Annotated in this window: 56 protein-coding genes, 2 tRNA genes and 1 pseudogene (1 of these 59 cut by a window edge); 17 read left to right on the forward strand and 42 right to left on the reverse strand. The window is 71.5% G+C overall.

Translation table 11 applies throughout. From position 1 onward, the window contains the following. Positions 1-113: pseudogene (locus tag ACXYMW_RS10760) on the reverse strand (S-(hydroxymethyl)glutathione dehydrogenase); the annotation flags it as partial. Between the two features lie 161 nt (positions 114-274). On the opposite strand from ACXYMW_RS10760, the gene ACXYMW_RS10765 reads away from it, so the two are divergent. Beyond that, entirely contained in the window at positions 275-889 is a 615-nt protein-coding gene (locus ACXYMW_RS10765) for a hypothetical protein (protein ID WP_459035323.1), read from the forward strand. A gap of 10 nt (positions 890-899) precedes the next feature. On the opposite strand, the gene ACXYMW_RS10770 is transcribed toward ACXYMW_RS10765, so the two are convergent. Further along, on the reverse strand, positions 900-1934 hold the full coding sequence (locus ACXYMW_RS10770) for a quinoprotein relay system zinc metallohydrolase 2 (RefSeq protein ID WP_459035324.1): 1035 nt from the start codon (positions 1932-1934) through the stop codon (positions 900-902). A gap of 136 nt (positions 1935-2070) precedes the next feature. Between ACXYMW_RS10770 and ACXYMW_RS10775 the strand changes: the two genes are divergently transcribed. Continuing rightward, the gene (locus ACXYMW_RS10775; RefSeq protein ID WP_459035325.1) at positions 2071-2889 is read left to right on the forward strand and encodes a quinoprotein dehydrogenase-associated SoxYZ-like carrier; all 819 of its coding nucleotides are present in this window, start codon (positions 2071-2073) and stop codon (positions 2887-2889) included. A gap of 60 nt (positions 2890-2949) precedes the next feature. Further along, positions 2950-3393: a hypothetical protein gene (locus ACXYMW_RS10780; RefSeq protein WP_459035326.1), complete on the forward strand. Its 444-nt coding sequence runs from the start codon at positions 2950-2952 to the stop codon at positions 3391-3393. Between the two features lie 93 nt (positions 3394-3486). Here ACXYMW_RS10780 and ACXYMW_RS10785 read toward each other — a convergent pair whose 3' ends face one another. From ACXYMW_RS10785 to ACXYMW_RS10885, 21 genes are all read right to left on the reverse strand, one after another. After that, positions 3487-3849, reverse strand: coding sequence for a hypothetical protein (locus ACXYMW_RS10785; protein ID WP_459035327.1), 363 nt, complete (start codon positions 3847-3849; stop codon positions 3487-3489). After that, positions 3846-4520: a hypothetical protein gene (locus ACXYMW_RS10790; RefSeq protein WP_459035328.1), complete on the reverse strand. Its 675-nt coding sequence runs from the start codon at positions 4518-4520 to the stop codon at positions 3846-3848. Before ACXYMW_RS10790 ends, ACXYMW_RS10785 begins: the two co-directional genes overlap by 4 nt. 46 nt (positions 4521-4566) lie before the next feature. Then, complete coding sequence (locus ACXYMW_RS10795; RefSeq protein ID WP_459035329.1) at positions 4567-6843, reverse strand: PAS domain-containing hybrid sensor histidine kinase/response regulator; 2277 nt, start codon at positions 6841-6843, stop codon at positions 4567-4569. Continuing rightward, positions 6840-7997, reverse strand: a complete 1158-nt coding sequence (locus ACXYMW_RS10800) for an FIST N-terminal domain-containing protein (RefSeq protein ID WP_459035330.1) — start codon at positions 7995-7997, stop codon at positions 6840-6842. Before ACXYMW_RS10800 ends, ACXYMW_RS10795 begins: the two co-directional genes overlap by 4 nt. Positions 7998-8004: 7 nt before the next feature. Further along, positions 8005-8721 (reverse strand): response regulator, encoded by a 717-nt coding sequence (locus ACXYMW_RS10805; RefSeq protein ID WP_459035331.1) that lies wholly within the window; start codon positions 8719-8721, stop codon positions 8005-8007. Positions 8722-8836: 115 nt separating this feature from the next. Next, on the reverse strand, positions 8837-9475 hold the full coding sequence (gene gfa / locus ACXYMW_RS10810; RefSeq protein WP_459035332.1) for an S-(hydroxymethyl)glutathione synthase: 639 nt from the start codon (positions 9473-9475) through the stop codon (positions 8837-8839). Between the two features lie 81 nt (positions 9476-9556). Beyond that, a complete protein-coding gene (locus ACXYMW_RS10815) occupies positions 9557-10759 on the reverse strand; it encodes a hypothetical protein (RefSeq protein ID WP_459035333.1) in 1203 nt (400 codons plus the stop codon). Further along, complete coding sequence (locus tag ACXYMW_RS10820; protein WP_459035334.1) at positions 10756-11442, reverse strand: hypothetical protein; 687 nt, start codon at positions 11440-11442, stop codon at positions 10756-10758. Before ACXYMW_RS10820 ends, ACXYMW_RS10815 begins: the two co-directional genes overlap by 4 nt. Further along, positions 11439-12338: a vWA domain-containing protein gene (locus tag ACXYMW_RS10825; RefSeq protein ID WP_459035335.1), complete on the reverse strand. Its 900-nt coding sequence runs from the start codon at positions 12336-12338 to the stop codon at positions 11439-11441. Before ACXYMW_RS10825 ends, ACXYMW_RS10820 begins: the two co-directional genes overlap by 4 nt. Continuing rightward, a complete protein-coding gene (locus ACXYMW_RS10830) occupies positions 12335-13291 on the reverse strand; it encodes a VWA domain-containing protein (RefSeq protein ID WP_459035336.1) in 957 nt (318 codons plus the stop codon). The genes ACXYMW_RS10825 and ACXYMW_RS10830 overlap by 4 nt, the downstream gene beginning before the upstream one ends. After that, entirely contained in the window at positions 13288-13668 is a 381-nt protein-coding gene (locus ACXYMW_RS10835) for a hypothetical protein (protein WP_459035337.1), read from the reverse strand. Before ACXYMW_RS10835 ends, ACXYMW_RS10830 begins: the two co-directional genes overlap by 4 nt. A gap of 1 nt (position 13669) precedes the next feature. Next, positions 13670-14569 carry a DUF58 domain-containing protein gene (locus ACXYMW_RS10840; RefSeq protein ID WP_459035338.1) on the reverse strand — a complete coding sequence of 300 codons (900 nt, stop codon included), beginning with the start codon at positions 14567-14569 and terminating at the stop codon, positions 13670-13672. After that, entirely contained in the window at positions 14566-15522 is a 957-nt protein-coding gene (locus tag ACXYMW_RS10845) for an AAA family ATPase (protein ID WP_459035339.1), read from the reverse strand. The genes ACXYMW_RS10840 and ACXYMW_RS10845 overlap by 4 nt, the downstream gene beginning before the upstream one ends. Before the next feature lie 95 nt (positions 15523-15617). Further along, a complete protein-coding gene (locus tag ACXYMW_RS10850) occupies positions 15618-16550 on the reverse strand; it encodes a hypothetical protein (RefSeq protein ID WP_459035340.1) in 933 nt (310 codons plus the stop codon). 100 nt (positions 16551-16650) lie between these two features. Continuing rightward, a complete protein-coding gene (gene pqqE / locus ACXYMW_RS10855) occupies positions 16651-17772 on the reverse strand; it encodes a pyrroloquinoline quinone biosynthesis protein PqqE (protein ID WP_459035341.1) in 1122 nt (373 codons plus the stop codon). Continuing rightward, entirely contained in the window at positions 17769-18044 is a 276-nt protein-coding gene (gene pqqD, locus ACXYMW_RS10860) for a pyrroloquinoline quinone biosynthesis peptide chaperone PqqD (protein ID WP_459035342.1), read from the reverse strand. The genes pqqE and pqqD overlap by 4 nt, the downstream gene beginning before the upstream one ends. Then, complete coding sequence (gene pqqC / locus ACXYMW_RS10865; RefSeq protein WP_459035343.1) at positions 18044-18805, reverse strand: pyrroloquinoline-quinone synthase PqqC; 762 nt, start codon at positions 18803-18805, stop codon at positions 18044-18046. Before pqqC ends, pqqD begins: the two co-directional genes overlap by 1 nt. Beyond that, positions 18802-19698, reverse strand: a complete 897-nt coding sequence (gene pqqB / locus ACXYMW_RS10870) for a pyrroloquinoline quinone biosynthesis protein PqqB (RefSeq protein WP_459035344.1) — start codon at positions 19696-19698, stop codon at positions 18802-18804. Before pqqB ends, pqqC begins: the two co-directional genes overlap by 4 nt. Before the next feature lie 28 nt (positions 19699-19726). Then, on the reverse strand, positions 19727-19816 hold the full coding sequence (gene pqqA, locus ACXYMW_RS10875; RefSeq protein WP_037266221.1) for a pyrroloquinoline quinone precursor peptide PqqA: 90 nt from the start codon (positions 19814-19816) through the stop codon (positions 19727-19729). Between the two features lie 93 nt (positions 19817-19909). Then, complete coding sequence (locus ACXYMW_RS10880; RefSeq protein ID WP_459035345.1) at positions 19910-20617, reverse strand: response regulator transcription factor; 708 nt, start codon at positions 20615-20617, stop codon at positions 19910-19912. Between the two features lie 10 nt (positions 20618-20627). Next, a complete protein-coding gene (locus ACXYMW_RS10885; RefSeq protein ID WP_459035346.1) occupies positions 20628-22220 on the reverse strand; it encodes a sensor histidine kinase in 1593 nt (530 codons plus the stop codon). A gap of 178 nt (positions 22221-22398) precedes the next feature. Here ACXYMW_RS10885 and ACXYMW_RS10890 point away from each other — a divergent pair, with 178 nt between their 5' ends. The 5 genes from ACXYMW_RS10890 to ACXYMW_RS10910 all read left to right on the forward strand — a co-directional run bounded on the left by ACXYMW_RS10890 (position 22399) and on the right by ACXYMW_RS10910 (position 28337). Then, positions 22399-22602, forward strand: a complete 204-nt coding sequence (locus ACXYMW_RS10890; RefSeq protein ID WP_459035347.1) for a hypothetical protein — start codon at positions 22399-22401, stop codon at positions 22600-22602. A 275-nt stretch (positions 22603-22877) separates the two neighbouring features. Next, entirely contained in the window at positions 22878-23396 is a 519-nt protein-coding gene (locus ACXYMW_RS10895) for a flavin reductase family protein (RefSeq protein ID WP_459035348.1), read from the forward strand. 141 nt (positions 23397-23537) lie between these two features. Continuing rightward, positions 23538-24593, forward strand: coding sequence for a homocysteine S-methyltransferase family protein (locus tag ACXYMW_RS10900; RefSeq protein ID WP_459035349.1), 1056 nt, complete (start codon positions 23538-23540; stop codon positions 24591-24593). After that, positions 24590-27250 carry a methionine synthase gene (gene metH / locus ACXYMW_RS10905; RefSeq protein ID WP_459035350.1) on the forward strand — a complete coding sequence of 887 codons (2661 nt, stop codon included), beginning with the start codon at positions 24590-24592 and terminating at the stop codon, positions 27248-27250. The genes ACXYMW_RS10900 and metH overlap by 4 nt, the downstream gene beginning before the upstream one ends. Before the next feature lie 193 nt (positions 27251-27443). Further along, complete coding sequence (locus ACXYMW_RS10910; RefSeq protein ID WP_459035351.1) at positions 27444-28337, forward strand: hypothetical protein; 894 nt, start codon at positions 27444-27446, stop codon at positions 28335-28337. Positions 28338-28741: 404 nt separating this feature from the next. On the opposite strand, the gene ACXYMW_RS10915 is transcribed toward ACXYMW_RS10910, so the two are convergent. The 4 genes from ACXYMW_RS10915 to tsaD are packed head-to-tail and all read right to left on the reverse strand — an operon-like array spanning position 28742 to position 30995. Next, positions 28742-29137 (reverse strand): DUF1761 domain-containing protein, encoded by a 396-nt coding sequence (locus tag ACXYMW_RS10915; protein ID WP_459035352.1) that lies wholly within the window; start codon positions 29135-29137, stop codon positions 28742-28744. A gap of 60 nt (positions 29138-29197) precedes the next feature. Then, complete coding sequence (locus ACXYMW_RS10920; RefSeq protein ID WP_459035353.1) at positions 29198-29617, reverse strand: EVE domain-containing protein; 420 nt, start codon at positions 29615-29617, stop codon at positions 29198-29200. Continuing rightward, complete coding sequence (locus ACXYMW_RS10925; protein ID WP_459035354.1) at positions 29617-29886, reverse strand: YciI family protein; 270 nt, start codon at positions 29884-29886, stop codon at positions 29617-29619. Before ACXYMW_RS10925 ends, ACXYMW_RS10920 begins: the two co-directional genes overlap by 1 nt. A 32-nt stretch (positions 29887-29918) precedes the next feature. Then, entirely contained in the window at positions 29919-30995 is a 1077-nt protein-coding gene (gene tsaD, locus ACXYMW_RS10930; protein WP_459035355.1) for a tRNA (adenosine(37)-N6)-threonylcarbamoyltransferase complex transferase subunit TsaD, read from the reverse strand. Between the two features lie 130 nt (positions 30996-31125). On the opposite strand from tsaD, the gene ACXYMW_RS10935 reads away from it, so the two are divergent. The 4 genes from ACXYMW_RS10935 (at position 31126) to ACXYMW_RS10950 (ending at position 35320) form a co-directional block, all read left to right on the forward strand. Beyond that, positions 31126-31848 (forward strand): uroporphyrinogen-III synthase, encoded by a 723-nt coding sequence (locus ACXYMW_RS10935; RefSeq protein WP_459035356.1) that lies wholly within the window; start codon positions 31126-31128, stop codon positions 31846-31848. A gap of 60 nt (positions 31849-31908) precedes the next feature. Continuing rightward, complete coding sequence (locus tag ACXYMW_RS10940) at positions 31909-33681, forward strand: COG4223 family protein (protein WP_459035357.1); 1773 nt, start codon at positions 31909-31911, stop codon at positions 33679-33681. Between the two features lie 9 nt (positions 33682-33690). After that, positions 33691-35199, forward strand: a complete 1509-nt coding sequence (locus tag ACXYMW_RS10945) for a heme biosynthesis HemY N-terminal domain-containing protein (protein WP_459035358.1) — start codon at positions 33691-33693, stop codon at positions 35197-35199. A 45-nt stretch (positions 35200-35244) separates the two neighbouring features. After that, positions 35245-35320 (forward strand) — tRNA-Thr (locus ACXYMW_RS10950). Positions 35321-35398: 78 nt separating this feature from the next. Here the strand turns inward: ACXYMW_RS10950 and ACXYMW_RS10955 are convergent. The 9 genes from ACXYMW_RS10955 to ACXYMW_RS10995 form a co-directional block, all read right to left on the reverse strand. Further along, entirely contained in the window at positions 35399-35872 is a 474-nt protein-coding gene (locus ACXYMW_RS10955) for a hypothetical protein (protein ID WP_459035359.1), read from the reverse strand. Positions 35873-35983: 111 nt separating this feature from the next. Then, entirely contained in the window at positions 35984-36289 is a 306-nt protein-coding gene (locus tag ACXYMW_RS10960; protein WP_459035360.1) for a hypothetical protein, read from the reverse strand. 300 nt (positions 36290-36589) lie between these two features. Further along, positions 36590-37060 carry a DUF421 domain-containing protein gene (locus tag ACXYMW_RS10965; protein WP_459035361.1) on the reverse strand — a complete coding sequence of 157 codons (471 nt, stop codon included), beginning with the start codon at positions 37058-37060 and terminating at the stop codon, positions 36590-36592. A gap of 104 nt (positions 37061-37164) precedes the next feature. Further along, positions 37165-38418, reverse strand: a complete 1254-nt coding sequence (locus tag ACXYMW_RS10970; protein ID WP_459035362.1) for an AI-2E family transporter — start codon at positions 38416-38418, stop codon at positions 37165-37167. A gap of 15 nt (positions 38419-38433) precedes the next feature. After that, positions 38434-38748, reverse strand: a complete 315-nt coding sequence (gene cyoD, locus ACXYMW_RS10975) for a cytochrome o ubiquinol oxidase subunit IV (protein WP_459035363.1) — start codon at positions 38746-38748, stop codon at positions 38434-38436. After that, positions 38745-39371, reverse strand: coding sequence for a cytochrome c oxidase subunit 3 family protein (locus tag ACXYMW_RS10980; RefSeq protein ID WP_459035364.1), 627 nt, complete (start codon positions 39369-39371; stop codon positions 38745-38747). Before ACXYMW_RS10980 ends, cyoD begins: the two co-directional genes overlap by 4 nt. Beyond that, positions 39368-41446 (reverse strand): cbb3-type cytochrome c oxidase subunit I, encoded by a 2079-nt coding sequence (locus tag ACXYMW_RS10985; protein ID WP_459035365.1) that lies wholly within the window; start codon positions 41444-41446, stop codon positions 39368-39370. The genes ACXYMW_RS10980 and ACXYMW_RS10985 overlap by 4 nt, the downstream gene beginning before the upstream one ends. Next, positions 41443-42372 (reverse strand): cytochrome c oxidase subunit II, encoded by a 930-nt coding sequence (locus ACXYMW_RS10990; RefSeq protein ID WP_459035366.1) that lies wholly within the window; start codon positions 42370-42372, stop codon positions 41443-41445. The genes ACXYMW_RS10985 and ACXYMW_RS10990 overlap by 4 nt, the downstream gene beginning before the upstream one ends. A gap of 558 nt (positions 42373-42930) precedes the next feature. After that, positions 42931-43016: transfer RNA gene (locus ACXYMW_RS10995), tRNA-Leu, on the reverse strand. Between the two features lie 153 nt (positions 43017-43169). Between ACXYMW_RS10995 and ACXYMW_RS11000 the strand changes: the two genes are divergently transcribed. After that, positions 43170-44159, forward strand: coding sequence for a complex I NDUFA9 subunit family protein (locus tag ACXYMW_RS11000; RefSeq protein WP_459035367.1), 990 nt, complete (start codon positions 43170-43172; stop codon positions 44157-44159). Between the two features lie 3 nt (positions 44160-44162). Here ACXYMW_RS11000 and ACXYMW_RS11005 read toward each other — a convergent pair whose 3' ends face one another. The 5 genes from ACXYMW_RS11005 to ACXYMW_RS11025 form a co-directional block, all read right to left on the reverse strand. Then, complete coding sequence (locus ACXYMW_RS11005) at positions 44163-44795, reverse strand: ATP-binding cassette domain-containing protein (protein ID WP_459035368.1); 633 nt, start codon at positions 44793-44795, stop codon at positions 44163-44165. Beyond that, entirely contained in the window at positions 44788-46431 is a 1644-nt protein-coding gene (locus tag ACXYMW_RS11010; protein ID WP_459035407.1) for an ABC transporter permease, read from the reverse strand. The genes ACXYMW_RS11005 and ACXYMW_RS11010 overlap by 8 nt, the downstream gene beginning before the upstream one ends. Before the next feature lie 82 nt (positions 46432-46513). After that, entirely contained in the window at positions 46514-47716 is a 1203-nt protein-coding gene (locus ACXYMW_RS11015; protein WP_459035369.1) for an ABC transporter substrate-binding protein, read from the reverse strand. Beyond that, positions 47713-48336 carry a CDP-alcohol phosphatidyltransferase family protein gene (locus ACXYMW_RS11020; protein WP_459035370.1) on the reverse strand — a complete coding sequence of 208 codons (624 nt, stop codon included), beginning with the start codon at positions 48334-48336 and terminating at the stop codon, positions 47713-47715. The genes ACXYMW_RS11015 and ACXYMW_RS11020 overlap by 4 nt, the downstream gene beginning before the upstream one ends. An 86-nt stretch (positions 48337-48422) precedes the next feature. After that, positions 48423-49433, reverse strand: coding sequence for a lysylphosphatidylglycerol synthase transmembrane domain-containing protein (locus tag ACXYMW_RS11025; protein ID WP_459035371.1), 1011 nt, complete (start codon positions 49431-49433; stop codon positions 48423-48425). Positions 49434-49701: 268 nt separating this feature from the next. Between ACXYMW_RS11025 and ACXYMW_RS11030 the strand changes: the two genes are divergently transcribed. Both ACXYMW_RS11030 and ACXYMW_RS11035 read left to right on the forward strand, forming a co-directional pair. Beyond that, complete coding sequence (locus tag ACXYMW_RS11030; RefSeq protein WP_459035372.1) at positions 49702-50937, forward strand: aromatic ring-hydroxylating oxygenase subunit alpha; 1236 nt, start codon at positions 49702-49704, stop codon at positions 50935-50937. Between the two features lie 22 nt (positions 50938-50959). After that, positions 50960-52024 carry an FAD-binding oxidoreductase gene (locus tag ACXYMW_RS11035; protein WP_459035408.1) on the forward strand — a complete coding sequence of 355 codons (1065 nt, stop codon included), beginning with the start codon at positions 50960-50962 and terminating at the stop codon, positions 52022-52024. Between the two features lie 82 nt (positions 52025-52106). Here the strand turns inward: ACXYMW_RS11035 and ACXYMW_RS11040 are convergent, their stop codons facing one another. Continuing rightward, the gene (locus tag ACXYMW_RS11040) at positions 52107-52676 is read right to left on the reverse strand and encodes a carboxymuconolactone decarboxylase family protein (protein ID WP_459035373.1); all 570 of its coding nucleotides are present in this window, start codon (positions 52674-52676) and stop codon (positions 52107-52109) included. Positions 52677-52787: 111 nt separating this feature from the next. On the opposite strand from ACXYMW_RS11040, the gene ACXYMW_RS11045 reads away from it, so the two are divergent. After that, on the forward strand, positions 52788-53414 hold the full coding sequence (locus ACXYMW_RS11045; protein WP_459035374.1) for a TetR/AcrR family transcriptional regulator: 627 nt from the start codon (positions 52788-52790) through the stop codon (positions 53412-53414). Positions 53415-54132: 718 nt separating this feature from the next. Next, on the forward strand, positions 54133-54685 hold the 5' portion of the coding sequence (locus ACXYMW_RS11050; protein ID WP_459035375.1) for a GntR family transcriptional regulator. Its footprint extends 116 nt past the window's final position; the window shows 553 of its 669 coding nt (coding positions 1-553); its start codon is at positions 54133-54135; its stop codon lies off the right edge, out of view.

The raw sequence follows: 54685 nt of genomic DNA on the forward strand, positions 1-54685 counted from the left end.
CCCGTCGCCTTGATCTCGACCAGAACCTCGCCCGCCTTCGGACCCTCGAGATTGACCTCCATCACCTCCAGAGGCTTGCCCGCCTCCAGCGCAACCGCTGCCCGCGTCTTCATGATGTGCTCCTCCCTGAGCGGCGCGGTCCGGCCGACCGGTGCCGCCATGAAAACTATGGGTCCGGGTTCTGTATCCAAACAACTCCGACATTGGTGGGTATTCGGACCGATGGACAGGCCGGCCCCGCCCGGCCCATAGTCCGCGCAAGGAGAGAGGCCCCATGTTCAGCATCCGTCCCCCCCTCGCCGCGGCGCTCGCGCTCGGCCTGGCCGGCCCCCTGGCGGCGGCCGATTACAGCGACCCGACCTGGCCCTGCATCCAGCGCAAGGTGGAGCGCCTGTCCCCCGGGCTGATGTGGCCCGAGACCGGCGCGGCGCCGCCCGAGCTGCCTGACGCGCAGCGCGCCGCGGTCGCCGACCTGGCCGAGGCGCTGGCGCTCCGGCGGGTCGATCTGGAGGAAGCCGAGACCCGCATCGCCGCCTTCACCGAGGCCCATGGCGGCGACCCCGCGGTGCTGGGCGTCGTGTTCCAGAGGGTCTTCGACACGCTGTCGCAGCGGCGCCAGAAGATCATGGCCGGGATCGCGGAGTTTTCCACCGGGCAGATCGGCCTCTCCGAGCGCATCGACGCCGCGCGGGCCGACATGGAGACGGCGATGGCGGCGGCCGAGCCCGATTACGACCGCGTCGACCGGCTCGAGGAGCAGCTTGACTGGGACCAGCGCATCTATACCGACCGCCAGCGGACGCTGACCTATATCTGCGAGACGCCGGTGCTGCTGGAGAAGCGGCTCTACGCCATCGCGCAGCTGCTGCAGGCCGCCGCCCGGGACTGACCGGGACCGGCTATTCCCATTCCAGCTCGGTGAAGGCCACCGTGGCGTTGCGGGCATTGTAGGCCTCGAAGAGCGCCCAGTGCCCGGCCTCCGCGGCCGCCGCGCTCTCCGCCGTCTCGGCCAGGCGGGCGCCGCGGTCGATGGCGGCGCGCACGTCGCGCGCCAGCGTGTCGAGGTAGCGCTCGAGCGGCGCCGCGCCCTCCGGCCAGGGCAGCACCGCGGCGCCGTGGCCCGGCACCACCTGCCGCGCCGCGATCGCCGTCATCTCCTGCAGGGCCCGCTGCCAGCCGCGCAGCGTCCCGTCGAGCGCCGGGGCATGTTCGTCGAAGACCAGATCGCCGGCCAGAAGGGTGCCGCTCTGGCCGTCGAGAACGCTGAGATCGGTGCCGGTATGGGCGCCGGGCCAGGCCCGCAGGTCGAGCGTCCGGCCGCCCAGATCGAGGCGTTCGGGGGCCGCGGCGAGCGGCGGCAGCGCGGTCCCCAGCATCGCCTCCTCCCCGACCAGCCGGGCAAAGCTCTCGCGGTAATTTTCCTCCCGGTCGGCCAGCGCCCGGGCCAGCCCGGGATGGCCGATCACCGTCGCCCCGGCCTCGGCGAAGAGCGCGGCGCCGAAGACGTGGTCGGGATGCATGTGGGTCAGGATCAGGTGGCCGACCGGCAGCGCGGTGCGGGCGCGAATCGCCCGCCAGAGCGCCTCCGCCACGGGCCGCGAGCCGCCGGCATCGATCACCGCGACGCTGTCGCCGCCGATCACGAATGCGAGATTCGCCACGTCGCCCAGATTGTCGCGATCGGGCTCGGCCACCGCGCCGCGATGCACGAAGAGCCCCGGCGCCACCTCGGTCACCGCGAGCGCCGGGCCGACCGGGCGGCAGGCGGGGCGCCCCCTGGCCCGGGCCGGGGCATGGCGCCCGGGCGCCGGCGGGGCTGCGGCGAGCGCGGCCTCGCAGGCGGCGCGGCTGGTCGCCTCGCGACCCGGCAGCAGGACGTCGCGGCAGGGCCCGGCGGCGAGGTCGAGGCACAGCGTCAGCACCGCTTCGAACATCGCCTCTCTCCCCGCGCCGGCATCGCGGCCGACTGTGCCGCGCCGCGTCCCGCGGGGCCACCCCTCCGTTCCGACAGGTGCCCCGGGGGGCGTTTTTGTGGCATAAGGAGGCACCGACCGCGCGAGGAGGAGAAGCATGGTCCGCACAGCTCTGATCGCCGCCGCGACGGCCGGATGGCTCGCCGCCGCGGGGGCCGCCGCCGACCCGGCGAAGAACCCCCTGACCGACAGCCCGACCTGGGACGACCTGCGGGTCGACGTGGTAGGCGAGGCGGAGATCGCGCCGGCCGACGGGCTCTTCGAGGTCGCGGCGCCCTACCGCGCCCATGACGCCGCGACGGTGCCGGTCACCCTGACCCAGACCGACCCCGCAGTGCCGATCCGCCGCGCCGTGGTGGTGATCGACGAGAACCCCGCCCCGGTGGCGGCGGAATTCGCCTTCGGCCCGGCCATGGCGCCGCTGGATTTCGAGCTGCGCGTGCGGGTCAACCAGTATTCCAACGTCCGCGTCCTGGCCGAGACCCCGGACGGGCTGCGCATGGCCGGGCGCTTCGTGAAGGCCTCGGGCGGCTGCTCCGCCCCGGCCAGCCGCGACCCCGAACAGGCGCTGGCCGGCCTGGGCGAGATGCGGCTGCGGCATTTCGACGGCGCCGCCGCGCCGGCCATGTCCACCGCCCGGCGCGAGGCGCAGATCATGATTCGCCACCCGAACTATTCCGGGCTGCAGAAGGACCAGGTCACCCACCTGTTCATCCCGGCGCATTTCATCGACACGATCGAGGTCGCGCAGGGCGACGAGACGCTGTTCACCATGACCGGCGGCATCTCGATCAGCGAGAACCCGGCCTTCCGCTTCTCCTACGACGACAATGGCAGCGAGACCCTGACGATCCGCGCCACCGACACCGAGGGCAACGTCTTCACGCAAGAGCTGCCCAAGACCGCGGCGGGCTGAGGCCGGGCCCGCCCCGTCCGAAAGGGGGGAACGCCGGACCGCTCCGGGGGTTCTAGGGGCATGTTTACGATTGTCTGTCTGACCGCGCTCGCCGCCCTCGCGTTCCTGGGGCTTGTCCATCACCTCGGCATCCTGGCGCTGCGCTGGGTCGTTCCGACCATCCACGTGGCGCCCCATACCGCGCCCCTGGTGGCCTTCCAGGGCGCGCTGGTGCTGCACGTGGTGGAGATCCTGCTCTTCGCGCTGCTGCTCCGGGAGGTCGCGGGCTGGGAAGGCGTCGGCACGCTCAGCGGCGATTGGGGCGGCACCCTGACCGACTACATCGTGCTCTCGGCCACCACCTTCACCACGCTGGGGATGACAGCGATCAAGGTCGACGGGGCGCTGCGCCTGCTGGTGGTGGGCGAGGCCCTGGGCGGCTTCATGGCGCTGACCTGGACCGCGACCTTCCTGTTCCAGATCTGGAGCCGGCACTGGGACGCGCCGGACCGGTCCGGGGCCTGACCGGCCGGCCTGCGGGCCGGGTCGGTGCAGGGCCCGCGCGAAACCGGCGCGCCGCAGCATCGGAGGGGGCACCCGCCGCGCCCGGCGGCGGGGTCAGAAACAGACGATCTCGGCCTCGGCCTGGGCGCGCCGCAGCTCGGCCACGATCTCGGACATGCCGGGATCGCTCTTGAACATCGAGGTACGCTCGCCGCCGGTCAGCCGCATGGCGAGGATGGTCTCGGCGGCGACGTAATCCTCGTAGGGCAGGATATTGGCGATCTCGTCGATCGAGCAGGAGCATTGCTCCAGCACCTGCCGCGACTGCCCGTTGGTGGCCATGCAGGCAAAGACGTAATCGGCCCGCACCGCGGTCGGGTAGTCGTTCAGGCGTTCGGTGACGCTCTGCGCCGCCGCCGGGGCGGCGCCCGCCGCGCCCAGGAGCAGCGCGGCACACCAGGCGGCGCGGCGCGTCATTCGCCCTCCGCCAGCGCCTCGAAGCGCATCTCGGAATGGTAGACCGGCTGCGCCGCCTCGCCGCCCGGGACATGCGCGGTCAGGTCGAGATACCAGCCCGGCACCGCCTCCGACATCGTCACGGTCATGGCGAGGTCGCCCCAGCCCTGCATCTGCGCGCGGTTCGGATCCTCGGCGAAGGGTCTGAGCGTGACCGTCTGGGTGGCCACGGTCTCGCCGTTCCAGCTGGCCTCGCCCGAGACCACCTCGGCGGGCTGGGTGAGGGCGTCCTTGACCCGGTTGCGGATGTAGAACGGGCTGCCGCCGGCGGATTCCGCCATGTCGCGCACCACGGTTTCGTAGAAATACATGATCATCGGGTTGCCGACGCTGGCCGGGAAACTGCCGAGATTGCGGTGCTGGCCGTCCTTGCGGAACATCAGGTTGGCCAGGGTCCGGCCCTCCTGCGTCTCGAAGGACAGCGCGATGGTGCCGGTGTCGCGCGCCGCGGCATCGGGCTTTTCGCGGTTCTGCACCTCGCGGTCGTAGAGCAGCACCTGCTCGGCCCCGATCGCGTCCAGGGTGCCGCCCTTGAACAGCAGGTCGTAATGCGGCGTGGCGGCGTTCTGGGCCGCCAGCGGCGCCGCGGCGAGGCCGGCGACCAGCGCCAGGGCCGTTGCGATGCGTCTCATGTGATCGTCCTCCCAATGCCGCAGCCTAACGCCGCGCGGCCGCCTGTCAGGGCCGACTTTTGTCGGACCCCGCCGCCGCGGCCGCGGCCGGCGCCTCCGGGGTCTGCCAGCGGATCTTCCAGTCGATCAGCGGCCTGAGCCGGGCCACCTGGACCGGCTTGGTGAGCACCGCGAAGCCGATCTCGGCGCCGGTGCGCAGCAGGTCGTCGCTGCGATCCGCGGTGATCATGATCGCCGGCACCTTGCGCCCGGTGGCGTCGCGCACCGCGCGGATCGCCGCCACCCCGGTATCGTCGCCGTCGAGCTGGTAATCGGCGAGGATGATGTCGGGCGCCATGCCGATGTCGCGCACCAGGCCCAGCGCCTCCTCGGTGGAGGCGGCGCAGAGCGCGCTGGCGCCCCAGGCCTCGATCTTCTGGGCGGTGGCAAAGAGCACGTCGGGGTCGTTCTCGACCACCAGCGCGATGATGTCCATCTCGGTGCCCTCGTCGGGCTGCGGCACTGCCTGGGCGCGGCCCGGCGCCGGCGAGCGGCGCCCCGGAACCGTGGCCATCTCGATCGAGAAGACCGACCCCGCCCCGGGCTTCGAGCGCACCCGGACCTTGTGGCCCATGTGCCGGCAGGTCCGCTCGACGATCGACAGGCCGAGCCCCATGCCGGAGCCGAAAGGCACGTTGGAGGCGCGGGCGAATTCCTCGAAGATGCGCTTCTGGTCGCTGCGGGAAATGCCGAGCCCGGTATCCCAGACCTCCAGCACCACGCTGCCGGCGCCGCGCCGCCGGCAGCCCACCAGCACGCGGCCGCCCTCGGGCGTGTACTGGATGGCGTTGACCACCAGGTTCTGGATCGACCGCATCAGGTAGCGCTGGTCGGATTTCACCACCGCCGAGCAGGGCACCATGTCGAGCCGCACGCCCTTCTTGGCCGCCACCGGCATCTGGTCCTCGATCACCCCGTGCATCAGCGTCCCGAGGCAGACCTCCGCCGGCGTCAGCGCGCCCTCGGCGCTGTCCAGCCGGGAGATGTCGAGCAGCGCGTGCAGCAGCGTCTCGATCGAGGCGAAGGAGCCGTCGAGCCGCTCCACCGTGGGCGCGAGCGCGCTGCCCTCGGCGGTCTCCATCAGGGTCGAGATCAGCAGCTTCGCCGCGTTGATCGGCTGCAGCAGGTCGTGGCTCGCGGCGGCCAGGAAGCGGGTCTTCGACGACACCGCGGCCTCGGCGCGCTCCTTGGCCAGACGCAGCTCCTCCTCGACGCGGGCCTGGGCCTCGTATTGCGCGGTCAGGCGGCGGTTGGCGCGGGTCAGTTCCTCGGTGCGCTCGGCGACGCGCTTTTCCAGCACCTCGGTGGCGCGGCTCTCCAGCGTCACGTCCTTGACCTCGACCAGCGACCCGCCGTCGGGCAGCCGGTTGGCATGCAGGTCGAGCACCCGGCCGCCGGCATGCCGCAGCCGCTTGCGGAACCGGCCCTGGCGGTTCAGCCGCTCCTGCCAGGCCACGAAATCCAGCGCCTGCGCGTCCTGGATCAGGCCGTTCTGGCGCGTGTAGTCGAGGATCTGCTCGAGCCGCGTGCCGGGCTGCAGCAGCGTGTAGGGCAGGCCGAGAAGTTCGCGGAACCGCGTGTTGTGCAGAATCGTCTCGCCGTTCTGGGTGAAGGTGCAGATCCCCGAGGACATGTTCTCGACCGCCGCCTGCAGGTAATGCGCCTGGCGGTCGATCAGGCTCTCGCGCTCGGAGCGGTTGTGGCGCACGATGGCGGTGATCTCGGTCTGCAGCATCACCACGTTGTCCGACGAGGTGCGTTGCAGGTTGATCTGGAACCAGCGGTCGCCCGACAGCTCCATCACCAGCGACAGCACCGAGGCGCCGACCGGGCCCTGCCGGGCATTGCTGAGCGAGGAATGGATGCGTCCGTCGGTGGAGATCAGGTGCCGGCTTTCGGCCATCAGGTCGAAATAGGCGTCGAGCGGCAGGCCGGGAACGACGCGGTCCTCGATGTCCGGCAGAAGGCCCTGGAACAGGTCGTTGCTGACCACCAGCCGGCCATCGGTGAACAGCGCGAAGCCGCCCTCCATCGCCGACAGCGCGTCGGACAGGTTCTTGCGCGTGCGCTCGCGGTCGTGGCGCACGCTTTCCAGCTCGGTCTCGGTGCGTTCGAGGTCGCGGGTCTTGGCCCAGACCTGTTCCTGCAGCGCGATCGCCGACTGGAACGCGCCATAGGCCGAGGTGCCGAGCTCGTGCTGGCGGTTGGTGCGGCGCACCAGCGCGTCGATGATCTTCTGCTGGCGCGCGACCTGGCGTTCGAGCGGTTCGCTGGGATCGATCATGCCAGGTCCCTCCGCGCCGGTTCGAAGAAGGCCACGCCCACGAAGGTCTGGTTGACGTGGACGCCGCAATGCTGCTCGCCATAGGTGTTGAAGCCCAGCACCCGGCGGCGCCGGAAGATGTCCGACACCGCGACGCTCAGGCCCTTCATCTCGATCTCCAGCTTGCGCAGGACGCAGTCGAAGCCGAGCACGAAATCCGGTCCCGCGCCGCGGCCCTCGCCCAGCGTCAGCCCGGCCTCGAGGGTCTGCAGGATCTCCTTGCCGCGACCCAGGGTCAGGATCAGCCCGTCATCGATGGCCGACAGGAAGGACAGCGCGCCGCCCTCCACCACCTGCTGGATGGCGCGCACGTGGTAGGTCATGTTCTGGCGCACCAGGATCGGGTTCTCGGCAAAGACCTGCGGCGACAGGCGATCGTAGGGCACGCCGATCAGCCGGGCATATTCATGCGCCGCCGGGGCGCCGTTCAGCTCCACCACCAGGCGCTCCTCGGGCACCGCCTCGGTGACCACCATCTGGGTGCCGGTGGGCAGGAAATGGTCGAAGCCCAGGCCCTGGAACCGCAGGTCGGTCTCCAGCACCAGCAGGAGCGCCGCATTGGTATGGAAGCGGCCCTCGTGCAGCACGAAGGTCTCCTCGAAGCGCAGGCCGTTGCCGGCCGAGCCGCCAAAGACCGGCACCCGCTCCAGCGCCATCTGCAGGACCGAGACCAGCATGTCCTCCTGCTTGGCCAGCCCGTCGGCAAAGACCAGCGCCAGCCGCTCCCAGCCGGCGGTGCGCGGGAACCGGGTGACCAGCCGCTCGGCGCGTTCGGCGATGCGCTGGATCGGCAGCGGCTTCAGCTCCTCGATCAGCAGCGAGGCGCAGCGGAAATGCCGCCGCGGAAAGGCCAGCAGCATCAGCGCGTCGGTCTCGTAGCCGCGGGGCGTGATCTGGCCGGCGGTGGTGCAGCCGAAGGCCGGCACGCCGCCAAGCCGGTCGCTCAGCGCCGCCGCCAGCCGCGGCAGCGGGAAGCGGTCGGGAACCAGAACCAGCACGAAGCAGGCTTCCTCGAGCCCGAGCCCGGCGGCCGCCTCGGCCACCGCGTCCTCGGGCTCGGCGGCGTGCGACACCGCGACGCCGACGAAGGCGGGGCCGCGCATCGCGTTGTTCATCGCCGGCCTACTGGCTCAGGAAGGCGCGGGCATCGGGATCGCCGACGCTGTCGGCCAGCGCGGTCTCCACCAGCACCGCCGCCTGGGTGCGGTTCTGCACGCCGAGCCGCCGCAGCAGCGCGGTGATATGCGCCTTCACCGTGGCCTCGGCGAGGTCAAGCTCGTAGGCGATCTGCTTGTTCGGCTTGCCGGCACAGATCAGCTTCATGATCTTGGCCTGCTGCGGGGTCAGCTCGGCGATCCGCGCCTGCGCCCCGGACGGGCCGGTGCCCTCGGCGGCCTCGCGCGGCACGCTCTGGTAATCCTTGGGCACGTAGCGGCGCCCGGCGCTGACATCGGCCAGCACCGATTTCAGCACCTGCGCCGAGGCGTCCTTGGGCAGGAAGCCGGCCGCGCCCTCGGCCATCAGCGCCTGCACGACCTCGATCGAGGTCAGCGACGAGATCACCAGGATCGGCGTGTCGGGCACCCGGTCGCGCAGGGCCTGGAAGCCGGAGATGCCCTGCACGTCCGGCAGCTTCAGGTCGAACATCACGAGGTCGGGCGCGAATCCGGCCTCGATGGTGTCGAGCGCCGCGGCCAGGGTCTGGGCGGTCTCGATCCGGCATTCCGGGAAGACCAGCCGCAGGGCCGCGGCCAGGGCGTCGCTGTAGAGCGGGTGATCGTCGACGATGACCACCGACCGGATGCGCGCCGCCGGCGGCATGACGGGATCGTGTTTCATGAGATGCGTCCTCCCGGGGCGAACGATAACCCGGGCCCTACCGCGACGGCAACGCCAACCATCGTCCAGTTCCGCCGCCGGCACCGGGCCGCTGACGGCCGGCGCCGGCCGGCGCTCAGCTCAGAACGCCCTTCTGCTTGGCGGTATGGGTCGCGATGGCGTCCATCAGCGCCGGCGACAGGCAATCGTAGGGCTCGAGCCCGATCTCGCGCAGCCGTCCGCGGATCGCGTCCATGCGCGACGGGTCGACGCCGGATTCGATCACCGAGGAGACGAAGGCGGCGAATTCCGGCGGCGACCAGCCGGTTTCGTCGGACAGCTCGGTATGCACGAAATCGAGCCCGTGGAAGGGATGCGACTCGTCCTCGATGCGGCCGAACATGTGCACGCCGCAGCTCTTGCAGGCATGGCGCTGGATCGTGGCGCGGGGGTCCACGCGGTCGAGCTTCTCGCCGTTCTGCACCACCGAGACGTGATCGCGCCCGACCACCGCCACCTGGCTGAACGTCGCGCCCTGGGGCTTCCAGCACTTGGTGCAGCCGCAAACGTGGTTGTGCGCGGTCTGCGCCGAGACCTCCACGATCACCGGGTCGCTGGCGCATTTGCAGCTCAGCCGGCCGCCGGAGAAGCTGGCGCCGCCGCGCGGAATGCCGTCATCGACCTGCGGATGAATCTTGACGTCGGAATGCTGGTCGCCGCCGGACGAGCGGGTCTTGGTCTCGCCGCCGCCGAAAAGGTTCGAAAAAATACCCATGAAAACCTCCCTGGAGCCGGTTGGGATCATCGCGCCACCGGCCGACGTAGCGTGAGCCGCGTCGCCCGCCGACACAATACCTCAGATAGTATGGGGCGAATCCGGCCGCGCGGCGAGGAATCTGCGGGCGAAATCGCGCAGATCGGGGGCCGCGGCCCCCGGCGGGCCGAACATCGCCGCGTCGAGCCGCGACAAGAGCTGCCGCCGCGCCGCGCTGGCGCCGTCGCGGCCCATCAGCGCGGTGGCGCCGCGGCGCGCGGCGCCGCGCAGGCGGCGCGCCAGGGGATCGAGCCCGGTGCCGGCCAGCACCCGGCCGAGCCCCGCCGCGCGGCGTCCGGCCAGGAGCGCCGCGAGCCCGAGCGCGAAGCCCAGCCCCGCCAGCCCGGCCAGCGCGCCGCGGTGCAGCCGGCCGGAGGGCGGCGTGCCGTCGGGGGCCGCCGGATCGGCCAGGGTCGCGGTCTCGAAGGCCACCCGCTGGGGCGAGATGGTGACCTGCCGCGGCTGCCGTTCCCTTGTGTCGTAATAGCCGAAGCTGATCGGCTCGACGATCGCCGAGACGTCGTTGCCGGGCCGGATGGTCCAGCGCCAGAAGACATAGGAGACCGGCCCTTCCGGCGACAGCTCGGTGAAGCGCTTCTCGGGATGCGGAAAGATCATCGCCGAGGGCGAGGTCAGCTCCGGCATCGGCGGGAACATGTCGGGCGAGGCGCCCACCGCCTCGAGCCGGATCACCCGCAGCACGCCGTCGCCCGGCTGCAGCTGGTCCGGGGCGTTCGACCACTGGTCCGAGACCTGCAGCTGGCGCACCGGGAACCACCAGCCGCCGGGTCCGGGATCGGGCGCCGGGCGGACCTCGAGGCTCAGCGGTTCGGAGCGGATGGCATGCTCGAACCAGTCGTCGCCCTCGTCGGTCAGCGTCAGGTGATGGGTGAAGGCGCCGATCTCGAGACGCCCGGCGCGGTCCGGAAACAGCGCCATGCGGCGCTTGAAGTTCTTCACCTTGCGGCCGTTCTCCACCGTCTCGTACCAGCTGTCGGGGCCGAGCTGCATCCAGTTGAACCCGTCGAAGGCGGGCGCTTCCAGCCGTTCGCGGGTGACGTGCCGGCGGTACACGCCGTGGATGGTGATCAGAACCATCTCCTGCGTGAAGGGCACCGCCTCGGTCTCGGCGATGGTGACGCTGAGCTCGGCATCGCGGGGCCGGACCTCGCGGCTCTGCGCCGCGGCGGCGCCGGCGAGGAGCGCCCAGAGCAGCACGGGGAAAAGCGCCAGGCGCAGGCTCATCGCGGATCCTCCGGCGGCGGCGGCGCGAGGCCCAGGGCGGCGCGGCGCTTGGCCTCGTGGGCGATGCGCGCGGCGAGGTATTCGCCCGGCACGTCCGAGAGCTGTTCCAGCCAGCGCTCGTTGGCGACGATGAACTTGTCGTCGAAGACCCGCCGGACCCCGAGCCGCCCGCGGCTTTCGAGCTCCGGCAGGCCGAGCAGCGCGCCGGCATTGGTGGCCTCGTCGCCCGAGGCCGCGGCGCGGCCCTGGCCCTGCCCGGTGGGCGCCGCCAGCGTGGCGCCGGCGCGGTCGCGCTCCGCCGCCCAGCTGATAGCGGCCTCGGGGTCGAGCGCGAGGCCGCCGTAATGCGCCGCCACCAGGTCGAAATTCGCCGCGGCGTCGCGGTCGCCGCCGGCCCGCGCCCGGTCGAAGGCCTCGAGCGCGGCGGCGTAGCGCCCGGCCCGGGTCTCGGCGAGGCCGAGATGATAGGCGTCGCCGGCATCGCGGAACGCCGCCGCGGCGCCGTCCCAGTCGCCGGCGCGGTAGAGCGCCGCGCCGCGCCAGTCCGGGTCGTCGAGGAGCGACGCCGCCGCGCCCGCCTGCCCGGCGCCGAGTAGCGCGCGGCCGAACGGCGCGGCGCCGTCCAACAGCACGGCCAGCGCCGCGGCGGCAAGCGCCGCGAGCGCGATCCAGCGCGCCTTCACGGCGCCCTCCGGCGGAACAGCAGCGCCGCCGGCAGCAGCGCCGCGAGCAGCAGCCAGCGGCCGAGATCGGACCAGAAGAGCAGCGGATAGTCCTGCCGCACCAGCCGCGACCGGGCGCCGGCGCGGATATGCGCGGCGAACCCGGCGCTGTCGCGCAGCCCGAAGACCCGCCCGCCGCCGGCCGCGGCCAGCGCCGCCGCCTGCGCCCCGGCGGCCTCGGCGGCGATCACCGTGAGGCTGGCATTCTCGTTGCGCAGCGCCTCGGCCTCGGCCAGCGCCGCGGCGCCCAGCCCGCCGCCATCGCTGAGCAGCACCACCTCGCCGGTCAGCATGCCGGCCTCCGCCAGGATGCGCCGCGCCAGCGCCAGCCCGCGTTCCGGCCGGCTGCCGGGATCGGGCACCGTGCCGGGCTCGAGAAGCGACAGCGTCTGGCCCAGCTGGCGGGTGTCCCCGGTCAGGTCGGTGGCGACATAGGCGTCGCCGGCAAAGACCACCAGCGCGGCGGGCCGGGCGCCGAGGACGGCGATGCCGAAACGCGCCATGGTCAGGAAGGCCGGCCAGTCCGCCCCCTCGATCAGCGACGGCGAGGCATCGACCACCAGCACCACACCGTCGAGGTTGCGGAAGGCGGTGGCGTCGCGGCGCTCGACCGCCGGGCCGGCCAGCGCGAGAACCGCCAGCGCGGCCAGCGCCAGCGCCGGCTTGCCGGCCAGCCCGCCGCGCCCGGCATCGACCCGGCCCAGCGCCCGCAGCGCGCGCAGCAGCGCCGGATCGACCACCCGGCCCCAATCGCCCAGCGCGCCGCGGCGCCGCCCGAGCGCCCAGGCCAGGAGCGCCAGCGCCGGCAGGGCGAGGAGCCAGAGCGGCCTCAGCAGGGTGAACTCGACGCCGCTCATGCCGCCTCCCGCCAGGCCAGGGCGAGGCCCAGAAGCGCCGCCGCGGCGGCCGGCCAGAGCCAGAGCTCGCGCCAGATCTCGGCCGCGAGCCCCGCCGCCTCGGTGGCTTCGAGCCGGTCCAGCGCGGCGGCCACGGCGACCAGGTCCTCGGTGTCGCGGACCCGGAAAGTCTCGCCGCCGGAGATCTCCGAGATCGCCGCCAGCGTCGCCGCGTCGACGACGCCGCGCTCGCCCTCGGCGGCGCTCTCGGTGTCCTTGGGGCCAAGCGCGATGGTGTGCACCCTCACCCCCATCTCGGCGGCCAGCTCGGCCACCCCGCGGGGATTGGTGACACCGGCATTGTTGACCCCGTCCGACAGCAGGATCACCACCCGGGAGGCCGCCGCGCTGCCCGCCATGCGCTTCAGCGCCAGGCCCAGCGCGTCGCTGATATTGGTGGCGCGGCCCGAGATGCCGATCTGCGCCTCCTCGATGCGGCGCGCCACCGCCTCGGTGTCGAAGGAAAAGGGCGCGGCGTAATAGGCCTCGGAGCCGAAGACGATCAGCGCCACCCGGTCGCCGGCGCGGCGGCGGACGAAATCCGCGCCGACGCGCTGCACCGCCTCCATCCGGGTCACCGGGGCGCCGTCGAGGAAGAAGTCGTCGCGCACCATGCTGCCCGAGAGATCGAGCGCCACGGCGAGGTCGCGGCCGCTGACCCTGAGCGCCGGCACCGGCTCGAGTAGCCGCGGCCCGGTCAGCGCCAGCACCAGCAATGCCCAGACCGCCCAGGGCAGGAGCCGCGCCCGGGCGCGGGACAGCCGCCCGGCGCGGTGGACGGCGAGGAGGTCGCGGCCGACCCGTTCGGGCACGGCGAGCGCCGCCATGCTCTCGCCCCGCGGCGGCAGCAGCCGCGCCAAGAGCAGCGGCAGCGGCAGCAGGAGCGCCATCCAGGGCTGCGCGAAGGCGATCATGGCCGCCGCAGCTCGGCTTCGAGCCAGGCCGCCTCGGGCAGGCCGCCGGGTCGGTAGAGCGCCGGGCCGAGCGTCCGCACGCGCTCCGGGGCGCGGCCGCGCAGCAGGTGCAGGAGCGCCAGCCGCCGGGCCTCGTCGGGCAGCGCGGCGAGCCGCGCCAAATCGGCCTCGATCCCGGTCTCGGCGCGCCGCGGCGCCCGCCGGGTCACGGCGCGCAGCAGGAGGCCCAGCGCCAGCGCCGCCAAGAGGCCCAGCGCGAAGGCGGCGCAGAGATCGGCGGCCAGCTCCGCGCCGCCGGTCACCGGCAGGCGCAGGTCGCGCAGCCCGGCCAGCATCGCCTCCTCGCTCAGCCCGCGTGCCGGCGCCACCTCCTCCATGTCAGGGCTCCCGGTCGGCCGGGAAGGCGGCGGCGAGCCGGTCGGCGAGCGCCGCCGGGGCGGTCGCGGCATCGAGCGCCAGCGCCGCCAGCCCGGCGATGCGGATCTCGGCCGCCGGGGCCGGGCCGCCGTCGATCCGGGCCCGCGCCCGGCTGCCGTCGGGCAGCCGGATCGGGTAGCTGCCGCGCGGCAGGCGCGCGGTGCCGCCGTCGCGGATCGCCAGCAGGCGCGGCACCCGGCCGCGTCCGAGCGCCGCGATGCGGTCGTCGAAGCCCGGCCCGACCGCGTCGAAGCCCGAGGCGATGACCAGCTCGGCGCCGCGCGGCGCGATGCGTTCGAGCCGTGCCAGACCGGCCTCCAGCGGCGGATCGCGGTCGGCCCCGGTGAGCGCCAGGGCCAGCGCCGCCTCATGCGCCCGCACCAGGCCGCCGATCACCTCCAGCATGCCGCGGGCGCGGCCGCGCGGCGGCACCGCCACCGGCGGGCCGGCGCCCAGCGCCAGCAGCCCGACCCGGCCGCCCTCCTCGACCACCCGCCAGCCGATCAGCGCCAGCGCCTCGGCGGCGGCCACCGAGCGGAAGGCGCGGCGCGTGCCCCAGAGCATGGCGGGCCGGAAATCGGCCACCAGCAGGCTGACGCGGTCGCGCTCCTCCTGGAATTGCCGGACATGCAGCCGCCCAGTGCGGGCGGTGCTGCCGCGGTCGAGATGGCGGATGTCGTCGCCGGCCACGTAGTCGCGCACGTCGGCGACCTCCTGGCCGTGGCCGCGGCGCCGGGTCACGAAACCGCCCGGCAGCGCCGAGAGCGGCATCTCGCCGCGCGCCGCCAGCGCCACGCCGCGCAGGCCGATCAGCCCCGCGGCGTCGAGCCCGACGCCCGGCGCGCGGAGCGCCTCGCTCACAACGCCTCCACCCGGGCCAGCAGGTCGGCCACCAGCGCCCGCGGCGTCCGGCCCTCGGCCACCGCGCGCCAGGTCAGCACCATGCGGTGCGCCAGCGCGTCGGCAGAGACCGCGGCGACGTCCTCGGGCAGGGCGTGGTCGCGGCCCTCGAGATAGGCCCGCGCCTTGGCCGCGGCGGCCAGCGCCAGCGAGCCGCGCGGGCTGACCGCGTGCTCGACCTCCTCGGCGAAGGGCGGCTCGCGCGTGGCGACCACCAGCCGCACGATGTAGTCGCGGAGCGCCGGCGACAGGTGCACCGCCATCGCCTCGGCGCGCGCCCGGGCCAGCTCCTCGCGGCGCAGGCGCGGCGGCCGAATCGGCGCCTCCTGGCCCTCGGCCTCGACGAGGTCGAGGATGCGCCGCTCGGTCGCGGCGTCGGGCAGGGTCAGCACCACGTGCAGCAGGAAGCGGTCGAGCTGCGCCTCGGGCAGCGGGAAGGTGCCGTCATGCTCGATCGGGTTCTGCGTCGCCACCACCAGGAACGGGTCGGGCAGCGCATGGGTGACGTTGCCCGAGGTGACCTGGCGCTCGGCCATCGCCTCGAGCAGCGCCGATTGCACCTTGGGCGGGGCGCGGTTGATCTCGTCGACCAGAACGAGGTTGTGGAAGACCGGGCCGGGGACGAATTCGAAACTGCCGTCCTGCGGCCGCCAGACCGGGGTCCCGGTGAGGTCCGCGGGCATCAGGTCGGGGGTCGACTGGATGCGCGCGAAGCTGCCCTCGACCGCGTCGGCGAGCCATTTCACCGCGCGCGTCTTGGCCAGGCCCGGCGCCCCCTCGACCAGCAGGTGGCCGCCCGCCAGGAGGCCGATCAGCAGCCGTTCGATCAGCGTCTCGTGGCCGATCAGCCCGGTGCCGAGATGCGCGGCCAGCCCGGCAATGCCCGACGGCGCGGCGCCTGTCCTCTGATCCATCCTGGGTCTCCCGCCGCGCCCTCCCCGGCGCGTCTCGGGCCGAGCCTAGCCGCCGCGGCGCCGCTGACAAACACCGCCCAAGGTCGCATTCCGCCTCAGTCGAACGGGCCGCGGCAATCGGGGTCGTGGATCAGGGCGATCCGCGCGTCCGCCAGGGTGCGCCGGGCTGCGGCGAGCAGCGGCTCGAACTCCGCCGTCACGAAGTCGAGGAACGCCGCCTCGGTGGTCTGCTCCACCGGCGCCCGCGCCACCGCGTGCAGCATGAAGACGTCGAAATCGCAGAGCCCGGGCGGGTTGGAGCGCAGCAGCCCCTCCATGAAGGCCGGGCTGTTCCACGGCAGGTTGGCGAGGTTGACCGGGTATTCCTCGAGCTTCGAGGCGAAGGGCGCGGCGCGGTCGAAATGCAGGATGTCCATGCCGAAGGTGAAGGCCTGGAACAGCTCCTCGACGAGGATCGAGCGGTAGAAGGCGGCCTCGAGCGCGGTCATCTCCGGACCGGCGGCCTGCTTGACCATCAGGTGGGTGCCGCTGCCGCGGCGGCCGAAGAAGGTCTGCGCCATGGCCGGCGAATGCGCGGCATAGCTGCGCTGCGGCGGCAGGCCGAGACCGTGGATGGCGTCCATCCAGACCAGATCCTCGGTCAGCGCCGCATTGGGGGGCCGCCCCGACCACAGCCGCAGCACCGCGACGCGGCCGGTGCCGCAGGCCCGCGCCGAGGCGCCGGCATAGCGCATCGGCAGCGCCCGGCCATGCACCTCGCGCATCAGGAGGCGGAACGCGTCGAGCACCGCGCGGGTCTGCGGCTGCGGCGGTTCGCCGACGATGCAGAGCGCGGCACCGGCCAGGTTTCGGCCGTGGATGCGCACCGGGATCGACAGGTCGCGGCCGAGCATGGTGCTGCGCAATTCGTAGATCCAGCCCTTCTGCACGAGGTCGAGCCAGATCAGGCGGTCCGGCTCGGACATCCGGGCCCCCGCCGCCGTCGCCCAGATCGCGACCGCGACGGCCACCACTCTTGCAAGGATCATCGCCTGCCTCCCTCCCGTCGGGAAGCTAGGCAGGCCGGGCGCGCGCGTCCAATGCCGATCCCGCGAGGTCGGACGCGGGCCGGTATGGCGGCGCGCTGCGTTATTCCGCGGGCTCCACGCTGCGGCCCGGGGCGCCGCGATAGATCAGATCGGCCGCGTCGGCATGGGCGAAGGTCTCGGCCGCCACTTCCAGCGCGCCGTGATGGGGCGACTTGATGCAGACCGGATCGGTGGCGCCGGGATCGCCGAGGATCGCCATCGCCTGGCAGCGGCAGCCGCCGAAATCCACGGTCTTGCGGGCGCAGGACCGGCAGGGCTCCTGCATCCAGTCGGTGCCGCGATAGGCCTCGAAGGCGGCGCCGCGATACCAGATCTCGGCCAGCGGCCGGTCGCGCACATTGTCGAAGCGCAGATGCGGGATCGACTCGGCGGCGTGGCAGGGCAGCACCTTGCCGTCCGGCGCGACGTTGAGCCCGGTCGTGCCCCAGCCGCCCATGCAGCGCTTGGGATAGTCGGAATGGTAATCCGCCGGCACGTAGTCGATCACCAGCGTGCCCTTGAGCGCCGCGCGCGCCTCGGCGACGATGCGGTCGGCCTCACGAGCCTGCTCGCGCGTGGGCATCAGCGCGGCGCGGTTCTTGAGCGCCCAGCCGTGGAACTGCACGGTGGCGACCTCGATGCGCCGGGCGCCCATCTCCACCGCCATCTCGATGGCGCGCGGCAGCTGGTGCAGGTTGCGCCGGTGCAGCACCGCATTCAGGGTCAGCGGAAAGCCGATGGCGCCGATCCAGTCGGCGACCTGCATCTTGCGCTTGAAGCCGCCGCGATAGCCGCCGATCTCGTCCGCCATCTCGGGCGTGGTGCCCTGCAGGCTGAGCTGCACGTGGTCGAGCCCGGCGGCATCGAGCGCCGCCAGACGCTTCTCCGACAGCCCGATGCCCGAGGTGATCAGGTTGGTGTAGAGCCCGGCCTCGCGCGCCGCCGCCACCAGATCCTCGAGATCGCGGCGCGACGCCGGCTCGCCGCCCGAGAGGTGGAGCTGCAGCACGCCGAGATCGGCGGCCTGCCGGAACACGTCGACCCAGGCCGCGGTGTCGAGCTCGCGGTCGATCCGCGCCAGCTCCACCGGGTTCGAGCAATAGGGGCAGGACAGCGGGCAGCGATGGGTCAGCTCGGCCAGCATGGCGATCGGCGGGCGGACGATCGGGGTCTCGGCATTCATGGCAGAACCTCCAGGAAGCGGCGTTCGCGCAGCGCCCCGAGAAAGCCCGCGGAATCCTTGGCGATGGCCTCTTCCGGGGCGTCGTACTTGGCGGCCAGCGCGGCGGTGATCTCGCCGAAGGAGCGCTTGCCGTCGAGCTCCGCCAGGATGGCATGGCCGATCTGGTCGAGGGTGATGGCGCGTTCCGGCGCCAGCAGCACCCAGGCGTCGCGCACCCGGTCGCGGTGGATGCGCACGCCGCGCGGCAGGTAGGGGATGGCGTCGCGCTCCATCACGCCGCCCTCGCGTCCAGAAGCCCGGTGCCCGGCTGCCAGCCGCCCGGCGGGATCCGTCCCGGTTCGACATAGGCGGCCCAGAGCGCGTCGAGCTGCGACCACAGCACGTCGGTCTTGAAGATCAGCGCCGCCGCCGCCTGGTCCTGCTTTTCCGCGGTGTCGGCATGGTCGAGCACCCAGGCCAGGCCGAAGGCCACGTCCTTCGGCGCCTCCTTCAGGCGGTTGCGGAAATAGGACAGCGCCGAATCGTCGGCGAAGTCGTAGTTCTGCAGCAGCCCCTCGATCCGGCTGGCATGGATCTTCGGCGCGAAGAGCTCGGTCAGCGAGGCCGCCACCGCCTCCAGCAGGGTCTTTTCCCGCACGAAGCGGACATAGGCGTCGACGGCGAACCTGGTCGCCGGCAGCACGCCCCGGCGCGAGGCCACGTAATCGGGGTCGAGCCCCACGGCGCGGGCCAGCCGCAGCCAGCGCCGGATGCCGCCCTCGTTCTCGGCGGTGCCGTCGTGATCCTCGATGCGGCTCCGCCAGGCGCGGCGCAGATCCGGATCCTCGACACGCGACATGAAGGCCGCGTCCTTCATCGGGATCGAATGCTGGTAATAGTAGCGGTTGATGACCCAGGCGCGCACCTCGTCCGGGGTGCAGGCGCCGCCATGCAGGCGGTCGTGGAACGGGTGCAGGTCGTGGTAGCGCTCCGCCCCGATCTGGCGCAGCCGGGCGTCGAACGCCTCGCGGCTCTGCGGGTCCTGCTTGCTCATAGCGCGATCTCCATGCCGTCCTGCCCGATGGTCCAGCCGGCGGCCTCGGCGGCGCGGCGTTGGTCCGAGTCCGGGCGCAGGACGGGGTTGGTGTTGTTCATGTGGACGTAGACCCGGCGGCCGATGCTGAGATCGGCGAAGGCGGCGAGCGAGCCGTCCGGTCCGTCCATCGACATATGCCCCATGCGCTTGCCGGTCTTCTGGCCGAGCCCGGCGCGCAGCATCTCGTCGTCGCGCCACAGCGTGCCGTCGAAGAACAGCGTCTCCGCGCCGTCGAGCCGGGCGCGCAGATCGTCGGTGAGGGTGGCGCAGCCGGGAATGTAGAACGCCGTCCGGCCCGCCGCCTCGAGCTGCACGCCCACCGTCTGTTCGCCCAGCAGTTCGGTCTCCACCCGATCGCCCTCCATGTAGAGCGGCACCTTCCCCGGCACCGGGAACAGCGTCGCGGTCAGGCCCGGCGCGATCTCCTGCGCGGTCTCCATGGAGATTGGCGCCCGCGTCACCGCCGCCGGGTTCAGCGCCGCGAAGATCGGGTTGGCGGCCAGAACCTCATGGATCGCGGGCGTGGCGTAGAGCGTGAAGGGCTGCATTTCCCGCAGCGTCAGCAGGCCGGCCACGTGGTCGATGTCGCCGTTGGTCACCAGCACCGAGGCCAGCGGCATGTCGCGCAGCCCGGTCGGGTGCAGCACGGGCGCCGCGGCGAGCTGGGCGCGGATGTCGGGAGAGGCGTTCAGGATCGCCCAATCGGTGCCGTTCGCCGTCACCGCCAGCGAGGATTGCGTCTGGGCCGGGATGCGGCCGGCGCGGGCGAGGTTGCAGTTCTCGCAGCCGCAATTCCATTGGGGCAGCCCGCCACCGGCGGCCGCCCCAAGGATATGCGCGCGGAATGCCATTACCGGAAACCCCGCGCGCCGTCGTCACTCAGAACAGGACGCCGTCCTCTTCGGGGCCGTACATGTTGATTTCCATGCCGCACTCGATCTCGCGGATGACAGGCTTCGTCCAGGCCATGATGATTCCTCCTCATAGATGTGCCTTTACTCCGCGAAAGATGGCGGCCGACCCCGATTCAAGCGAGTCTTATATTCTAAGAGCGACGCATCCTTAGGTCGCAACCGGACCCTGGCCGAGATCCGGGACGCGCCCCTCGAGCACGAAGCCGCGATTGCGCAGGGTCTTGATCTCGAATCCGAATTCCTCGGCCGGAGAAATCTTGCGGCGCAGGTAGCCGAGATAGACGTCGACGACGTTCTCGCTGTTCGAGCCCTCGCCGGCCCACAGCGCCTCGAAGATCTCGTGGCGGGCGCGCACCGCGCCGTGCTGGCGCATGAAATAGCGCAGCAGGTCGCATTCGCGCTCGGTCAGGGTCACCGTGCGGTCGCGCCCGGTCAGGGTGCGGGCGCGCGGGTCGAGCCGGGCCGGCCGCGGCCGCGCGGCGTCGGCGCGGCGCTCCTGCACCCGGATGCGCGCCACCAGCTCGTCGAAGGAGAACGGCTTGACGATGTAGTCGTCGGCCCCGGCCTCGAGCCCGGCGGCGCGGTCCTCGACCTCGGAGAGCGCCGACAGCATCACCACCGGCAGGCCGTGCCCGGCGGCGCGGATGCCGCGCACCAGGTCGAGCCCGCTCTCCGCGCCCAGCATGACGTCCACCACCGCCGCCGCGAAGGAGCCGCCGGCGAGCTTGTCGAGCGCCGGCGCGGCGCGGTGCTCGGCCTCGGCGTCGTAGCCGTGCAGCGCCAGCCCCCGCACCAGCGCCGAGGTGATCTGGGGATCGTCGTCGACGATCAGGATGCGCGGCCGGAGATCGCTCATGGCGGCGAACCTAGTCCGCGGGTCGCGGGATGCCTACCGTGACCTTGGTTCCGGGTCCCGGGCCCAGCGCCTCGGCGCGGGCCACCGGGCTCTCGATGGTCAGCCGGCCGCCCTGCTCCTCGATCACCCAGCGCGCCAGCGCCAGCCCGATGCCGAAGCCCTCGCCGCGGCTTTCGCCCCGGCCTTGGGCGAAGCGCTCGAACATCGTCTCGCGGTCCGGCGCGGCGATGCCGGGACCGTTGTCGAGCACCGCCACGCAGCCGAAACCGTCCGCCCCGGCGGCCACCGCGACCCGCACCGCGCCGCCCTCGCGGGCGTGCCGCACGGCGTTGCGCAGAAGCCCCGCCACCACCTGCCGCAGCCAGTTGCCGTCGCCGATCACCGGCACCGGGCCGGTGGCGTCGAGTTCGGCGGCAATGCCCGCCGCGGTCAGTTCCGGGCGCACCTCCTCGAGCGCCGCGCGCGCCGTCGCGGCCAGATCGAGCCGCGCCGCCTCGAGCGCCAGCCGGCCGCTTTCCGAACGCGCGATGCGCAGCAGGTCGTCGATGCGCCGGTTCAGCCCCTCGGCCCGCGCCTCGATGGTGGCGAAGGCCTCGGCGGGCGCCGCCGCACCGGCCCGGCCGAGCTGCGCCTCCATCAGGATCACCGTCAGCGGCGTGCGCAGCTCGTGGCTGACATCGGCAAAGAAGCGGCGGCGGTCCTCGTCGGTGCGGGCCAGCCGGGCATTGGCCTCGCGCAGCGCCTCGGTGCGCGCGGCGATGGTGTCGTTGAGCCGCGCCCATTCCGCCTGCACGGCGTCGCGCCGCGCCGCCAGCGCGTCGGTCATGCGGTTGGTCTCGGCGAACAGGGTGCCGATCTCGTCGCGGCCCTCCTCGGGCAGGCGCAGGTCGAACTCCTCCTGCCCGATGCGCTGCGCCGCCTCGCGCAGCCGGTCGAGCCGGCGCAGCTGCGGCGCCACCAGCCCGAACTGGAACAGCGCGAAGGCCAGGAGCGACAGCGCCGAGATCGCCAGCGCCAGCGTGGTCAGCCGCTCGCGCAGCGCGGCGATGCCGGCGAGGATCGCCTCCCGCATCCGGACCTCGTCGCGCACCACCTCGTTGAGCACCGGGTCGAAGCCGGTGGCGAAGATGTCGACATGGCCGCGCAGCCTTTCGCGGTCGGCCTGCGGGTCGGCCATCGCCGTCATCAGCGTTGCGAACAGCGCCTCCATGCGGGCGATGCCGAGCGATTGCGTCGCTCGGCGCGACTGCTCGTCGAAGCCCAGCGCCCCGGCCTCGCGCACCGCCGCCTCGAGATCGCGACGCAGCCCGGCGAAGGTGCGGCGCACCGCCGAGGCCAGCCCGTCGAGCCGCACCATGCGGGCCTCGGGCTCGAGCCCGCGCTGGATCGATTCCGTCGCCACCACGATCACCGTGGAGACCTGGGTGGAGAGCGCCGCGTAGCGGTCGATGCGCCGTTCCGCCGCCAGCGAGGCGTCGAGCCGGGCGGCGATGCCCTCGCCGCCAATGCCGAGGATCGCGGCGTTGAGCAGCGCCGCGGCGGCCAGCAGCGCGGCGCCGAAGCCGAGCCGGAATTTCAGTGACAGGTCGCGCAGCCTCACCATGGCGGTCCGGCACAGAAACCCGTGCAGCCTATTGTGTCGGCAAAAGCCAATACTTTGTGCAGCCTTACCCCGTCCGACCCCCTCCGGGGGCCGGGCCGTGCGCGATCTTTGCCGGAACTTTACCGCGCGCATGGCAGGTTTCGACTACGACGATGATCCTAGTTGACGGAGTTTCACGATGATCGAACTGCTGTTTGTCGCCTGCCTGAGCACCGCCCCGAACGAGTGTCGCGAACAATCCATGCTCTACACCGACATCTCGCCGATGGCCTGCCTGATGGGCGCGCAGCCGGAACTGGCGAAATGGGCGACGCAGAATCCCGGTTATTCCATCGCTCGCTACCAGTGCCGTTTCGTCGATACGGCGCGGCACGACATCTGATCCGGTTCACGCGGCCCCGATAAGGGGAGGCCGCGGTCGCGTGACCCACCCGGCACCCGTCCCGCCGTCATCGTCCCCGATCCCCGCACTCTGCGATCATCACCATCCGCCCGGGCCCTTCGGGGCCCTTTTTTGCGGCCCGAAGGCGACGCGGCGCGGCGCCCGCACACTGGTCGCCGGGCCGCGGCGCCCCACATCTCGACGGGACCGCCGAATCGGGTCAGAACCGGACCCGGACCGACCGCCCCCGCATGTTCCCGACGGATTGGCCTGACATGGACGGCAGAATGACGCCCGAGACCGACAGTTTCGAACCCGGCCCGCAGACCCAGCGCGCCTTCCGCGACGCGCTCGGCCGGTTCGCCACCGGGGTCACGGTCATCACCACGCCGACCGCCGAGGGGCCGATCGCCATCGTCGCCAACAGCTTCGCCTCGCTGTCGCTCGACCCGCCGCTGGTGCTCTGGTCGCCGGCCCGGGCCTCGCGCCGCTTCCACCACTTCGCCGAGGCCCGCGACTACGCGATCCACGTCCTCGCCGCCGATCAGGCCGAACTCTGTGCCGAGGTGGCGCGCGACGGCTACGTCTTCGGCCCCGGCGACCTGGCCGAGAACGAGCACGGCGTGCCGATCCTCGAAAACGCGCTGGCGCGCTTCGATTGCCGGCAGGAGGCGGTGCATTCTGGCGGCGATCACGTGATCATCGTCGGCCGGGTGCTGCGCGTCCGCCTGCGCGAGGGCGAGCCGCTGCTCTTCCTGAAGGGCCAGTACGGCGGCTTCCGGGCCTTCTGCTGACCCGCTCCGCCGCCGGCATGCCGTGGTCGACCGCGCCCGGTCGATAATCTTCATGCGCGCTTTTCACGCACGGGCGGCGTGCGCCGGAGCCCGCGACGCGCTATACAGCGCCCCGACCCGCCATGCGATGAGGACCCGACCGTGAGCCGAGCCGACCAGCTGACCGCCCTCGCCCAGGAACGCATCCTCGTTCTTGACGGCGCCATGGGCACGATGATCCAGACCCACAAGCCCGACGAGGCGACCTATCGCGGCGACCGCTTCGCCGGCCATCCCCGCGACGTCGGCGGCAACAACGAGCTTCTCAGCCTGACCCAGCCGGAGATGATCCGCGACATCCACGCCGCCTTCCTCGAGGCCGGCGCCGACATCCTGTGCACCAACACCTTCGGCGCCAACGCCGTGGCGCAGGCCGATTACGGCATGCAGGAGCTGGTGGCCGAGATGAACCGCGAAAGCGTCCGGCTGGCGCGCGAGGCCTGCGACGCGGTCGCCACCCCGGACCGGCCGCGCTTCGTCGCCGGCGGCATCGGGCCGACCAACCAGACCGCCTCGATCAGCCCCGACGTCAACGATCCGGGCTACCGCGCCATCACCTTCGACGACCTCGCCATAGCCTATGGCGACGCCGCCCGCGCCCTGATCGAGGCCGGCGCCGATCTGCTGCTGGTGGAGACCATCTTCGACACGCTGAACGCCAAGGCGGCGATCTACGCCATCGAAAGCCTGCGCGACGAGGGGCTGGCGGTGCCGCCGGTGATGATCTCGGGCACCATCACCGACCGCTCGGGCCGCACCCTGACCGGCCAGACGCCCGAGGCGTTCTGGGTCTCGATGTCGCATGCCCGGCCCTTCGCCGTCGGCCTGAACTGCGCCCTCGGCGCGGCCGAGATGCGGCGCCATGTCCGCACCCTCTCGGAGGTCGCCGACACCCGCATCAGCGCCTATCCCAATGCCGGCCTGCCGAACGAGATGGGCGGCTACGACGAGACGCCGGAGGAGACCGCGGCGCATCTGGGCGAATGGGCCGATGCCGGCCTCGTCAACATCGTCGGCGGCTGCTGCGGCACCACCCCCGAGCACATCGCCGCCATCGCCAAGGCCGTGGCCGGCAAGGCGCCGCGCAAGGTGCCGGGCACGGTGCGGCGGATGCGTCTCTCGGGTCTCGAAATGTTCGAAGCGGGGAGCGCGGCATGAGCGGCATCGCGAGTTTCATCAATATCGGCGAGCGCACCAACGTCACCGGGTCGGCCAAGTTCAAGAAGCTGATCATGGAGGACGACTACGCCGCGGCGCTCGACATCGCGCGCCAGCAGGTCGAGAACGGCGCCCAGATCATCGACGTCAACATGGACGAGGGCCTGCTCGACAGCGAGAAGGCGATGACCCGCTTTCTCAACCTGATCGCGTCGGAGCCCGACATCTCCCGCGTGCCGGTGATGATCGACAGCTCCAAGTTCGAGGTCATCGAGGCCGGGTTGAAATGCGTGCAGGGCCGCGCCGTGGTCAACTCGATCTCGCTCAAGGAGGGCGAGGCGGCGTTCCTCGAACAGGCCCGCACCATCCGCCGCTACGGCGCCGCGGTGGTGGTCATGGCCTTCGACGAGGGCGGCCAGGCCGAGACCGCGGAGCACAAGCACAAGATCTGCCGGCGCTCCTACGACCTGCTGGTCGACAAGGCCGGCTTTGCGCCGTGGGACATCATCTTCGATCCCAACATCTTTGCCGTCGCCACCGGCATCGAGGAGCACAACGACTACGCCCGCGCCTTTTTCGAGGCGATCAAGCTGATCAAGGCCGACATGCCCGACGTCCACATCTCGGGCGGGCTGTCCAACGTGTCTTTCTCGTTCCGCGGCAATAACCCGGTCCGCGAGGCGATGCATTCCTGCTTCCTCTACCACGCCATCCCGCTCGGCATGGACATGGGCATCGTCAATGCCGGCCAGATCACCGTCTACGACGACATCCCCGAGGAGCTGCGCGAACGCGTCGAGGACGTGCTGCTGAACCGCCGCCCCGACGCCACCGAGCGGCTTCTGGAGATCGCCGACAAGTACCGCGGCTCCGGCGAGGCGCAGAAGAAGGAAGACCCGAAATGGCGCGAGGCGCCGGTCGAGAAGCGGCTGGAACACGCGCTGGTCCACGGCATCACCGACTTCGTCATCGCCGATACCGAGGAATGCCGCCAGAAGGCCGACAAGCCGCTCGACGTCATCGAGGGCCCGCTGATGGACGGCATGAACGTCGTCGGCGACCTCTTCGGCGAGGGCAAGATGTTCCTGCCCCAGGTGGTGAAGTCGGCCCGGGTGATGAAGCAGGCGGTGGGTCATCTCCTGCCCTACATGGAAGAGGAGAAGGCCCGCTCCGGCGACACCTCGGCCAAGGGCAAGGTGCTGATGGCCACGGTCAAGGGCGACGTCCATGACATCGGCAAGAACATCGTCGGCGTCGTGTTGCAGTGCAACAATTACGACGTCGTCGACATGGGCGTGATGGTGCCCACCGAGGACATCCTCGCCAAAGCGCGCGAGGAGAAGGCCGACGTGATCGGGCTCTCCGGCCTGATCACCCCGTCGCTCGACCGCATGGTCGAGGTCGCCGCCGAGATGACCCGGCAGGGGCTCGACATCCCGCTGCTGATCGGCGGGGCCACCACCTCGAAGAAGCACACCGCGCTCAAGGTGGCGCCGGAATACGAGCATGGCGTGGTCCACGTGGAAGACGCCTCCAAGGCGGTGGGCGTGGTCTCGCGGCTGCTGTCGAAGACCGCCAAGCCCGACCTTCTCGCCGAGGTCGCGGCCGAGCAGGAGGCGCTGCGCGCCGGCGGGCTCGGCACCGGCGAGCGCGCCACCGTGCCGCTGCCGGCGGCGCGGGCCAACCGCTTCGACGGCGGCTGGGACGGCTACACGCCGCCGGCGCCGCAGACCACCGGGCTCACCGTGATCGACGACATGAGCGTGGCGGATCTCGTCGCCTTCATCGACTGGACGCCGTTCTTCCAGACCTGGGAGATGCGGGGCGTCTACCCGCAGATCCTCGACGACCCGGCCAAGGGTCCGGCGGCGCGCGAGCTCTTCGACAATGCCCGCGCCATGCTCGACCAGATCGCCGCGGAGAACTGGTTCGCGCCGCGCGGGGTGGTCGGTCTGTGGCCCGCCAACAGCGACGGCGACGACATCCTGGTCTGGGAGGACGAGAGCCGCGAGACCCTGCGCGCGCGCCTGGCGCAGCTGCGCCAGCAGGGCCAGAAATCCGGCGACAAGCCGCATATGTGTCTGGCCGATTTCGTGGCGCCCCGTGGCACGCCGGACTGGGTCGGCGGCTTCGCCGTCACCGCCGGGCAGGCGGTGCACGACCGGGCCGAGGCCTACAAGGCCGCCGGCGACGATTACAACGCCATCATGGTGCAGGCGCTCGGCGACCGGCTGGCCGAGGCCTTCGCCGAGGCGCTGCATGCCAGAGTGCGCAAGTCGCTCTGGGCCTACGCCCCCGACGAGGCGCTCGACAACGACGCGCTGATCCGCGAGCAGTATCGCGGCATCCGTCCCGCCGCCGGCTACCCGGCCTGCCCCGACCACACCGAGAAGGGCACCCTGTTCGACCTCCTGGACGCCACGCGGCATACCGGGCTCGAACTCACCGAGAGCTTTGCCATGTGGCCCTCGGCGGCGGTTTCCGGGCTCTACTTCGCCCATCCCGGGGCGCGCTATTTCGGCATCGGCCGGCTCGGCGCCGACCAGATCGCCGATTACGCCGCGCGCAAGGACATGGAGCTCGAGGAGGTCGAGCGCTGGCTGGCGCCCAATCTCGGCTACCGCCCCGATCCGGCGGCGCGTCGGCGAACCGCCTGAGATGGGTTTTGCGGGCCGGATCCGGCAGATCCGGCCCGATTTTCCGGCGCAAAATTGCCATTCAGCCGGCGGAATGTGAGCGAGAACCCGCCTTCGTGCATTTGAGATGCTTTTTTTGCGATGCGGCAGGAAACATTCCGCCCGTCTCATACATTCCATCGTCACAACGTCATCGTGACGAAGGAGAAGCGACATGACCCTCAGAACTCTGATGATGAGCGCAGCGGCCGCGGCCCTGTTCGCCGGCGCCTCCACCGCAAACGCCCAGGAAACGGAAGCTCCCGAGACCGACCAGCCGGTGCTCGAGGAGCAGACCGACACCATGACCGACACCGCCGCCGAGGCCGAGGCCGACGCCGGCGCGATGGCCGAGACCGAGTTCACCTCGATCGAGGAGATGACCGTCGGCGACGTGCTCGGCACCGCGGTCTACGATCCCGAGGACAACCGCATCGGCGAGATCGACTACGTCATCGCCGGCGACGGCGGCGAGCCGCAGGCCGTGATCGGCATCGGTGGCTTCCTCGGCCTCGGCGAATACACCGTGGCGCTGCCGGTCGCGGATTTCGACCTGATCCAGGATCCGTTCGGCTTCCGCCTCGACACCGACAAGGAAACCCTCAAACAGCAGCCGGAATTCGATGAATCCGGCGTGGAATCGCTGCCCGAGGACATGCTGATGTCGGAACTGATGGCCGACACCGAGATGGAGTCGGAGACCGAGGTCGAGACCGAGACCGACGCCGAGGCTGAAACCTCCACCGAGGAAGCCGACGTGGTCATCGAGGGCGATGCCGAAGTCGAGTCCGAAGGCGAGACCGACATGGAAGGCAGCACCGAGAGCGATGCCGCCGAAACCGATGCCGAAGCCGGCGGCGAAGCGGCCAGCGGCGGCATGACCGACGCCGAGACCACCGAGACCGAGACTGAGATGGAGTCGGAGACCGAGATGGAAACCGACGCCGGCACCTCGACCGAGGCCGAGACCGAAACCGAGATGGAGTCGGAAACCGAGGCCGAGACCGAAGGTGAAGGCGACGGCCAGATCATCATCGAGGGCGAGGAAGAGGAATCCTCGAGCCAGTAATCCGGACATCCGGCCGGAACCGATGCGCGCCCCCCGGGGCGCGCATTTTCTTATGTCCGCAGGCTCCGCGGGGGCATGGTTAACAAATCCGGCGGGCTTTGCGGGACTTCGGACTCGCGCGCCCCCGGGCTTCGCGGTATACAAGTCTCACCCCGGCCAGGATGGCGGCGGACCGATGCCCCTGCACTCGAATGATGCAGGCGGGGATTGGACCGGCCCCGGCCGCGTTTCTTCCCTCGCATTGCGTTTGCCGCCCGGCCCGGGATCGGGTTCCGAACGGCGTGTGGGAGCGTCCGGGGGGAGCGCGCGGAGCCGCGATGCCGGCTCCGCGCACCGCTACAACTTCCGGCCCCGGCGCCGCCCCGGAGGCCGGCACCGGCCGGGACTGCGGCGGGCGGGAGCCTTCAGATCAGCGTCAGCACCAGCCCCATCAGCGCGCTGCCCGCCACCGCGTAGCCGCCATCGATCAGTGTCAGCGCCGCTGGGCGCCCGGCAAAGGCGTAGTTCGTCGCCAGCCAGGGCAGCGCGATGAAGGCGCCGAGACCCGCCCCGGCGGTGAGCCCGGCCCCGGCGCCGGCGATGCCGGCGGCGGTCAGCACGTGGCGCATCATCGCCGCCGCCACCAGCATGGCCAGGAAGGAGACGAGGTAGGGCGCCGCCCGGCTGGCATTGGCGGGCCGGCCATCGGCCCCGACCGCCACGCCCGAGGCGCGGATCCAGCGCGCCGACAGCGCCATGTACCACCCGGCCCCGAACAGCCAGGCGGCCAGCGCCGCCGCGAGGATCGCCACGAGGTCCATCGTCGTCTCTCCTGCCCGTCCGCCACCAGCCTGCCGCAGGCCGGCCGCCGGCGCCAGAGCCTAGACGTCGAGACCGCCCAGCGCGCAGACGAGGCGCCATTCCTCGGCGGTGACCGGCTGCACCGAGAGGCGGGAATTCTTCACCAGCGCCATCTCCGCCAGCCGCGGCTCGGCCTTGATCGCGTCGAGCGTAACCGGCTGCGGCAGCGCCTCGCGGGCGCGGATGTCGACGCATTCCCAGCGCGGATCCTCGGTGGTGCTGTCGGGATGCGCGGCGGCGATCACCTCGACCAGCCCGACCACGGCGCGCTCCTTCTGGGAATGGTAGAAGAAGCCGAGATCGCCCACCGCCATCTCGCGCATGAAGTTGCGCGCCTGGTAGTTGCGCACGCCGTCCCATTCCTCGCCGGCCGCGCCGCGCGCCACCTGGTCCTGCCAGGACCAGGTTCCGGGCTCCGACTTGAACAGCCAGTGCCGCATCAGCCGACCACCTTCTTCCACTCGATGAGCTCGACGCTCCGGAACAGGTCGGCGGCGCGGTAGGGATCGCCCGCCGCCCAGTCCTCGGCCGCCGCCATGTCTGGGACGTCCAGCACGATCAGCGACCCGGTCATCTCGCCGTTCTCGATCAGCGGGCCGGCCTGCGCCACCTGGCCGGTGTCGCGGATATAGGCCAGGTGGGCGTCGCGGTTGGCCTTGCGGATCTCGAGGGCGCCGGGCTTGTCCCGGGCAATCAGTGCCACCAGCATGTCGTCTCTCCCTTGTGTGATGTTCGGCGGTGTCAGGCCTTGGCCCCCTTGCGGCCGCTGCCCAGCAGCGGCGCCGCGGCGTCGTCGAGCGGCCAGCGCGGACGCGCGGCGAGGCGCATGTCGGCGCGCGCGCCGGCCGCCAGGAGCTCGCCCCCGGCATAGGCGATCATCGCCGCGTTGTCGGTGCAGAGCGCCAGCGGCGGCGCCACGAAGGCCAGGTCCTGCGCCGCGCAGAGGTCCTCGAGCGCGGCCCGGATCGGCCCGTTCGCGGCAACCCCGCCGGCGATCGCGAAGGCCGGGCGCGCCGGCGCCTCGGCGCGGTAGAGGGCGAAGGCCCGGCGGGTCTTCTCCGCCAGCACGTCGCGCACCGCCGCCTGGAACCCGGCGCAAAGATCGGCGCGGTCGGATTCGCGCAGCCCGCCCTGCGCCGCGACCAGCCCGTCGCGGGCGCGCAGCAGCGCGGTCTTCAGGCCGGAAAAGGACAGGTCGCAGCCCGGCCGGTCGAGCAGCGGGCGCGGAAAGGCGAAGCGGCCGGGATCGCCCGCCGCCGCCGCGCGTTCGACCTCGGGCCCGCCGGGCTGCGGCAGGCCGAGAAGCCGTGCGGTCTTGTCGAAGGCCTCGCCCGGGGCATCGTCGATGGTGCCGCCGAGCCGGGTGAAGTCCTGCGGCCCGCGCACGATCAGGAACTGGCAATGCCCGCCCGAGACCAGCAGCATCAGGTAGGGATAGGCGAGCCCGTCGGTCAGGCGCGGCGTCAGCGCGTGCCCGGCCAGGTGGTTGACCCCGACCAGCGGCGTGCCGGTGGCGGCGGCGATGCCCTTGGCCAGCATCACCCCCGACAGCACCCCGCCGATCAGGCCGGGCCCGGCGGTCACCGCCACCGCGTCCATGCCCGCCAGGGTGCGGCCGGCGCGCTCCAGCGCCGCGGTCACCGCGAGGTCGAGCTTCTCGGCATGGGCGCGGGCGGCGATCTCGGGCACCACGCCGCCGAAGGCCGCGTGCAGCTCGCCCTGCCCCATCACCACCGAGGCCAGGATCTCGCGCCCCCGGGTGATCGCCGCGGCGGTGTCGTCGCAGGAGCTTTCGAGACCGAGGATGACCGGCGGCATGGGCGGGATCCGTTGCGTGAGACAGGTGCAGCAGGTAGCACCGGGAACGATGCGCCACAATCCCGCCCTCCGGCCGCCGCCCGCCGCCCCCGTCCGCACCGCGCCCCGCCGGGGCCGGCGCCGCGGCGCCATGAGCCCGGTCCTGCTCATCACCCGCCCGGAGCCCGGGGGCCGCGACTTCCTCGACCGTCTCGCGCTCGCCCCGGGCAGCGCCGAGGTCATCGACGCGCCGCTCCTCGCGCTGGCGCCCGAGGGGCCGCTGCCCGATCTCGCCGGGCAGTGGCCAATCTTCACCTCGCCCGGCGCCGTCGCGGCGTTCCGGGCGCTCGGCGGACGGGGATCGGGGCCCGCCTACGCGGTGGGCGACGCCACCGCCGCGGCGGCGCGCGCGGCGGGCTTCGCGCCGCGCAGCGCCGCCGGCGACGCGGCCGCCCTGCTGGCGCTGATCCGCGCCGAGGCGCCCACGGCGCCGCTCCTGCACCTGCGCGGCCGCCACGCCGCCGGGGCGCTGGCGGCGCGGCTCGCCGCGGCCGGGATCGCGGCCCGCGAGGCGGTGATCTACGATCAGGCGATGCGCCCGCTCGGGCCGCGGGCGCGCGCCGCGCTGGCCGGGCCGCGGCCGGTGGTGGCACCGCTGTTTTCGCCCCGGACAGCCCGGGCATTCGCGCTATATGCCCCCTTCGGCGCCGAGGTTCTGGTGGCGGCGATGTCGCCCGCCGTGGCGGCGGCGCTCGGATCCGCGGTGCCGCGCTGCGCCACGGCGGCGCGGCCCGACGCGGCGGCGATGGCGGCGCTGACGGCGCGACTATTGGTCGAGGCGGCGGCGCTTGAGGGCCGCAAGGGTGCCGAGTAAGGTCGGCGAAATCGTCTTCCGCAAGGAAGACCGGAGGATAGGAAGCAAAGGGGACGGGACGTGGCAGAGGACGACAAGTCGAAAAAGCCCGCGGAGGACGACGCCGCCCGCAACGCGCCCGCGGGCCCGTCTGCGGCGGACGACGCCGCCGGGCCGCGCGACGAGGACGAAACCGCGGAAACCGGGCCCGCCTCCGGCACGCCGGTGGCGGACCGCGACGTCCGCGACCCCGACAGCGACCTGCCCGGCGATGCCCGCGACCCCCTGACCGGACCCGACCGGCCCGCCGCCGGCAGCGATCCCGACGCCGCGCCGGAGCCCGGCGGGACCGCCAGCGCGCCCGACGCGGAGACCTCGCCCGAGCCCGGCGACGACGCCACCGCCCGGCCCACCGACGCCGACATCGCCGCCGAGGATCCCTCGCTCTTCGCCGCCGGCGCCCCGGTCCGCGAGGAGGCCGACACCACCTTGGCCGGCCACGACGCCGCGCATGGCAGCGGCGACAGCCTGCAGGACGACCCGGCCTCGCGCGACACGCTGGCCGCGGCCAGCGACCCCGACACCCTGTCCGGCCCTGCCGCCGCCGGCACCGACACCGGCCCCGCAACCGCCGCCGGCGGCGCCGCTTTGGCCTCGGCCGGCAGCCGCCCGGTGGTGGAGCGCCGCGGCGGCTTCGGATCGGCCTTCCTGGGCGGCGTCGTGGCCGCCATCGGCGGCTTTCTTCTGGCGCAATATACCGGCCCGACCGGCTGGCCCTTCGCCAACGATGCCGGCGACGCCGCCTTCGAGGAGGAGACCCGCGCGGCGCTCGAACAGACCCAGAGCGGGCTCGACGCGCTGACCGGCCGGATCGGCGGCGTCGAGACCGGGCTGGGCGAGATCGACCTGTCGAGCGTCGAGACCTCGGTGGCCGACCTGGCCGAGCGCACGACGATTCTCGGCGGCGAACTGGCCGAAGTGCAGGCCCGCCTCGACGAGATGGCGGCCGAGATCGAATCCATGGGCGGCGATCTCAGCGACGCCGCGATGAGTTCCACCGATCTCGGCGAGCGGCTGACCGCGCTGGAGAAGCGCCCGGTCGAGGAAAGCGTCTCGCCCGAGGCGATCGCCGCCTACGAGCGCGAGATCGCGGCGCTGCAGGCCGCCGTGGAGGAACAGCGCGCCGCCGTCGAGACCTCGCTGCAGGATCAGGGTGCGGCGCTGGAACAGGCGCTGGCCGACCAGCGCGCCTCGCTGGACGAGATGATCGCCGAACAGCGCGCCGCGCTCGAGGCCGAGCGCGCCGAGGTGGAGCAGATGGTCGCCGAGGCCCAGGCCGCGGAGCAGGACGCCACGCTGCAGGCGCAGGCCGCGCAGCTGCGCGCCGCCATGGCCGAGCTGGTGACCGCGGTGGACAATGGCGAACCCTATGCCGAGGAACTGGCGCCGATCGCCGAGAGCGACCTCGACGTGCCCGAGGCGCTGAGCGCCCCCGCCGAGTCCGGCGTCGCCACCCAGGCCGAACTGGTGGAGAGCTACCCGCCGGCGGCGCGCGACGCGCTGGCCGCGGCGCGGTCGCAGCCCGAGGAGGGCGGCAACCGGCTCACCGGCTTCCTGCAGGGCCAGCTCAACGTGCGCTCGGTCACCCCGCGCGAGGGGGACGACGTCGACGCGGTGCTGAGCCGCGCCGAGGCGGCGCTGCGCGGCGGCGATGTCGCGGCCGCGCTCGAGGAGCTCGCGGCACTGCCCGAAGAGGCCCGGTCCGCCATGGCGGGCTGGATCGACCGGGCCCGCGCCCGCACCGACGCCGTGGCCGCCGCCCGTGGCCTGTCCCAGCAACTGAACCAGGAATAAGGGTCGGACATGCTTTGGTCTCTCATCAAGATTGTGCTTTTCGTGGCGGTTGTCGCCGCGCTGACCTGGGCGGCCGCGACCCTGATGGAAAGCACCGGCGGCGTGCAGGTGACGATCGCCGGCACCGAGTTCACCTTCGGCCCGCTGCAATCGGTGATCGCCGCGGTGCTGCTGGTGGTGCTGATCTGGGTCGTCCTGAAGCTCCTGGCCCTGCTCTGGGCGGTGGCACGCTTCATCAACGGCGACGACACTGCGGTGACCCGGCATTTCGACCGGCGCCGGCAGCGCAAGGGCTACGAGTATCTCGGCGAGGGCCTGACCGCGCTGGCCGCCGGCGAGGGCCGGCGCGCCGTGGCCAAGGCCGAGAAGGCCGAACGCTACCTCAACCGCCCCGACCTCACCGACCTGATCGTCGCCCAGGGCGCCGAGCAGACCGGCGACCGCCGCAAGGCCGAGGACACCTACAAGCGCCTGCTCAAGCATGACCGCACGCGCTTCGTGGGCATCCGCGGCATCATGCACCAGCGTCTCGCCGACGGCGACACCGACACCGCGCTGCAACTCGCCCAGCGCGCCTTCGCGCTGAAGCCGCGCCACGAGGAGGTTCAGGACGTGCTGCTGCGCCTGCAGGCCGAGCACCGCGACTGGAGGGGCGCGCGCACCACGCTCAACGCCAAGCTCAAGCACGGCGCCCTGCCGCGCGACGTCTACCGCCGCCGCGACGCCGTCCTGGCGCTGTCGGAGGCCCGCGACGTGCTCGACGAGGGCAAGACGGTGGAGGCCCAGGAGGCCGCCATCGCCGCCAACAAGTCCTCCCCGGACCTGATCCCGGCGGCTGCCATGGCGGCGCGCAGCCATGTCGCGCAGGACCGCAAGAAGAACGCCGCGCGCATCCTCAAGAAGGCCTGGGAGGTGCAGCCGCATCCCGACCTCGCCGCCGCCTTCGCCGAGATCGAGCCCGAGGAAAGCCCGCAGGCGCGGCTCAAGCGCTTCCGCCAGCTCATCGCGATGAACCCCGACCACCGCGAGAGCCGGCTGCTCGATGCCGAGCTGCATCTCGCGGCGGAGGATTTCCCCGGCGCGCGGCGGGCCCTCGGCAACGAGGCTGAGACCCGTCCCGACGCGCGGGCGCTGTCGATCATGGCGGCGATCGAGCGCGGCGAGGGTGCCTCGGACAAGGTGGTGCGGGGCTGGCTGGCGCGGGCGCTGACCGCGCCGCGCGGGCCGCAATGGGTCTGCGAGAACTGCAACCACATCCACGCCGAATGGACCCCGGTCTGCGGCAATTGCGAGGCCTTCGACACGCTGAGCTGGAAGGTGCCGCCGCAGGGCGACCTGCCGCCGGCGGTGGGCGCGGAGATGCTGCCCCTGCTGATCGGCGCCGACGAGGAGGCCGAGGCCGAGACCGCCCGCGAACCGCTGCCCCAGGCCACCGCGGAGGCCGATGCGAAGGCGCTCGAGATGATCTCGAACCCTGCCCGCAAGACCGAGGCTGCGGCCTCCGAAAGGGCGAAATAGCCCTTTCCCTCATGGTGGCGCGGTGCTAAGAGCCGCGCCACCGGAGCCGCTGTAGCTCAGCTGGTAGAGCACGTCATTCGTAATGATGGGGTCGGGGGTTCGAGTCCCTTCAGCGGCACCACGATTTCCCCGGACAGACCGCCACGACCTGGCCCGACCCGCGCCGCGGTTCGGCGCGGATCGGAGGCGCGCCATCCCCTCAGGCGAGCCTCGGCAGGCGAGCGACGCCGCGCCGCCGCGGCAGCCCCGGGGCGATGCCCTGATGCAGGATCTCGCAGGCCGCGTGCAGCGCCTCCAGCGGAATGTCGTAGCCCGTGCCGGCCCCGCCGGGGCCGGCGCAGGGCTTCGACGCGGCGATCTGGATCAGCCGCACCACCTCGGTGACGTGATCCGGCACCAGCAATCCCGACTGCACCGCCCGATCCAGCAGCGCCTGCGCGTGGCTCCCGGGGCCGGGCCGCCCGGGCGCCGCCTGCGCCAGCCCCAGCGACAGCAGGAACGACGCGAGATAAAGCTCGATCGCGTGGGCATAGAGAACGCCGATCGGCACCTCGGGATGCCGGCACTCCGCCTTGTCCCACGCCGCCAACGCCGCGGTCGCGATGGACGCGTAGGAATGCGCGTGATCGAAGATCCCCAGCGGAGTTGCAGCGCGGTCATGCTCGGATTCCATCCGGCACCCCTTTCCAGGCATGTCGCGGAGACGACCGGCGGATCGCCGCCCGCCGGATCGTCATCGTGACCGGATTGCTGGCGCGCAGCGGGTCGCCGCGCGCCGGATTCCTCACCAGGAATTCACCCCGATCTTCTGGCCGTCGCGATAGACCGCGACGCTGGTCGGGGCGGTCGGCACCCAGGTCTCGCAGACCCGCGCGCCGTCATCGACATTGGCCCAGATCCGGCAGAACCGGCCGTCCTCGATCTCCCAGGTCCCGTTCATCACCACCGTCTGGCCGGCATCCGTCCGGGCCTCGCCGCGGCCGGTGCCGTCCGGGTTCAGGCTCAGCGTCCCGGTATAGCCCTCTCCTGGCCCGCCAAGCTGCAGCACCTGTCCGTCATCGAGCAGCGCCCGCATCTGCGCCTCGGTCATGGCCTGGGAGGTGGAACGGCTGCTCTGCGCGGTCGCCGCGGTTTCGCAGCCGGCAAGGGCCGCCCCGAGGCACGCGATGGCAATAAGACGCGTGAAAAGCATGAAAACCTCACTGAAAATGGATTCTGAAACGAAGTCCTGCCTAGCACAGAATGCGTTTGTCCTGAAGAGATTCCGAAGCGGGGGCGGTGCCGGTTCCGGCTTTCGGACCTTAACGGCCCGTTTCTTGCGCTGCGGCGCGTCCGGGTGCGGGCGACTCCCCCCGGTCGGATCCCCGGCAGGACTCCGCCGCGCCCCGCGTCATCGCTTCGGGCATTCGGCGTCGGGCGGCACGGCGCCTTCGGTCTCCTCGATCACCGAAATCGCGCCGTTGCGCTCGATGAAGGCCCGCTTCACCTCCTCGGGGCGGCGGTAACCCTGCCGGCGCAGGCTCTGCTCGAGGTCGCGCCGGCCCATCTGGGCCCGGCGCAGCGCGTCCACCAGCACCTCTCCGTCGCGGATCACCTCGATCGGGCGGCCCTTGAGGAGGAAGGACAGGGTTTCGTTGCGCACCGCCAGCCAGGAAAAGGCAATCCAGAGCAGTCCGAGCACGAGGCTCGCCACCAGAGTGGGGCCGAGCGGCGCGTTGCCGGTCAGGGCGCGGCTCAGGCTGGAGCCCAGAAGAACCGTCAGCATCACGTCGATCACCGAGGTGTTGGCGAGCGACTTGCGCGGCAGCAGCCGCAGCAGCACCACGGCGAAGACGAAGATCAGAGCCGCGCGGAGCGACACTTGCAGGGGTCGTGAGGTCGTTGGTGGTGGTTCCGAACAGCTCGGCAAGGCTCATGGCGGTACCGCCGCCCGCGGGCCGCGCCCGCCATGCCGCCCGGGTCCCCTCATCCCTTCATCGCCGTATGCAGCCCGGCATCGTCGCTCTGGTCGGACAGCGCCAGCGCCACGCCCCGGGTGGCCGGGAAATGCGCGCAGGCGACGTTGACGATCATCGTCACCGGCACCGCCAGGAGCGCGCCCGCGACCCCCCAGAGCCAGTAGAACAGCACCAGCGAGACCAGGATGACCAGCGCCGACAGCGCGATCTGCCGGCCCTGCAGCTTGGGGTCGAGGTAGTTGCCGACCACCTGTTCGATCACGAAGAGACCCAAGCCCGCCAGCAGCGCCATGCCGGGGTCGAGGGTCACGAATGCGTAGAGGAAGGGCAACGCCGCCGAGATGATGGAGCCGAGATTGGGGATGAAGTTCAGCAGGAAGGTCAGGATCGCCCAGACCGGCAGCAGGTCGATCCCGAAAAGCGCCAGCCAGGCCACGTAGAGCGCCGCGTTGAGCAGGCCGACGCCGGTCCGCACGGCGAGGTAGATCCGCAGGCGCCGCGACGCGGTGGACAGGATGGAGCGCACCGGCGCGTGCCAGGACGCCGGCACCAGCCGGTCGAACTTGGCCACCCAGAGCCGGCGCTCGGAGAAGGCCAGCAGGACGAGGAAATAGACCACCACGAAGCCCGCGATCATCTGCGCCATGCCGCTGGCCACGGCGGTGGCCGCCGCGGTCGCGGCATCGGCGAGCCCGCCGCCCAGGCGCTGCAGCAGCCCGGCCTCGCTGGCCGGCTGGCCGCTGCCCTGCCCGGCCTCGGACCCGGTGCCGCTGTCCTCACCGCCCTGCGCTGCGGCCGCCTCTCCGCCCGAGGCCGCGCCGTCGGCGTCGCCGGGCTGCGCGCCGCCGCGCGCCGCGGTGTCGGCGCCGCCGCGGGCGTCACCCTCCGCCGGCGCCGCCGCGCCGGTTTCCTCGGCCACCGTCTCCTCGATCACGCCGGTCAGGGCGCTCGAGACCTCCTCGTATTCCTGCGACAGATGCTGCGCGCAGAAGGCCAGCCCGCCCAGGAAGGCGAGCATGACCACCAGCAAGAGCCCCAGCGTGCCGATATGGCCGACCCATTCCCAGCGCTCCGAGAACCTGCCCGTCAGCCGCGTGTCGAGCGGCGCCAGCACCAGCACGATCATCAGCGCCGCCACCACCGGCATGATCACCGGCGCGCCGAGCTTCAGCACCGCGATGCCCAGGATCGCCGCGAGGCCGATCAGCAACGGCCGGCCGAGGCGGGCGGACCGGAGGCGGGAGGGGGGCGCTTGGTTCATCGCGGCGGGCTCCGGTCACATCATCCGATGGTTGAGATTGCCGAGGATCCACAACGTGCCCCCGGCCATGATGGCCAGCAGCAGCACGGTGAACAGAAGGAGTTGCAGGTCCTCGCGTTTCTGGCGGCTCAGGTCGATATGCAGGAAGAAGCGCAACTGTACCACGATCTGCACCAGCCCGAAGACCGCGATCGCCGTCACCCGGTTGGCGCGCGACAGATCGCTCAGCGTGGCGGCGGCAAAGGCCGCGGCGGTCAGCAGCGCCGACAGGACGAGGCCGATGGCGAAGAACCGGCGCTCGCGGCGCTCTTCGTCGGATGCGTGTCTCATGCCACCCCCGCAAGATAGACGAGCGAAAAGATCCCGATCCAGACGATGTCGAGGAAATGCCAGTAGAGCCCCATCCGGGTGATCCGGCTCTTCACCCGGTCGGTGAGCCCGAAGACGAGGATCTGCCCGGTCATCGCCCCCATCCACAGGAGCCCCCCGGCAACGTGCAGCCCGTGCAGCCCGACCAGCGCCCAGAGCGCGCTGAGATAGCCCGAGCGCTGCGGCACCGCGCCGATCTCGATCAGGTGGCGGAAGTCCAGCACCTCGAGGATCAGGAAGACCAGCGCCGAGGTCGCGGCCACCGACAGGTAGACCAGCGTCCAGATCCAGCCGCGCTGATACTTCATCGACAGGCTGGCCAGCGAGAAGGCGAAGGAGGACAGCAAAAGCAGCGCCGTCTGCCAGGCGATCGAGTGCAGGTTGGTGACCTCCGCGGGGCCCGGCCCGCCGGCAGTGGCGCCCACCATCGTCCCGAAGACCGCGAAGACCACGCCGAAGGTGATCAGGTCGCTCATCAGGAAGACCCAGAAGCCGAAGACGGTGACCTCGGCCTCCTCGGGGCGCTCGGTATAGCCGAGGTTGAGGCCGGGATGCGGATTGAGGGAGGATGCGGATCGGGTCATGGCACGGGCGATATCTCGGTGTCGGCAAAACCGCGGTTCTGGGGCGTGGCCTCCTCGGAGCGGCGGATCGGCCGGGCCAGCCCGACCGCCTCGATCCAGGCCGCATGGTGGCGCCGGACCTCGGCCGCGGGGATCACCACCTCGGGGTGGTCGCGGAACGAATGCAGCACCCACCAGCCGGCGAAGACCAGCAGCGACAGCGCGGCGAGCCACCAGATCCACCAGGTCAGCGCGAAGCCCAGCGCGGTCATGGTGACGAAGACCACGACGCCCGCGGCGGTGTTCGGCGGCATGTGGATGTCGCGGTATTCCGGCGGCGCGACATAGGGCCGGCCCTCGGCCTTCTCCTTGGCGAAGGCGTCGCGCTGGCTGACCTCGGGGATCACCGCGAAATTCCAGTGCGGCGGCGGCGCCGGGGAGGCCCATTCCAGCGTGCGGCCGTCCCAGGGATCGCCCAGCGGCACCGCCAGCTCGGCCCGCCGCTTCACCGACACCCAGATTGTGGCGAAGAGCCCGAGGAAGGCCGCGGCGAGGACCAGCGCGCCCAGCAGGGTGACGATCATGTAGGGCTGGAAGGCCGGATCGCCGAAGGCCGCGGAGCGCCGCGGATAGCCCAAAAGCCCCAGCACGTAGAGCGGCAGGAAGGCGAAACAGAAGCCGCCGATCCAGAGCAGCGCCGTGGCCCGGCCCCAGCCCTCGTGCAGGCGGAAGCCGAAGGCCTTGGGAAACCAGATATGGATGCCCGCGAACATCCCGAAGATCGTCCCCGGCAAGAGCACGTTGTGGAAATGCGCGACGATGAACTGGGTGTTGTGGACCTGGTAGTTGATCGCCGGGTTGGCGAGGATGATGCCGGAAAAGCCGCCGATGACGAACAGCATGAAGAAGCCGATCATGTAGATCATCGGCGTGGTGAAGCGGATTCGCCCACGCCACAGCGTCGCCATCCAGACATAGACCTTCACGCCTGTGGGAATGGCGATGATCATCGTGGCGATGCCGAAGGCCGCGTTGATCGTCGGCGACTGGCCCATGGTGAAGAAGTGGTGCAGCCAGACGGTGAAGCTGACCACCGCGATCACCATCGTGGCGAGGATGAGCGAGGTGTAGCCGTAGAGCCGCTTGGTGGCGAAGGTGGCGGTGAGTTCGGAGAAGATGCCGAAGGCCGGCAGAATGAGGATGTAGACCTCCGGGTGGCCGAACATCCAGAACAGGTTGGCGTAGTTCATCATGTTGCCGCCCTGGTCGTTGGTGAAGAAGTGGAAGCCCAGGTAGCGGTCGAGCGCGTGCATGAGCCCGGCCACGGTCAGCGGCGGCAGCGCGAAGACCAGCAGGATCGAGGTGCAGAGCGCCGTCCAGACGAAGACCGGCATGCGCATGTAGGTCATGCCCGGCGCCCGCATCTTGTAGATCGTCACGGCGAAGTTCAGCCCCGAGAACATCGACCCGAAGCCCGAGATGACGATCGCCCAGACCCAGTAATCCGGTCCCGGTCCGGGATCGAAGGCGGCGCCGGTGAAGGGCGGATAGGCAGTCCAGCCGCCGGTCTCGAAGGCGCCGACGACGAGGCTGATCATCACCAGCGCGGCGCCGGTGCCGGTGAGCCCGAGGCTGATCTGGTTCAGCATCGGGAAGGCCATGTCGCGGGCGCCGATCTGCAGCGGGATCAGGTAGTTCATGAAGCCGGTGATGAACGGCATGGCGACGAAGAAGATCATCACCGTGCCATGCGTCGAGAAGAGCTGCGCCCAATGCTCGTTCGACAGCACGCCGCCCATATAGGCGGTGGCCTGGTGGCTGCGCATGGCGACGCCCTCGAAGACGCCGCGGGCCATCATCACCAGACCCAGCACCATGTACATGATGCCGATCTTCTTGTGGTCGACGCTGGTCAGCCAGTCGCGCCAGAGCCAGGTCCAGCGCCGCGCCAATGTCAGCCAGAGCGCCACGCCGAGCGTCGCCAGCACCGCCATCCAGGCCGCGCCCGAGGCCACGGCGCTGTCGATGCTGGGATGGGTGAAGACCTCCCAGAGCTTCAGCTCGCTCCACTCCAGGCGGCCGAACAGCCAGTTCATCGCATCACCTCCGGCAGTGCCGCCGCGGCGGGATCGTAGGACGGGCTGCCGGGCTGCGCCGCCGGGGGCACCGGATCTCCGTTGGTGTAGCGCGCCACGATCCGGGGAAAGAGCGTGTCGTCGGGCAGCGTGAAGGTCAGCGGCGCCGCGCCGCGCTGGCCCAGCGCCGCGCGCGCCTCGGCCAGCCCGCCCGACCCGGCGAGCCGGGCATAGGTCTCGGCGTCGAGCGGCGGGTTGCGGCGCGCCAGGTCGGTCCAGACCGCGAAGGCCTCGGGGCTGACGGCGCGCACCGGGGCGCGCTGCTCGGGAAAGCCCGGGCCGTTATACTGGGTGTTCTCGGCCAGGGTCACGCCCTCGCGCTCGGCCAGCAGGTTGAGGCGCGTGACCATGCCGGGCATGGCGTAGATCTGCCCCACCAGGCCCGAAGCCATGAAGCTCTGCATCACCGTGTCGGTGGTCAGCCGCATGCGCACCGGGCGGCCCACCGGCACCACCATCTCGCCGATGCTGGCGACGCCCTCCTCGGGGTAGAGAAACAGCCATTTCCAGTCGAGCCCGACGACGTCGATCCTGAGCGGCGGCCCGGTGATCTCGAACTCCATGCCGCGGGCCATCTCGGCGTCGATCTCGCGGTAGGGATCGATGCGGTAGGTGGCCTGCGCCAGCCAGACCGACAGGGTGGCCACGATCAGCGCCGGCACCGCCCACATCAGCACTTCGAGCTTCGTGTTGAAGTGCCAGTGCGGCCGGTAGCTCGCCCGGTCCCGGTTGCGCTGACGGTAGCGCCAGAGAATCAGCGGCACGCCCAGCAGCACCGGCAGCACCGCCACCGCGATGATCACCGCGGCCCAGATCAGTTCGGTGCGCTGCAGTTCGGCCACCGGCCCGAAGGCGCGCAGGAAGCCCTGGGGCGGGGTCTCGCCCAATCCGGCCGACGGGAGGGAGGCGATGATCGTGCCTGTCGCTGCGCCTATTGCCCGTCCGACCCTCATAACCCCCCGCACCTTGCCCTTGGTCCGTGCTCCCCGAACATAGCGCGCGACGCGTCCGCAGGTTCCCGCCGAGGCCAAGATTGGCTCGGCGGCGCTCCGGCGGCAGGCATGCCATCTGCCTCCCGCCACGACCTGTGCAGTAGCTCTCCGCGCCACGGAGCTTTTCGAGCTGACGATCCAGCTCCTTGTAGATCGGGATGTAGGCGGCTCCGTCGGGCCGCTCGATCACGCAGCGTGCAACGATCCTGCGGGTGTTCTCAAGGCGTTCGATCGAGGGCTTCATGGGGTCTCTCCAGTCCGTTGTGGCTGGAGGGACATCGGTTCGTTGGCGGAAAGGATCGGACGGGTTTGATACCCGAGCGACCGCCCCGACCGGCCTGCTCCTGACGGTCCATTGGGGGCCGCGTGTGTGGCAGTTTGTGGGGCAAAATCTGGGCCGGACAAAACAAAACCCCCGGAAACACAAGGTTTCAGGGGGTTTTGCTTGACAAGTGGTGCCCAGGAGAGGACTCGAACCTCCACGTCCATACGGACACCAGCACCTGAAGCTGGCGCGTCTACCATTCCGCCACCTGGGCAGGTTGCGTGAGGCGCCGTTTAGACGCCGTGCCGGGCAGTGTCAACGACGATTTTCGCAGAATCTCCGGGCGCGACAGCGGGGAACTTGCCGCCTCCCCCCCGGGGCGGTAGACAGCCCCGAAAGCGCAGCGCAGGCCACGGCGAGGAACCCCATGCCCAAGTCGAAACTCGTGACCATCTTCGGCGGCTCCGGCTTCGTCGGGCGCTATGTCGCGCGGCGCATGGCGCGGGCGGGCTGGCGCGTCCGGGTCGCCTGCCGCAACCCCAACGACGCCATCTTCGTGCGCACCTACGGCGTGGTCGGCCAGGTCGAGCCGGTGTTCTGCAACATCCGCGACGATGCCAGCGTGCGCGACGTGCTGGGCGGCGCGGATGCCGCGGTCAACTGCATCGGCGTGCTGGTCGAGAGCGGCGCCAACACCTTCGGCGCGGTGCAGCGCGACGGCGCCGAGCGGGTGGCGCGGCTGGCCGCCGAGAGCGGCGTGGCGCGGCTGGTCCACATCTCGGCGATCGGCGCCGATGCCGGCTCGGACAGCGCCTATGCCCGCACCAAGGCCGCCGGCGAGGCGGCGGTGCAGCGGCACCGGCCGGACGCGGTGATCCTGCGGCCCTCGGTGATCTTCGGCCCCGAGGACCAGTTCTTCAACCGCTTCGCGGCGATGGGCCGGCTAAGCCCGGTGCTGCCGGTGGTGGGCGGCGACACGCGCTTCCAGCCGGTCTATGTCGACGACGTGGCGCAGGCCGCGGAGCTCGGCGTCACCGGCGCCGCGGCGCCCGGGATCTACGAGCTCGGCGGCCCCGAGACCAAGCCGTTCCGGGTCTGGATGCGCGAGATGCTGACGGTGATCCGGCGCCGCGCGCTGATCGTCAACATCCCGTTCTGGGCGGCCGGGCTGATGGGCCGCAGCTTCGAGCTGCTGCAGACCGCGAGCTTCGGGCTGATCACGCCGTCGCTGACCCGCGACCAGGTCGCCAACCTGCGCCGCGACAACGTGGTCAGCGGCCGCGAGAAGGGCTTTGCCGATCTCGGCATCGCGCCGACCGCGCCCGAGGCCATCCTGCCCGACTACCTGTGGCGCTTCCGGCCCTCCGGGCAATATGCCGCGATCAAGGAATCGGCGCGCAACCTCCGCGACATGTGAGCCCTAGGCGCCGCCGAGCGTCAGCACCGCGCCCCGGCTCGCCGCGGCATCCTCGGGATCGTGCGTCACCATGATCACCGGCAGGGTCCGGGCGCGGGCGAAGACCAGGTCGCGGACCTGCGCCCGCCGGGCCGCGTCGAGACCCGAGAAGGCCTCGTCGAGCAGCAGGGCGCGCGGCTCCGAGAGCAGCATCCGCATCAGCGCCACGCGGGCCTTCTGGCCGCCCGACAGGGTGGCCGGGTCGCGGTCGGCGAAGCCCGCCATGCCGACCTCCTCGAGCGCCGCCGCGATGCGGGCGCGCCGGTCGGCGCGGCTGCCGCCCGGCGGCAGGCCGAAGCCCAGGTTCTCGCCGACGCTGAGATGCGGGAACAGCAGGTCGTCCTGAAACAGGATGCCGAGCCGGCGGCGGTGCGGCGCCAGCCCGGTGACGTCGCGGCCGTCGAGCAGCACCCGTCCCTCCGCGGTGAAGGCCGCGGCGAGGCTGCCGGTCAGGTAGGCCAGCAGGGTCGACTTGCCGGTGCCCGAGGGCCCCATCACGGTCAGCACCTCGCCCGGGGCGACGTGCCGGTCGACCGCGATCAGCGGCTGCCCGTGGCGGTGGATGCGGACATTGTCGAGCGTCAGGCCCTCAGCCATGCAATCCCCTCCGGTTGCGGAAGGCCAGCGCCGGCAGCGCCAGCGCCAGCGCGAAGGGCAGGCTGACGGCCAGCGTCTGGGCCACCGCGAAGACGCCGATGGCGCGGCGGTCGCCGCCCGAGGCCAGGGCCACCGCCTCGGTGGTCAGGGTCGCCACCCGGCCGCCGCCCACCAGCAGCGTCGGCAGATACTGCCCGACGCTGACCGCGAGCCCGATGGCGGCGGCGACCAGCAGCGGCCGCAGCAGCATCGGCAGCCGCACCCGCCAGAGCACGCGGCCGGGCGGGCTGCCCAGGGCCGCCGCGACGCGGGCATGGCGCGCGTCCCAGGCGCGCCAGGGATCGCCCAGCGACAGGAAGACATAGGGCAGCACGAAGACCAGATGGCCGAGGATCACCGGCCCGTGGCCGGCATCGATGCCGGCGGTGAGCAGCAGCGTCTGCACGCCCGGCAGGAACGCCGTCTGCGGCACCAGAAGCGGCAGGTAGAGCAGCCAAAGACCGCGCCGCGACAGCGGCCGGCCGCGGCGGAACTCGACCTCGAGGCAGCCGACGCTGAGCGCCAGCGCCGCCGCGGTGGCGCAGAGCGCGATCAGCGCGGTGCTGGCGGCGGCCTCCGACAGCGCCGGCAGGTGGCGCTGCCAGGCCTCCGGCCCGAGCGTCTGCGGCAGGATGTCGGGGAAGGCCCAGAACCCCGCCACGCTCCAGACCGCCAGCACCGCGAGCCCGGCCAGCACCGCGCCGGCCGCCAAAGCCGCGGCGGCCAGGCCTGCGGGCCGCGCCCAGGCGTCGAGGCGGGCGCCGCGGCGCCCCGAGGCGGCCCAGCGCCGGCCGAGCCGCGCCGTCGCGGCCTCGCCCAGCCGCCACAGGCCCAGCGCCAGCGCCACGAGGGCCAGCTGCAGCAGCGCCGCGGCGCCGGCGGCGAGCCGCATGGCGAGGTCCGGATCGCCCATCCAGCGCACGATCTGCACCGAGAGCGGCGGCGGCGTCGCCGGGCCGAGGATCAGCGCCACGTCAACCACCGACATCGAATAGGCCAGCACGACGTAGACCGGCAGCCGGATCTGGGCGTAGATCGCCGGGAACACCGTCAGCAGCCAGCCCCGGACCCGGCCGTAGCCCAGCGCCGCGGCAATGCGGCCGCGGCGCGGCATGTCGGCCTGCCCCGATGCGGCGAGCGCCATCAGCAGCAGGAAAGGAAATTCCTTGACCGCGAGCCCGGCCACCATGGCGAGCCCCAGCGGGTCCTGCACGACGAGCAGGTCGGGCGGACGCTCCCAGCCGGTGGCCCAGGGCGAGGCGAGGCGCGCCAGCCAGCCCGAGGGCGCCACCAGGAAGGCCAGCCCGAAGGCCGCGGCGGCGTGCGGCACGGCCAGCAGCGGCGCCAGCAGCCGCTCCAGCCGCCGGAACGCCCGGGTGCCCGACCAGCCGGCCATGAACAGCGCCACGGCGCCCAGCGCCAGGCAGGTGGCCAGGCCGCCGGTCGTCAGCGACAGCCGCACCGCGTCGGCGAGGCCGGGCCAGGCCAGCAGCGCCCGGACCGGCGCCAGCGACAGGTCGGTGAGCCCGGCGGCGGGAAGGTAGCCGAAGGCCGGCAGCACGGTGCCGGCCAGCCCCGCCGTCACCGGCCCCAGCATGACCAGCAGGGTCAGCGCCGGCAGCGCCCCCAGCCCGGCGGCCGCGCCCCGTCCCGCGGCGCGCGCGGCTTCGGTCACGGCCCTATTGGCCGGCGCCGTAGCGCTCGGTCCATTCATCGGCGATCCGCGTCATCCAGCCGGGATGCGGCTCCGGCCGCACCTGGCCGAGCTCCGCCGGCGGCAGCGTGGCGATGCCGAGATCGAGCGCCGCGAAACGGTCGCGCCACTCCGCCGGCAGCGCCGCCATGTCGAGCACGGTGCCGTAGCCCAGCACCTCCGGGTCCTGCGCCCGGAGCTGCGCCTCGGGCGACATCAGGAAGTCGGCCACCACCATGGCGCCGGCCTTGGCACCGGAATTGTAGGGGATGGCGACGAAGCTGGCATTGCCCAGCGTGCCGGCCTCCAGCACGAAGGTGCGCACGCTGTCGGGCAGCCGGTTGTCGGCGATCGCGGTCGAGGCCTCGCCCGGGGAGAACGAGATCGCCAGGTCGATCTCGTCGTCGGCGAGGAGCTGGAGCTGCGCCGGCCCGGTCTGCGGATAGGCCCGGCCCGACCGCCACAGGTTCGGCGTCAGATCGTCGAGAAAGGCCCAGAGCGGCGCCGTGACGGCGTCGAAATCGGCCGCCTCGGGCGGCGAGGAGAGCAGCGCGTCGTCGTCCACCAGCTCGATCAGCATCTGCTTGAGGAAGGTGGTGCCGAGGAAGTCGGGCGGCTGCGGATAGGTGAAGCGGCCGGGATTGTCCGCCACCCACGCGCCGATCGCCTCCGCCGTCGGCAAGGGTTCGGGCAGGTCGGCGGTGTCGTGCATGAAGACCACCTGGGCCATCGCCCAGGGCGCCTCGAATCCCTCGGTCGGCACGGTGAAGTCGGTCTGCACCGTCTTGCCGGCGACATCGACGAAACGCCAGTTCGGCAGCGCCTCGGCGAAGGGCCCGAAGAGCAGGTCCTTCTCCTTCATGGCGGCGAAGTTCGGGCCGTTCAGCCAGATCAGATCGACGGCGCCGTCGCTGTCCTGGCCGGCCTGCTTCTCCGACAGGACCCGGGTGACGGCATCCGCGGTGTCGGCCAGCTTGACGTGTTCCAGCGTCACCCCGGCCTCCTCCGACACCCGCGCGCCGACCCAGGCGATGAAGTCGTTGGTCGCCGTCGAGCCGCCCCAGGCGTGCCAGTACACGGTCTGGCCCTGCGCCGCCTCCAGCACCGCCGGCCAGTCGGTCGGATCGGGCGCCTCGGCGGCCGCGAGCGGCGTGGCGAACAGCAGGGCGGCAGCGATGCGGCGGATCATTTCGTCTCCTCGGTTCGGGAAAAGGCTTGCGCGGCGCCGATCAGCCGCAGGGCTCCGGTCAGGTAGCACAGAGTGCCGAAGATCCAGGCCATCGGCGCGAAATACCCGGGCAGCAGGCACAGCGCGACGAAGAAGGCGATGGTCTCGCCGCCTTCCAGCAGACCGTTGGAATAATAGAGCGTCTTGACCCCCTGGGCGGGGGTCTCGAGACCAAGCCGCTCGGCCAGGATGGCGTAGCCCAGAAAGCTCGAGCCGTTGAAGTAGAAGGCGGCGAGCAGGAACGCCCCGGCCAGACCGTTCGCGCCCGGGTCGAGGACGACGAAGGCGAGCGGCACGGCGCCGTAGAAGAAGAAGTCGCACAGGATGTCGAGATAGCCGCCGAAATCGCTCTTCCGGGTGGCCCGGGCCACCGCGCCGTCGAGCCCGTCGGCGAAGCGCGAGGCGAGCAGCGGGATCAGCGCCCAGCCGGGTGCGCCGGCGGCGATCAGGATTGCGGCGAGCAGGCCCAGCCCGAGCCCGGCCAGGGTCACCTGGTTCGGCGTCAGCCCGGCCCGGGCCGCGGAGGATCCGAGCGCGTTCAGCGGCGGGTCTATCAGGCGGCGGGCGCGGGCGTCGAACATCGGGGGTCCAGTCTGGCGGTCGGTGGCCCCATCAAGCCAGCCGGCGGCCGCCGCCGCAATCACCCTGACGGGAACGTGAGCCGCCGCTAGCGGTGGCGGCCGCGGAAGCGGGCCGCGCGGGCCGCCGACAGGATCGCGCCCGGCGGCGCCTCGGCCTCGGGCGTCACCGCCGATTGGCGCCGCAGGATCGGGATCACCCCGGGCAGCACGGCAAGGATGAAGATCAGCCCGAAGGCCACCGAGGCGGCCAGCCCGGCCGAGCTCGTGGCGCCGGCGATCGGCAGCAGGGTCGCGGCGGCGCCCTCGCGCAGCCCCCAGCCGGAGATCGAGACCGGGATCAGCATGGTGAAGAGGATCAGCGGCACGATGCCGGTCACCGCCGCGAGGCTCAGCTCGGTGCCGGTGGCGCGGGCGCAGAAGGCGAAGGCGGCGAGGTTGCAGATCGTCGTGGCGATGCTGAGCAGCACCTGCTTCCACAGCACCTTGCGCGAGATCAGCGACACCGTGATGGCATACCACAGATCGTCGAGCGCGCGTTTCTGCGGCCCCGGCAGCAGGCTGGTGAACCAGAACACCACCGGCACGCAGAGCCCGCCCACGATCAGCGGCATGACGATGCTCTGGGCCCAGACCGGCCAGTAGAGCCCGCCGGGGGTCGACCACGTCCACAGGAAGCTCGCGGTCATGACGGCGAAGACCATGGCCTGCCCGGCCAGCCGCTCGAACACCACGGCCTGGCTGGCGCGCAGCAGCCCGGCATGGTGGCGGGCGCGCACCGCGCGGCTGGCGTCGCCGACCATGCCGCCGGGCAGCGACTGGTTGACGATCTGCGCCAGGTAATATTCCGAGATCGCGCCCCGGGCGGTGAATTTCTGCCCCAGCCGCCCCGCCGTGACCTTCCAGCGCAGCGCCGAGAGCACGGTCTGCGCCGACAGCATCGCCCAGGCCGCGGCGAGCCAGAGCGGTTCGGCCCGCGCCAGGATGCGCGCCGCCTCGGCGCCGTCGACGGCGCGCCAGAGCACCGCGAGGAGCGTCAGGCTCACCACGATCTGCAGCAGGCGCATCTGCTTGCGCGACAGGCGCAAGGCGGGAAACATGTCTCGGCGGCTCCCTCGTTCACGTCGGCGGCGGCGGCGCCGGGGCGGCGCGCGGCCAGGAGCGCCGCTCCGCGCGGGCCCGCGGCGCCATGTTGCCGGGCTATATGGGCGATCCGCGGCGCCGGGGCAATGTCCGCGCGGCGACCGGGCGCCGCGCGGCATGTCCGATCCGGCGCAGGAAACGCCGCTTTTGGAAGATCGCGCGGGGGCCCGAGGGGTCATCACGGTGACACAGGATCGTTCCGATTCGACCAACACAGGTGCGCCCATGCTCCGCGATGCCGACGTTCTCTCGCTCCTTCTCCAGCGCCCGCCCCAGCATTCGCTGCCGCGCGCCTTCTACACCGATCCCGGCGTCTACGAGGTCGACCTGCAGCGCATCTGGTACCAGGACTGGCTGATGAGCGCCGTCACCGCGGAACTGCCGAAGCCGGGCAATTACGTGACCCGGCAGATCGGCGCCTATTCGGTGATCGTGGTGCGCGGCCAGGACGGCAAGGCGCGCGCCTTCCACAATTCCTGCCGCCATCGCGGCAGCCGCATCTGCTCGGCCGCCAAGGGCTCCAACCCGAAGCTGGTCTGCCCCTACCACCAATGGACCTACGAGCTGGACGGGCGCCTGCTCTGGGCGCGCGACATGGGCGAGGATTTCGACGCCTCCAAGCACGGGCTGAAGCCGGTGCATTGCGAGGAGGTGGCGGGCTTCATCATGCTCTGCCTGGCCGACACGCCGCCCGATTTCGCGCCCTTCCGCGACAAGGCCGAGGCCTATGGCGGCCCGCACGACCCGGCCAATCTGAAGATCGCCTACCAATCCACCATCATCGAGCAGGGCAACTGGAAGCTGGTGATGGAGAACAACCGCGAATGCTACCATTGCGCGGGCAGCCATCCCTCGCTCTGCCGCACCTTCCCGGAGGATCCGCGGGTCTTCGGCACCAACCCGCAGGAACAGGCGCCGGTGCTGCGCGACCACATCTCGAAATGCGAGACCGCCGGTCTGCCGTCGCAGTTCGTGGCCGCGCCCGACATGCAGTGGCGCTTCGTGCGCATCCCGTTCCTCGGCAACGCCGCCTCCTACACGATGGACGGCAAGCCGGCCGTGTCGAAGCGCGTCGGCCGCGTGCCCTTCGACGATGCCGGGTCCTGCCTGGCCTATCACTACCCGTCGAGCTGGGACCACTTCCTCTCCGACCAGGTGCTGATCTTCCGGATGAACCCGATCTCGCCCACCGAGACCGAGGTCACCACCACCTGGCTGGTCAACAAGGACGCGGTCGAGGGCGTCGATTACGACCTGCAGCGCCTCACCGAGGTCTGGATCGCCACCAACGACGAGGACCGCGCCATCGTCGAGGAGAACCAGCGCGGCGTGAACTCGCCGGCCTACGAGCCCGGCCCCTATTCGCGCCAGCACGAGATGGGCGTGATCCAGTTCGTCGACTGGTACGCCGCCACTCTGCAGCGCCGTCTGACCGGGCGCGCGCTGATCGCCGCGGAATAAGAGAAGGCCCGACATGATCCCGATGCCGAAGGAGAACGCGCCGGTCTGGACCGACGCCGAGGAACTCGAATGCGTGCTGGTGGTGCCGGAGGCGCCGAACGTCATGACCTTCGCGTTCCGGCCGCCCTCGGGGGCGCGCTTCTCCTTCCGGGCCGGGCAGTTCCTGACCCTCGACCTGCCGCTGCCCGGCGGCAACGTGCAGCGCACCTACACGATCTCCTCCTCGCCCACGACCTCGGCGCATGTCACGGTCACCGTCAAGGCGCAGCCCGACAGCATCGGCACCCGCTGGATGCACGAGAACCTGCGCCCGGGCATGCGGCTGCGGGCCTGGGGGCCGGCGGGGATCTTCACCCTGCCGCCGGAACCGGACGGCAAGTACCTGTTCATCTCGGCCGGATCCGGTATCACCCCGATGATGTCGATGACCTCGTTCCTGTGGGAGCGCGGCGAGGATCCGGACATCTCCTTCATCCATTGCGCGCTGTCGCCGCTCAACATCCTGTTCCGCCAGAAGCTCGAATACATGGCCGGGCGGGTGTCGGGGCTGAAGCTGCACTTCGTCGTCGACCGCGACGATCCCTACACCGTCTGGACCGGCTATCGCGGCCGCTTCAACCAGCTGATGCTGGGCCTGATGGCGCATGACTATCTCGAGCGCGACGTCTATTGCTGCGGCCCGGCGCCGTTCATGGAGGCGGTGCGCGACATGCTGAACGCGCTCGGCTACGACATGGCGCGCTACCACCAGGAAAGCTTCGCGGCTCCGGCCGAGACCACCGCCGAGCTCACCGAGTTCGACGACGTGGTGCCGGACGAGGCCGCCGCGGCCGAGGTCGCCTTCGCCCGGTCGGGCGTCACCGTGCCCTGCACCCAGACCGACACGGTGCTGCAGGTGGCGCGCAGCGCCGGGCTCAACATCCCGTCGGGCTGCACCTTCGGCCTGTGCGGGACCTGCAAGATCCGCAAGACCGACGGCGAGGTGCACATGGTGCACAATGGCGGCATCAGCGAGGACGACATCGCCGAGGGCTACATCCTCGCCTGCTGCTCGCACCCGATCGGCAGCGTCGCCGTCGAGGCCTAACCCCAAGCCGCGGCGCCGCCCGGCGGGGCCGCCGCGGCCCGGCACCGCACCTCGCGGCGCCGGCCGGGGGCGCCCGCGATCGTCAGGCCGCGTCCTTGCGCGCCTTCTCCCAGGCGAAGGCCTGCATCGGCGCATCCACCGGCGTGTCGGCCAGGTGGTTGGTGTAGTTCGACATGACCTTCTGCGCCACGCCGAGGATCACCTCGAGCACCTGGCGCTTGCTGAAGCCGGCGGCGAGGAAGTCCGACAGCGCGGCCTCGTCGACATTGCCGCGGCCGCGCACCACGGCCAGCGTGAAGCTGCGCAGCGCCTCGAGCCGGGCATTCGGCAGCGGCGTCTCGTTGCGCAGCGCCTCGGTGATCGCATCGTCGACCTTCATCATCTTGGCGATGCCGGTATGGGCGGGGACGCAGTAATGGCAAGCATGCTCGACGTTGATGCTCTGCCAAACCACGGTGAGCTCGTCCTTGTCGAAGCTGGTCTGCTCGGCGAACAGCTTGTGGCTCTGCTGGTAGGCCTGCAGCAGCGCCGGCGCCTCGGCCATCACGGCGTGCAGGCCGGGAATGCGGCCGAAGGCCTTGTGGGAGTTCTCCAGCAGCGGGCGGCTGTCCTCGGGCGCGGTGTCGAGGTCGTGCATCGGGAACTCGGTCATGGCGGATCCTTCCTTTTTTGAGCGATCATTCAATATGAACCCGAGAGCTAGCTTTACTTGAGCGGGCGTTCAAGATATTTCTTGAGCGTTCACTCAAACGGGAGCGCCGCCATGGGACGGGCCGCCACTTATGACCGCGACGCGGTGCTCAATGCCGCGATGGAGCTGTTCTGGGCGCGCGGCTACCACACCACGTCGCTGAAGGATCTGGAGCGCGCGCTCGACATGCGGCCGGGCTCGATCTACGCCGCCTTCGGCTCCAAGGAAGCGCTGTTCCGCGCCGCGCTGGGCCGCTACGCCGTGGCCGGCCGCGCCGCCTTCGAGGAGACGCTGGCGCGGCATGCCTCGCCGCTGGCCGGGCTCGCCGCGCATGTGCGGATCTTCGGCGGCATCGCCCGCACCGCCCTGCCCTCGCGCGCCTGCATGCTGGTCAAGACTCTGCTCGAAACGCCCGAGGAAGCGCCGGAGCTGCGCCAGGCGGTCGAGGAAATGATGCGCCAGACCGAGGCCGGCTTCGCCGCGGCGTTCCGGGCGGCGCGCGACGCCGGCGAGATCGCCCCCGACGCCGATCCCGAGCGGCTGGCGGCGCGGCTGCAGGCGGCGATCTTCGGGCTTCGCGCCTATGCCCAGCGCAGCGACGCCGCCGGCCGCATCGACCGGATCGCCGAGGACATCGCCGGCGACCTCGAGGCGCTGCGGATCGCGGAACCCGCGCCGCGCCGCCCGGCCCCGACCTAGCCGCCGAGCCCGCGCGGACGTCGCGTCAGAGCAAAAAAAAGCGCCCCCGAAGGGGCGCGAAAGGACAAAGGCAGTTGGGATACGGTCTCCTCAATAAGCCGGCGGGTGGCCGACCGGTGGGCGGTGCGTGAGCACCATTGTCGTGAACGTTTTTTCCACAAGACGCCGACGCAGATGTCCCACCTCAACCTTGGCCTGCACCGGAACGCTGACAAACAGCCGTTCTGTCCGCGGAGGCATGGCGGGATGATACTGAAATACAATCGTTACCCAGGCCTCGACCCTGACGAAGCAGCGGTCGCGCGTTACTTGCGTGATCGCGGACGCCAGGAGGCGCGGAAGCGATCTTACCTTCGACCGGAGGGCCGCTGGGGATGTGCGGCGGACCCCGGACACGAAGTCGGGTGCGGGAGCGACGCGAATGCCCGTATCTGTGGGGATGCGAGATGCGAACATGTGCGTCGAGCCCTGAAATTGAAGGTTGCGTCGGTCGTCTTGTGGTCGTGTGGTCTTGCGTTCTACTCGACCTGTATACAGATATCCACACCGACAATGCGGCAAAATTAGGGCGCTGGCAAGCCATCATTGGATTAATTCACTTTGATTTATTTCCTAACCCCATGTTTCCCTTGGGTCACAGGCACAGTGCAACCGCAGCATTGACGGGAAAAGTCGTGCTGTGTACAGGTATTCGCAGTTCATCTTAAGGTTTCCTGTTATGGCCAGTAACGATCACCGGACCTACGACGACATTCTTTCGATCATTCGCACCCGCATCTGCCTCGCGCCTTCGGATTGCCCGTACAAGTTGCACGAGAACGCGCTCGCCAAGGAGTTCGGCCTCTCCCGCACCCCGATTCGGCAGGTTCTGCAGGAACTGGCGCTGGCCGGGCTGGTCGAGACCCGCGCCGGCGTCGGCACCATCGCCACCGAACTTCCGCCCACGCGGCGCAGCCAGGCCTTCATCGTCTACCGCGAACTCGCCCGCGCCGCTGCCATCTGCTACGAGGGCGCGCCGATCGACGACGACGTGAAGATCGAACTGATCGGCCAGGCCTCGCTGATCCAGACCATGACCGAGCACAATCCGCAGATCTATGTGCGCTTCAGCGGCCATGTGGCGGAGAACATGGCGGTGATCGTCGAGGACGAGATCCTCTCCAACGCCATCAAGACCGCGCATTGGCGGGTGATCCGCTGGCGCGCCCGCGAATATGTCGCCGATCCCGCGGCGGCCTGGAGCATGCTGCAGAACGGGCTCAGCCGCGTCG

It is taken from the genome of Roseivivax sp. CAU 1761, from assembly GCF_054482755.1.

Coding starts and splice junctions, on each gene's coding strand:
- ACXYMW_RS10765 (WP_459035323.1), top strand. CDS start 275: ATGTTCAGCATCCGTCCCCCCCTCGCCGCGGCGCTCGCGCTCGGCCTG.
- ACXYMW_RS10770 (WP_459035324.1), bottom strand. CDS start 1,934: ATGTTCGAAGCGGTGCTGACGCTGTGCCTCGACCTCGCCGCCGGGCCC.
- ACXYMW_RS10775 (WP_459035325.1), top strand. CDS start 2,071: ATGGTCCGCACAGCTCTGATCGCCGCCGCGACGGCCGGATGGCTCGCC.
- ACXYMW_RS10780 (WP_459035326.1), top strand. CDS start 2,950: ATGTTTACGATTGTCTGTCTGACCGCGCTCGCCGCCCTCGCGTTCCTG.
- ACXYMW_RS10785 (WP_459035327.1), bottom strand. CDS start 3,849: ATGACGCGCCGCGCCGCCTGGTGTGCCGCGCTGCTCCTGGGCGCGGCG.
- ACXYMW_RS10790 (WP_459035328.1), bottom strand. CDS start 4,520: ATGAGACGCATCGCAACGGCCCTGGCGCTGGTCGCCGGCCTCGCCGCG.
- ACXYMW_RS10795 (WP_459035329.1), bottom strand. CDS start 6,843: ATGATCGATCCCAGCGAACCGCTCGAACGCCAGGTCGCGCGCCAGCAG.
- ACXYMW_RS10800 (WP_459035330.1), bottom strand. CDS start 7,997: ATGAACAACGCGATGCGCGGCCCCGCCTTCGTCGGCGTCGCGGTGTCG.
- ACXYMW_RS10805 (WP_459035331.1), bottom strand. CDS start 8,721: ATGAAACACGATCCCGTCATGCCGCCGGCGGCGCGCATCCGGTCGGTG.
- gfa (WP_459035332.1), bottom strand. CDS start 9,475: ATGGGTATTTTTTCGAACCTTTTCGGCGGCGGCGAGACCAAGACCCGC.
- ACXYMW_RS10815 (WP_459035333.1), bottom strand. CDS start 10,759: ATGAGCCTGCGCCTGGCGCTTTTCCCCGTGCTGCTCTGGGCGCTCCTC.
- ACXYMW_RS10825 (WP_459035335.1), bottom strand. CDS start 12,338: ATGAGCGGCGTCGAGTTCACCCTGCTGAGGCCGCTCTGGCTCCTCGCC.
- ACXYMW_RS10830 (WP_459035336.1), bottom strand. CDS start 13,291: ATGATCGCCTTCGCGCAGCCCTGGATGGCGCTCCTGCTGCCGCTGCCG.
- ACXYMW_RS10835 (WP_459035337.1), bottom strand. CDS start 13,668: ATGGAGGAGGTGGCGCCGGCACGCGGGCTGAGCGAGGAGGCGATGCTG.
- ACXYMW_RS10845 (WP_459035339.1), bottom strand. CDS start 15,522: ATGGATCAGAGGACAGGCGCCGCGCCGTCGGGCATTGCCGGGCTGGCC.
- ACXYMW_RS10850 (WP_459035340.1), bottom strand. CDS start 16,550: ATGATCCTTGCAAGAGTGGTGGCCGTCGCGGTCGCGATCTGGGCGACG.
- pqqE (WP_459035341.1), bottom strand. CDS start 17,772: ATGAATGCCGAGACCCCGATCGTCCGCCCGCCGATCGCCATGCTGGCC.
- pqqD (WP_459035342.1), bottom strand. CDS start 18,044: ATGGAGCGCGACGCCATCCCCTACCTGCCGCGCGGCGTGCGCATCCAC.
- pqqC (WP_459035343.1), bottom strand. CDS start 18,805: ATGAGCAAGCAGGACCCGCAGAGCCGCGAGGCGTTCGACGCCCGGCTG.
- pqqB (WP_459035344.1), bottom strand. CDS start 19,698: ATGGCATTCCGCGCGCATATCCTTGGGGCGGCCGCCGGTGGCGGGCTG.
- pqqA (WP_037266221.1), bottom strand. CDS start 19,816: ATGGCCTGGACGAAGCCTGTCATCCGCGAGATCGAGTGCGGCATGGAA.
- ACXYMW_RS10880 (WP_459035345.1), bottom strand. CDS start 20,617: ATGAGCGATCTCCGGCCGCGCATCCTGATCGTCGACGACGATCCCCAG.
- ACXYMW_RS10885 (WP_459035346.1), bottom strand. CDS start 22,220: ATGGTGAGGCTGCGCGACCTGTCACTGAAATTCCGGCTCGGCTTCGGC.
- ACXYMW_RS10890 (WP_459035347.1), top strand. CDS start 22,399: ATGATCGAACTGCTGTTTGTCGCCTGCCTGAGCACCGCCCCGAACGAG.
- ACXYMW_RS10895 (WP_459035348.1), top strand. CDS start 22,878: ATGGACGGCAGAATGACGCCCGAGACCGACAGTTTCGAACCCGGCCCG.
- metH (WP_459035350.1), top strand. CDS start 24,590: ATGAGCGGCATCGCGAGTTTCATCAATATCGGCGAGCGCACCAACGTC.
- ACXYMW_RS10910 (WP_459035351.1), top strand. CDS start 27,444: ATGACCCTCAGAACTCTGATGATGAGCGCAGCGGCCGCGGCCCTGTTC.
- ACXYMW_RS10915 (WP_459035352.1), bottom strand. CDS start 29,137: ATGGACCTCGTGGCGATCCTCGCGGCGGCGCTGGCCGCCTGGCTGTTC.
- ACXYMW_RS10920 (WP_459035353.1), bottom strand. CDS start 29,617: ATGCGGCACTGGCTGTTCAAGTCGGAGCCCGGAACCTGGTCCTGGCAG.
- ACXYMW_RS10925 (WP_459035354.1), bottom strand. CDS start 29,886: ATGCTGGTGGCACTGATTGCCCGGGACAAGCCCGGCGCCCTCGAGATC.
- tsaD (WP_459035355.1), bottom strand. CDS start 30,995: ATGCCGCCGGTCATCCTCGGTCTCGAAAGCTCCTGCGACGACACCGCC.
- ACXYMW_RS10935 (WP_459035356.1), top strand. CDS start 31,126: ATGAGCCCGGTCCTGCTCATCACCCGCCCGGAGCCCGGGGGCCGCGAC.
- ACXYMW_RS10945 (WP_459035358.1), top strand. CDS start 33,691: ATGCTTTGGTCTCTCATCAAGATTGTGCTTTTCGTGGCGGTTGTCGCC.
- ACXYMW_RS10955 (WP_459035359.1), bottom strand. CDS start 35,872: ATGGAATCCGAGCATGACCGCGCTGCAACTCCGCTGGGGATCTTCGAT.
- ACXYMW_RS10960 (WP_459035360.1), bottom strand. CDS start 36,289: ATGACCGAGGCGCAGATGCGGGCGCTGCTCGATGACGGACAGGTGCTG.
- ACXYMW_RS10970 (WP_459035362.1), bottom strand. CDS start 38,418: ATGAACCAAGCGCCCCCCTCCCGCCTCCGGTCCGCCCGCCTCGGCCGG.
- cyoD (WP_459035363.1), bottom strand. CDS start 38,748: ATGAGACACGCATCCGACGAAGAGCGCCGCGAGCGCCGGTTCTTCGCC.
- ACXYMW_RS10980 (WP_459035364.1), bottom strand. CDS start 39,371: ATGACCCGATCCGCATCCTCCCTCAATCCGCATCCCGGCCTCAACCTC.
- ACXYMW_RS10985 (WP_459035365.1), bottom strand. CDS start 41,446: ATGAACTGGCTGTTCGGCCGCCTGGAGTGGAGCGAGCTGAAGCTCTGG.
- ACXYMW_RS11000 (WP_459035367.1), top strand. CDS start 43,170: ATGCCCAAGTCGAAACTCGTGACCATCTTCGGCGGCTCCGGCTTCGTC.
- ACXYMW_RS11005 (WP_459035368.1), bottom strand. CDS start 44,795: ATGGCTGAGGGCCTGACGCTCGACAATGTCCGCATCCACCGCCACGGG.
- ACXYMW_RS11010 (WP_459035407.1), bottom strand. CDS start 46,431: ATGCTGGGGCCGGTGACGGCGGGGCTGGCCGGCACCGTGCTGCCGGCC.
- ACXYMW_RS11015 (WP_459035369.1), bottom strand. CDS start 47,716: ATGATCCGCCGCATCGCTGCCGCCCTGCTGTTCGCCACGCCGCTCGCG.
- ACXYMW_RS11020 (WP_459035370.1), bottom strand. CDS start 48,336: ATGTTCGACGCCCGCGCCCGCCGCCTGATAGACCCGCCGCTGAACGCG.
- ACXYMW_RS11025 (WP_459035371.1), bottom strand. CDS start 49,433: ATGTTTCCCGCCTTGCGCCTGTCGCGCAAGCAGATGCGCCTGCTGCAG.
- ACXYMW_RS11030 (WP_459035372.1), top strand. CDS start 49,702: ATGCTCCGCGATGCCGACGTTCTCTCGCTCCTTCTCCAGCGCCCGCCC.
- ACXYMW_RS11035 (WP_459035408.1), top strand. CDS start 50,960: ATGCCGAAGGAGAACGCGCCGGTCTGGACCGACGCCGAGGAACTCGAA.
- ACXYMW_RS11040 (WP_459035373.1), bottom strand. CDS start 52,676: ATGACCGAGTTCCCGATGCACGACCTCGACACCGCGCCCGAGGACAGC.
- ACXYMW_RS11045 (WP_459035374.1), top strand. CDS start 52,788: ATGGGACGGGCCGCCACTTATGACCGCGACGCGGTGCTCAATGCCGCG.